Source organism: Pontibacter aydingkolensis, from assembly GCF_019443125.1.
In the GTDB taxonomy this organism is placed as follows: Bacteria; Bacteroidota; Bacteroidia; order Cytophagales; family Hymenobacteraceae; genus Pontibacter; species Pontibacter aydingkolensis.
In genome coordinates this window covers 401,412-459,082 of record NZ_JAHYXK010000002.1, presented here as the reverse complement: position 1 = coordinate 459,082, position 57,671 = coordinate 401,412, and the positions used below count along the sequence as shown (strand labels likewise).

Annotated in this window: 52 protein-coding genes (2 of these 52 cut by a window edge); 35 read left to right on the top strand and 17 right to left on the bottom strand. The window is 45.3% G+C overall.

Features of this window, described 5'->3' with window-relative positions:
• The 3 genes from ileS to K0O23_RS04360 all read left to right on the top strand — a co-directional run.
• Positions 1–1,357, top strand: the 3' portion of a protein-coding gene (gene ileS / locus K0O23_RS04370; RefSeq protein ID WP_219876170.1) for an isoleucine--tRNA ligase. It extends 1,997 nt beyond the left edge of the window; the window shows 1,357 of its 3,354 coding nt (coding positions 1,998–3,354); its start codon lies beyond the left edge, outside the window; it ends in the stop codon at positions 1,355–1,357.
• 127 nt (positions 1,358–1,484) lie between these two features.
• The gene (locus K0O23_RS04365; protein ID WP_219876169.1) at positions 1,485–2,111 is read left to right on the top strand and encodes a lipoprotein signal peptidase; all 627 of its coding nucleotides are present in this window, start codon (positions 1,485–1,487) and stop codon (positions 2,109–2,111) included.
• A gap of 397 nt (positions 2,112–2,508) precedes the next feature.
• A complete protein-coding gene (locus tag K0O23_RS04360) occupies positions 2,509–4,353 on the top strand; it encodes an ABC transporter ATP-binding protein (RefSeq protein ID WP_219876168.1) in 1,845 nt (614 codons plus the stop codon).
• A 58-nt stretch (positions 4,354–4,411) separates the two neighbouring features.
• Here the strand turns inward: K0O23_RS04360 and K0O23_RS04355 are convergent, their stop codons facing one another.
• Positions 4,412–5,794, bottom strand: coding sequence for a tetratricopeptide repeat protein (locus K0O23_RS04355; protein ID WP_219876167.1), 1,383 nt, complete (start codon positions 5,792–5,794; stop codon positions 4,412–4,414).
• A 551-nt stretch (positions 5,795–6,345) separates the two neighbouring features.
• On the opposite strand from K0O23_RS04355, the gene rnr reads away from it, so the two are divergent.
• The 7 genes from rnr (at position 6,346) to K0O23_RS04320 (ending at position 14,187) form a co-directional block, all read left to right on the top strand.
• Positions 6,346–8,607, top strand: a complete 2,262-nt coding sequence (gene rnr, locus K0O23_RS04350) for a ribonuclease R (RefSeq protein WP_219876166.1) — start codon at positions 6,346–6,348, stop codon at positions 8,605–8,607.
• Positions 8,608–8,614: 7 nt separating this feature from the next.
• Positions 8,615–9,589 carry a polyprenyl synthetase family protein gene (locus K0O23_RS04345; RefSeq protein WP_219876165.1) on the top strand — a complete coding sequence of 325 codons (975 nt, stop codon included), beginning with the start codon at positions 8,615–8,617 and terminating at the stop codon, positions 9,587–9,589.
• Between the two features lie 112 nt (positions 9,590–9,701).
• The gene (locus K0O23_RS04340) at positions 9,702–10,325 is read left to right on the top strand and encodes a rhomboid family intramembrane serine protease (RefSeq protein ID WP_219876164.1); all 624 of its coding nucleotides are present in this window, start codon (positions 9,702–9,704) and stop codon (positions 10,323–10,325) included.
• 83 nt (positions 10,326–10,408) lie between these two features.
• Positions 10,409–10,891, top strand: coding sequence for a fasciclin domain-containing protein (locus K0O23_RS04335; protein WP_219876163.1), 483 nt, complete (start codon positions 10,409–10,411; stop codon positions 10,889–10,891).
• A gap of 81 nt (positions 10,892–10,972) precedes the next feature.
• Positions 10,973–11,416 (top strand): hypothetical protein, encoded by a 444-nt coding sequence (locus K0O23_RS04330; protein WP_219876162.1) that lies wholly within the window; start codon positions 10,973–10,975, stop codon positions 11,414–11,416.
• Between the two features lie 165 nt (positions 11,417–11,581).
• Positions 11,582–13,360, top strand: coding sequence for an SLC13 family permease (locus K0O23_RS04325; RefSeq protein ID WP_219876161.1), 1,779 nt, complete (start codon positions 11,582–11,584; stop codon positions 13,358–13,360).
• 122 nt (positions 13,361–13,482) lie between these two features.
• Entirely contained in the window at positions 13,483–14,187 is a 705-nt protein-coding gene (locus tag K0O23_RS04320; RefSeq protein WP_219876160.1) for a DUF2490 domain-containing protein, read from the top strand.
• Positions 14,188–14,199: 12 nt separating this feature from the next.
• Here the strand turns inward: K0O23_RS04320 and K0O23_RS04315 are convergent, their stop codons facing one another.
• Positions 14,200–16,053 carry an ABC transporter ATP-binding protein gene (locus K0O23_RS04315; protein ID WP_219876159.1) on the bottom strand — a complete coding sequence of 618 codons (1,854 nt, stop codon included), beginning with the start codon at positions 16,051–16,053 and terminating at the stop codon, positions 14,200–14,202.
• Positions 16,054–16,197: 144 nt separating this feature from the next.
• On the opposite strand from K0O23_RS04315, the gene K0O23_RS04310 reads away from it, so the two are divergent.
• The 4 genes from K0O23_RS04310 to K0O23_RS04295 all read left to right on the top strand — a co-directional run bounded on the left by K0O23_RS04310 (position 16,198) and on the right by K0O23_RS04295 (position 18,916).
• A complete protein-coding gene (locus K0O23_RS04310; RefSeq protein WP_219876158.1) occupies positions 16,198–17,022 on the top strand; it encodes an energy transducer TonB in 825 nt (274 codons plus the stop codon).
• A 108-nt stretch (positions 17,023–17,130) separates the two neighbouring features.
• Entirely contained in the window at positions 17,131–17,901 is a 771-nt protein-coding gene (locus tag K0O23_RS04305) for an energy transducer TonB (protein ID WP_219876157.1), read from the top strand.
• 19 nt (positions 17,902–17,920) lie between these two features.
• Positions 17,921–18,433, top strand: a complete 513-nt coding sequence (locus K0O23_RS04300) for a hypothetical protein (RefSeq protein WP_219876156.1) — start codon at positions 17,921–17,923, stop codon at positions 18,431–18,433.
• Positions 18,434–18,454: 21 nt separating this feature from the next.
• Positions 18,455–18,916 carry a hypothetical protein gene (locus tag K0O23_RS04295; RefSeq protein WP_219876155.1) on the top strand — a complete coding sequence of 154 codons (462 nt, stop codon included), beginning with the start codon at positions 18,455–18,457 and terminating at the stop codon, positions 18,914–18,916.
• A gap of 659 nt (positions 18,917–19,575) precedes the next feature.
• On the opposite strand, the gene K0O23_RS04290 is transcribed toward K0O23_RS04295, so the two are convergent.
• From K0O23_RS04290 to K0O23_RS04280, 3 genes are all read right to left on the bottom strand, one after another.
• The gene (locus K0O23_RS04290) at positions 19,576–20,625 is read right to left on the bottom strand and encodes a glutathione synthetase (RefSeq protein WP_219876154.1); all 1,050 of its coding nucleotides are present in this window, start codon (positions 20,623–20,625) and stop codon (positions 19,576–19,578) included.
• A 40-nt stretch (positions 20,626–20,665) separates the two neighbouring features.
• Entirely contained in the window at positions 20,666–22,507 is a 1,842-nt protein-coding gene (locus K0O23_RS04285; RefSeq protein WP_219876153.1) for a flavohemoglobin expression-modulating QEGLA motif protein, read from the bottom strand.
• Positions 22,508–22,750: 243 nt separating this feature from the next.
• The gene (locus K0O23_RS04280; protein ID WP_219876152.1) at positions 22,751–23,560 is read right to left on the bottom strand and encodes an N-formylglutamate amidohydrolase; all 810 of its coding nucleotides are present in this window, start codon (positions 23,558–23,560) and stop codon (positions 22,751–22,753) included.
• 273 nt (positions 23,561–23,833) lie between these two features.
• Between K0O23_RS04280 and K0O23_RS04275 the strand changes: the two genes are divergently transcribed.
• From K0O23_RS04275 to K0O23_RS04265, 3 genes are all read left to right on the top strand, one after another.
• Positions 23,834–24,031 carry a zinc-ribbon domain-containing protein gene (locus K0O23_RS04275; protein ID WP_219876151.1) on the top strand — a complete coding sequence of 66 codons (198 nt, stop codon included), beginning with the start codon at positions 23,834–23,836 and terminating at the stop codon, positions 24,029–24,031.
• Between the two features lie 34 nt (positions 24,032–24,065).
• Positions 24,066–24,443 (top strand): magnesium citrate secondary transporter, encoded by a 378-nt coding sequence (locus tag K0O23_RS04270; protein ID WP_219876150.1) that lies wholly within the window; start codon positions 24,066–24,068, stop codon positions 24,441–24,443.
• 183 nt (positions 24,444–24,626) lie between these two features.
• Positions 24,627–25,340, top strand: a complete 714-nt coding sequence (locus tag K0O23_RS04265; RefSeq protein WP_219876149.1) for a head GIN domain-containing protein — start codon at positions 24,627–24,629, stop codon at positions 25,338–25,340.
• A gap of 57 nt (positions 25,341–25,397) precedes the next feature.
• On the opposite strand, the gene K0O23_RS04260 is transcribed toward K0O23_RS04265, so the two are convergent.
• The 6 genes from K0O23_RS04260 to recF all read right to left on the bottom strand — a co-directional run bounded on the left by K0O23_RS04260 (position 25,398) and on the right by recF (position 31,148).
• Entirely contained in the window at positions 25,398–25,844 is a 447-nt protein-coding gene (locus tag K0O23_RS04260; RefSeq protein ID WP_219876148.1) for an MBL fold metallo-hydrolase, read from the bottom strand.
• Between the two features lie 110 nt (positions 25,845–25,954).
• Positions 25,955–27,337 (bottom strand): M28 family peptidase, encoded by a 1,383-nt coding sequence (locus K0O23_RS04255; RefSeq protein ID WP_219876147.1) that lies wholly within the window; start codon positions 27,335–27,337, stop codon positions 25,955–25,957.
• A gap of 575 nt (positions 27,338–27,912) precedes the next feature.
• A complete protein-coding gene (locus tag K0O23_RS04250; protein ID WP_219876146.1) occupies positions 27,913–28,467 on the bottom strand; it encodes an acyl-CoA thioesterase in 555 nt (184 codons plus the stop codon).
• Between the two features lie 311 nt (positions 28,468–28,778).
• Complete coding sequence (locus tag K0O23_RS04245; RefSeq protein ID WP_219876145.1) at positions 28,779–29,102, bottom strand: DUF721 domain-containing protein; 324 nt, start codon at positions 29,100–29,102, stop codon at positions 28,779–28,781.
• 504 nt (positions 29,103–29,606) lie between these two features.
• Positions 29,607–29,954 carry a hypothetical protein gene (locus tag K0O23_RS04240; protein WP_219876144.1) on the bottom strand — a complete coding sequence of 116 codons (348 nt, stop codon included), beginning with the start codon at positions 29,952–29,954 and terminating at the stop codon, positions 29,607–29,609.
• An 87-nt stretch (positions 29,955–30,041) separates the two neighbouring features.
• Entirely contained in the window at positions 30,042–31,148 is a 1,107-nt protein-coding gene (gene recF / locus K0O23_RS04235) for a DNA replication/repair protein RecF (protein WP_219876143.1), read from the bottom strand.
• Positions 31,149–31,277: 129 nt separating this feature from the next.
• Between recF and pdhA the strand changes: the two genes are divergently transcribed.
• The 3 genes from pdhA to ribH all read left to right on the top strand — a co-directional run bounded on the left by pdhA (position 31,278) and on the right by ribH (position 33,804).
• Positions 31,278–32,324, top strand: coding sequence for a pyruvate dehydrogenase (acetyl-transferring) E1 component subunit alpha (gene pdhA, locus K0O23_RS04230; RefSeq protein WP_219876142.1), 1,047 nt, complete (start codon positions 31,278–31,280; stop codon positions 32,322–32,324).
• A gap of 123 nt (positions 32,325–32,447) precedes the next feature.
• On the top strand, positions 32,448–33,158 hold the full coding sequence (locus tag K0O23_RS04225; protein ID WP_219876141.1) for a tetratricopeptide repeat protein: 711 nt from the start codon (positions 32,448–32,450) through the stop codon (positions 33,156–33,158).
• A gap of 169 nt (positions 33,159–33,327) precedes the next feature.
• On the top strand, positions 33,328–33,804 hold the full coding sequence (gene ribH, locus K0O23_RS04220; RefSeq protein ID WP_219876140.1) for a 6,7-dimethyl-8-ribityllumazine synthase: 477 nt from the start codon (positions 33,328–33,330) through the stop codon (positions 33,802–33,804).
• Between the two features lie 87 nt (positions 33,805–33,891).
• Here ribH and K0O23_RS04215 read toward each other — a convergent pair whose 3' ends face one another.
• Positions 33,892–34,446 (bottom strand): DUF3575 domain-containing protein, encoded by a 555-nt coding sequence (locus K0O23_RS04215; RefSeq protein WP_219876139.1) that lies wholly within the window; start codon positions 34,444–34,446, stop codon positions 33,892–33,894.
• Positions 34,447–34,865: 419 nt separating this feature from the next.
• On the opposite strand from K0O23_RS04215, the gene K0O23_RS04210 reads away from it, so the two are divergent.
• From K0O23_RS04210 to recJ, 11 genes are all read left to right on the top strand, one after another.
• Positions 34,866–35,255, top strand: coding sequence for a TraR/DksA family transcriptional regulator (locus tag K0O23_RS04210; RefSeq protein WP_219876138.1), 390 nt, complete (start codon positions 34,866–34,868; stop codon positions 35,253–35,255).
• Positions 35,256–35,267: 12 nt separating this feature from the next.
• Complete coding sequence (gene scpB, locus K0O23_RS04205) at positions 35,268–35,831, top strand: SMC-Scp complex subunit ScpB (RefSeq protein ID WP_219876137.1); 564 nt, start codon at positions 35,268–35,270, stop codon at positions 35,829–35,831.
• Positions 35,832–35,925: 94 nt separating this feature from the next.
• Complete coding sequence (locus tag K0O23_RS04200; RefSeq protein ID WP_219876136.1) at positions 35,926–37,698, top strand: pseudouridine synthase; 1,773 nt, start codon at positions 35,926–35,928, stop codon at positions 37,696–37,698.
• 3 nt (positions 37,699–37,701) lie between these two features.
• Entirely contained in the window at positions 37,702–38,418 is a 717-nt protein-coding gene (locus tag K0O23_RS04195) for a type III pantothenate kinase (protein ID WP_219876135.1), read from the top strand.
• Entirely contained in the window at positions 38,411–39,703 is a 1,293-nt protein-coding gene (locus K0O23_RS04190) for a hypothetical protein (RefSeq protein ID WP_219876134.1), read from the top strand. Before K0O23_RS04195 ends, K0O23_RS04190 begins: the two co-directional genes overlap by 8 nt.
• A gap of 135 nt (positions 39,704–39,838) precedes the next feature.
• Entirely contained in the window at positions 39,839–40,378 is a 540-nt protein-coding gene (lptC, locus tag K0O23_RS04185; protein WP_219876133.1) for an LPS export ABC transporter periplasmic protein LptC, read from the top strand.
• A complete protein-coding gene (locus K0O23_RS04180) occupies positions 40,378–40,560 on the top strand; it encodes a hypothetical protein (RefSeq protein ID WP_219876132.1) in 183 nt (60 codons plus the stop codon). The genes lptC and K0O23_RS04180 overlap by 1 nt, the downstream gene beginning before the upstream one ends.
• A gap of 8 nt (positions 40,561–40,568) precedes the next feature.
• Complete coding sequence (locus tag K0O23_RS04175; RefSeq protein ID WP_219876131.1) at positions 40,569–41,867, top strand: hemolysin family protein; 1,299 nt, start codon at positions 40,569–40,571, stop codon at positions 41,865–41,867.
• A gap of 80 nt (positions 41,868–41,947) precedes the next feature.
• Positions 41,948–44,059: a peptidylprolyl isomerase gene (locus K0O23_RS04170; RefSeq protein WP_219876130.1), complete on the top strand. Its 2,112-nt coding sequence runs from the start codon at positions 41,948–41,950 to the stop codon at positions 44,057–44,059.
• Between the two features lie 132 nt (positions 44,060–44,191).
• On the top strand, positions 44,192–46,009 hold the full coding sequence (locus tag K0O23_RS04165; protein ID WP_219876129.1) for a tetratricopeptide repeat protein: 1,818 nt from the start codon (positions 44,192–44,194) through the stop codon (positions 46,007–46,009).
• Between the two features lie 257 nt (positions 46,010–46,266).
• Entirely contained in the window at positions 46,267–47,973 is a 1,707-nt protein-coding gene (gene recJ, locus K0O23_RS04160) for a single-stranded-DNA-specific exonuclease RecJ (RefSeq protein ID WP_219876128.1), read from the top strand.
• 58 nt (positions 47,974–48,031) lie between these two features.
• On the opposite strand, the gene K0O23_RS04155 is transcribed toward recJ, so the two are convergent.
• Positions 48,032–48,838, bottom strand: coding sequence for a glycoside hydrolase family 25 protein (locus K0O23_RS04155; protein ID WP_219876127.1), 807 nt, complete (start codon positions 48,836–48,838; stop codon positions 48,032–48,034).
• Between the two features lie 196 nt (positions 48,839–49,034).
• On the opposite strand from K0O23_RS04155, the gene lptB reads away from it, so the two are divergent.
• Together lptB and K0O23_RS04145 are read left to right on the top strand one after the other, a co-directional pair.
• The gene (gene lptB / locus K0O23_RS04150) at positions 49,035–49,766 is read left to right on the top strand and encodes an LPS export ABC transporter ATP-binding protein (RefSeq protein ID WP_219876126.1); all 732 of its coding nucleotides are present in this window, start codon (positions 49,035–49,037) and stop codon (positions 49,764–49,766) included.
• 113 nt (positions 49,767–49,879) lie between these two features.
• Complete coding sequence (locus K0O23_RS04145; RefSeq protein WP_219876212.1) at positions 49,880–51,370, top strand: GH3 auxin-responsive promoter family protein; 1,491 nt, start codon at positions 49,880–49,882, stop codon at positions 51,368–51,370.
• Between the two features lie 742 nt (positions 51,371–52,112).
• Here K0O23_RS04145 and K0O23_RS04140 read toward each other — a convergent pair.
• From K0O23_RS04140 to gltX, 3 genes are all read right to left on the bottom strand, one after another.
• Entirely contained in the window at positions 52,113–52,880 is a 768-nt protein-coding gene (locus K0O23_RS04140) for a TIGR00266 family protein (RefSeq protein WP_219876125.1), read from the bottom strand.
• A gap of 133 nt (positions 52,881–53,013) precedes the next feature.
• Positions 53,014–53,373, bottom strand: coding sequence for a hypothetical protein (locus tag K0O23_RS04135; RefSeq protein WP_219876124.1), 360 nt, complete (start codon positions 53,371–53,373; stop codon positions 53,014–53,016).
• Positions 53,374–53,505: 132 nt separating this feature from the next.
• A complete protein-coding gene (gene gltX, locus K0O23_RS04130) occupies positions 53,506–55,047 on the bottom strand; it encodes a glutamate--tRNA ligase (RefSeq protein WP_219876123.1) in 1,542 nt (513 codons plus the stop codon).
• Between the two features lie 185 nt (positions 55,048–55,232).
• Here gltX and K0O23_RS04125 point away from each other — a divergent pair, with 185 nt between their 5' ends.
• Positions 55,233–56,258 (top strand): YihY/virulence factor BrkB family protein, encoded by a 1,026-nt coding sequence (locus K0O23_RS04125; RefSeq protein WP_219876122.1) that lies wholly within the window; start codon positions 55,233–55,235, stop codon positions 56,256–56,258.
• Positions 56,259–56,845: 587 nt separating this feature from the next.
• Here K0O23_RS04125 and K0O23_RS04120 read toward each other — a convergent pair.
• On the bottom strand, positions 56,846–57,226 hold the full coding sequence (locus K0O23_RS04120; protein ID WP_219876121.1) for a RidA family protein: 381 nt from the start codon (positions 57,224–57,226) through the stop codon (positions 56,846–56,848).
• Positions 57,227–57,274: 48 nt separating this feature from the next.
• Here K0O23_RS04120 and K0O23_RS04115 point away from each other — a divergent pair, with 48 nt between their 5' ends.
• On the top strand, positions 57,275–57,671 hold the 5' portion of the coding sequence (locus K0O23_RS04115) for a 3-hydroxyacyl-CoA dehydrogenase family protein (RefSeq protein WP_219876120.1). It continues 284 nt past the right edge of the window; 397 of the gene's 681 nt are visible here — the first part of the coding sequence; it begins with the start codon at positions 57,275–57,277; its stop codon lies beyond the right edge, outside the window.

Genomic DNA, 57,671 nt, shown 5'->3' with positions numbered 1-57,671 from the left:
TATCGATCCGTTCGAGATGATCGGTGCCTATGGTCCGGATGCCGTGCGCTGGTACATGATTGCCAATGCGCCACCTTGGGACAACCTGAAGTTTAACCCGGAAGGTGTAGTAGAGACGCAGCGCCGCTTCTTCGGCACGTTACAGAACACGTACTCGTTCTTCGCGCTGTATGCTAACTTGGATAAGTTCACATACGCTGAGGCTGATGTACCGATGGCACAGCGCACCGAGTCGGATCGCTGGATCATCTCTAAGCTGAACACGCTGGTAAGCATTGTTGATGCAAATTACGAAGACTACGACCCAACCCGTGCAGCACGTGCTATACAGGATTTTGTGGTAGATGACCTGAGTAACTGGTATGTGCGTCTGAACCGAAAGCGTTTCTGGAAAGGCGAGTACAACACCGATAAGATCGCAGCTTACCAGACACTTTATACTTGCCTTGAGACTATCGCCAAAATCGCAGCCCCGATTGCACCATTCTACATGGAGCAGTTGTACCGCGACCTGAACGGCGTAAGCAACAAGCATAAAGAGGATTCTGTACATCTGGCGTACTATCCTGAGGTAGAGAATACCTATATCGACAAGGATTTGGAAGAGCGTATGGAACTGGCGCAAACGGTATCGTCGCTGGTACACTCGCTGCGCAAAAAGCACATGATCAAAGTGCGTCAGCCGTTGCAGCGTATCCTTATACCAGTGCTGAACGACAGGATGAAGCACCAGATAGAAGCCGTTGCCGACCTGATCATGAGCGAGGTGAACGTGAAGACGATCGAGTACATTGACGACACTTCGGGCATCCTGGTGAAGAAGATCAAGCCTAACTTTAAGAAACTGGGCCAGGTTTTCGGACCTAAGATGAAACTGGTAGCCGCCGCCGTGCAGCAAATGGATCAGAATGATATCGCGCACCTGGAACGTGAAGGCGGTTTTGAGATTATGCTTGCCGACGACGAAACAGCTGTACTTACGCCGGATGATGTAGAGATATCTTCTGAGGACATACCGGGTTGGTTGGTAGCCAGCGAAGGTAAACTTACAGTTGCCCTGGACATTACTATCACCGAAGAACTGAAGCAGGAAGGTATTGCCCGTGACCTGGTTAACAGAATTCAAAACCTGCGTAAAGACAGCAACCTGGAGGTGCAGGATAAGATCCATATCTACATGCAACGTGCTGCTGAGGAGGTGAATCAGGCGGTAATGAACTACAGCGCCTACATCTGTGCCGAAACACAGGCCCTGACGCTGGATATTGTAGAAGAGCTAACCAGCCCTACTACGTTGGATATTGATGATTACACCGTTCTGATAAACATCCAGACAAACGGTAAAGCGGCCATTTAAGTAAAAGCATCGGGTAAGTTTATTAGCTAACCCGATGCTTTTATACTTTTAAGTATATTGCAGCAGCTTAAAGCGAAGTATAAAGTCGTGCTACTTGATTTGATCAGAAGCTGGCAAAAGAACAAATATGAAATACTGGAAATATTACATGGCGGCGCTTGCCGTGATCATCATTGATCAGGTTGTGAAGCTAATCGTGCATTATAACATGGAAATGGGCCTGCCAGGCGAAATACACCTGATCGGCGATTGGCTGAAACTACACTACACCCTAAACCCTGGTATGGCTTTCGGTGTGGAGTTGGGCTCTGAGTATGGTAAGCTTATACTTACACTGTTCCGTATGGTTGCCATGCTTGGTATAGGGTACTACCTATACTACTTGGTAAAGCATATAGCTCCGAAAGGCCTTATCTGGTGTATCTCACTTATACTTGGCGGCGCCATCGGTAACCTTATCGACAGTACGTTTTACGGCGTGTGGTTTGATAATGCTCCTTATGGCTCTTCAACGCCATGGTTCCATGGACAGGTAATCGATATGTTCTACATTGATATCTGGGAGGGTATAGTGCCGAACTGGATTCCGTTCTTCGGAGGTAAACCCATGTCGCTGTGGCCCATCTTCAACGTAGCCGACTCTGCTATTTTTATCGGTGTGCTACTGATTCTGTTTAACCAGAAGCGCTTCTTCGGAGAACACGAAGAGCCTGAGCATAAAACCACTACTATTGAACAAGAGCAAGGACTGTAATCAAAAGTATAAAGTATAAAAACGGGGCTGTTCCATGTGGAGCAGCCCCGTTTTGTTTTGTAGTTTTAGATGAAAAGTCCCCCTTTGAAGGAGTAAAGCTGTTTTATTATATAATTATTATGGCGTGAGCGTCTTCGCTCGTGACTGGCTATAGCTTGGGCCTCTGGCCCAGTCGAGTTACAAACTCGACACTATAGTAAGCCACAAGTTGAAAACTTGCGGCAGAAATAAATAGAATGGAATGACTCTGACACTTCAAAGGAAGACTTAACTGTTACTTACAATTTTTGAAATGTACACGATCAAAAGCTTTTTATCAGGTATATTTTTCCCAACTTCATTCACTACATCCCAATAAAACTCTTACTTTTACCAATAGCCAAAACCCAATTCTCCCTTGCTTATACCAACTCCCATACTTAAAGTCATAGGGTTAGAAACCACTTTCTCCACGAACCGCAGCACTACCAAAGCTGTAGATAAGATATCGTTTGAAGTATACCCCGGCGAAACGGTGGCTATAGTAGGAGAGTCTGGTTCAGGTAAGTCGGTAACGGCTTTATCAGTGATGAGGCTTATTAACACACCGCCGGGCAGAATAGTAGGAGGGAAGGCTATTTTCCAATCGGAGAAGTTCGGAGAGGTAGACCTGCTCTCTTTGCAGGAAAAGCAGATGCAGCAAATACGCGGCAACAAGATAAGTATGATTTTTCAGGAGCCGATGTCGTCACTGAACCCGGTTTATACTTGTGGAAAACAAGTAGCAGAAGCTCTATTGTTGCATACTGATATTTCGAAAAAAGAGGCCAAAGAACGCACCATTCAGCTTTTTGAGAAGGCAAAACTCCCGCGCCCTGAGAAAATTTTCGATGCTTATCCACATGAAATATCGGGAGGGCAGAAGCAGCGCGTAATGATTGCCATGGCCATGGCCTGCGAACCAAGTATACTTATCGCCGACGAGCCAACCACCGCCCTTGATGTGACGGTGCAGGCACGAATGTTGCAGCTGATTGATGAACTGCGTGTAAAGGAGAATACCGCTGTACTGTTCATTACTCACGATTTAAGCGTAGTAGCTGAAATTGCCGACAGAATACTGGTCATGTATAAGGGCCAGTTGGTAGAGCAGGGCAAGGTGATGGATATCTTCACAAATCCGCAGCATCCCTATACCAAAGGCCTGTTGGCTTGTCGTCCAAAGCTTTCTGCCAAGCCACGATCCATACTTCCAACGGTAACAGACTTCATGCTGGAAGATGCGGATGGCAATATTATCGAAAGGAAAAAAGAAGTATACACTCCCTCTCTGGCAGATGTGATAAACGAGTATTTAGACACCAGTACCGATATCAAACATCAACAGGAAAATAAACAAAAGCCACCTTTGCTGCAGGTGGAGAACCTGAAAGTATATTTCCCGATCAAAAAGGGATTCTTTGGTCACACTACCGATTATGTAAAAGCTGTAGATGGCGTTAGTTTTACAGTTATGCCCGGCGAAACTATCGGCCTGGTAGGAGAGTCCGGCTGTGGAAAAACAACGTTGGGCCGCGCGCTGCTCAGGCTGGTAGAACCAACAGAAGGAAGTATAAGCTTCAACGGCCTCGATATTGCCGATCTCACTTCTGAAGAACTCCGCAAAAGCCGTCGCGATTTTCAGATGATCTTCCAGGACCCTTATGCCTCGCTTAACCCGATGCATACAATAGGCGATGCCATTATGGAGCCAATGCGTGTGCACAAACTCTACAATAATGATAAGGAACGCAAAGCTAAATCCATGGAACTGCTTGAAAAAGTAGGACTTCTGCCGGAGCACTTTCAGCGTTATCCACATGAGTTCTCTGGTGGGCAGCAGCAACGCATTTGCATTGCCCGTACCTTAGCCTTGCAGCCAAAGTGCATCATCTGCGACGAATCGGTGTCGGCGCTGGATGTGTCGGTGCAGGCGCAGGTGCTTAATTTGCTCAACAAGCTCAAACACGAATTCCAGATCACCTACATCTTTATCACCCACGATCTTTCGGTAGCCAAGTATTTGTCGGACAGGATTATGGTAATGAACAATGGCCAGATAGTAGAAAGCGGCACTCCTGAGCAAATATACCGCAACCCAAAACAGGAGTACACCCGCGCGCTGATCAGTGCTATCCCGAAAGGAGAGCTGGAGGATATTATAAAGGCGCAGGAGAAGCGGGAAGGCATGCGTGCTGGGATATTGGGCCAGAATTTACATTAAATATAGAGACGCAATATTTTACGTCTCCGTTACTGCAATCAATTGACCAATTGCGCAATCAGTTCCTGTTTTTTTTTTCGCTTTGTCTGGCCTCTTTCAGGACCTCCTTCATTTCTTCGCCAATGGCTAATTCCAGGGCAAATAACGGAACCATATCAAAGCGTACATTTTCCGGTATATCTAGCTGCATAAGTACGTCGCGGTAAATAGTGGCAGTATATAGGTCGTTCTTCTCCAGAAAGTACTCGCACATCATGGTGTTAAAGTTTACCAATTCCGATATGTGAAAGGTGTCCCGGCTTGGATAGATAGAGGCAAGGTCATAACTGTTGTTAAATATTGATGGTATATCATCAAGCTGGCCCCGGTCCATCAGCAACTCAGCATACTTTATTTTGGCAAACAGATAATCCGGAAATTTACGGTATTGACTTTCTATTACTTCGTCAGCCTTATCTAAGTCACCCTGCGCCTCATATATCGAAACCAGATGGTTGTAAAAGACAGGATTCTCCGGCCAACGCTCTATGCTTTTTTTTAACCTGCCTTCCTGCTCCTTAAACTGTTTCTCACCCAGCTTTTTGCCCTGAAATTTGATTACGAATGAAGTGGTTTCCTCTATTTCTTCGGGTGTTTTATTGTAAGACAGGTTTTTAAGAGGTTCGTAGGTGATGTTCATACTATGGTGCTGCTTATCTTTTGTAAGCATTTTAACAGCCTCAGTAGGTTTCGCAGCTACTTTATTATACATAAAATCCGCTACTTCCAGATATTTGCTCAGTTTCTCAGGCTCTGTCTTGTCAATAAACTCTTCCCAGTCCTCTTTTTCCCAATCCTCAGGGTGAAGGAGATCTTCCTCTTTATCATCGAGCTCACGCAGGCCTTGTACCACATCGTAATTTCCGGGGCCGGCATACTTTTCTAACTGCCTGATATAATAGGAGCCTCTGGGATCATCAGGCCTCATCATTAAAAAAGGTTTTCCGTTTCTGCCGAACTCCAGTTCTATCAGTGGAATTTCCTCGGTGTCTTCTTCAAGTAAATGCTGTGTAATCCTGAATTCCGGATGTGGTTCGATACCATGCTCCTGGGCATAGGCAATAGCGCCGTATATAATGTTGTGGGCTAGTTCATAGGTACATTCTTCCAGCTCAATGGGTGCGCCGGCCATACGTAGCTCAAAATCATACTCTGGGATGTTAAAAATATAAAAAGTGTCTTTTAGTCCGGCACAGAAAAGGTCAACCAGGTATATACCTATGGTTACATGCCCATTTGCGTGTTGCCTGATTATATAAACATCTGCTATTCCGTCTTCTTCCCAGCCTACATTAATCAGGCATTTATAAACGGGAAGTTTTCTGGCACGATCACTTATCAAATAGTTTTTGTCGCTTATTGGAGCCTTGATAACAGCAGCTTTTTTCTTTTTCTTAGACATACAGGAATCAGGTGGCATTAGATGGAATGTATATCAGATAATTACGGCTTTATTTGGCGCTTTGATAAGCAATGTATTAAAATTATTTAAGATGCTCAGTATAAGCAAGAAAGCTAATTTTTTAGACTCTTTTAAGTATAAGATTTTCTGGCGGTTGGTTTGCCAAAGTATAAGTTTTGTAGCCTCAGGCATTCCTCGGAAAGGTCGCGACATGTCCCTACAAGTTACCTCACCCTCTTAAAAAAGGCATTTGCTTTCACCTTGATGCCACCATAGCAAGAGATGAAACTACAGGTAAGTAATGCTAACGAAAAACAGTAGTTGGAGAGGAACCCAAAAAGTATAAAGTAGCGGCACCGAAAGTACATCTATCCCTATAATCCCATCAACAACCCTTCATATATAGAAAATTCTATATAAATTGACATCAAATAACTATATCCTTTATCCAAAGCGCCCTTTGTGGCGTATAGTAGTTTTAAACTATTAAGGTTAAAGATTGTAAATGGAAGCGGTGGCTGTATTGGCTGCCCCCATATCGACGAAGATACATGAGAAGTAAAGACAGTAGCAAAAGAGGCGGCAGAGACAAAGATAGCCGCAGCGACAGAGGCAACTCCCGCAGAGGAGATTCATCAGGCAGCAGAGGCTCATCAGCAAGAGGAGAATCATCCAGAAAAGAAAAAAACCGCGAAAGAGAGCGCAAATCAGCTAAGGGCATTGTGCTGGAGTCTTTTTCCAACAGCCCTGACACGGTGTTTACCATGCGCCAGATTTTCCGCAGACTAGGCGTAGTTGATAAAAAAGGACGAGAAACAGTTACCGATATTTTAAAGACCTTAACACGCGAAAACAGGCTGTTGCTGATTGACGGCGACAAATACCAACTGAACCTGCGCGTTAATATTATTACAGGCCGTGTAGACCTGGCTAACAGCAAGTATGCCTACATTGTGTCGGAAGAGACCGATGAAGATGTGCGTGTATTCAGAGAGCACCTGAAGTATGCAATGGACGGTGACCTGGTGAAGGTAGAAGTGCTGCCAACCATGCAGGGAGGCCGGGCCGAAGGTATTGTAGTAGAAGTACTGGAGCGAAGCCGAACTGAGGTGGTGGGTATTATGCAGCTTTCTAAGAATTTCGGTTTTGTAGTACCCGATTTTAAGAAGCTATACTTTGATATTTTTGTTGGAGAGCGTGGCCTGAATGAGGCAGAGCATGGCGACAAAGTATTGGTTAAAATAGTAGAGTGGCCAAAAGACCCGGGTAAAAACCCAACCGGTGAGGTTATTCGTGTATTTGGCCCGGCCGGCGAGAACGAAGCCGAGATCCATTCAATTATGGCTGAGTTTGGCTTGCCATTCGAGTTTCCGGAAACAGTGGAAGAAGAGGCTGAGTCTATTTCAGATAAAATTACAGCCAGTGAGATTGCCAAACGCCGCGACTTCAGAGATATTACCACCTTTACCATAGACCCTGCAGACGCCAAAGACTTTGACGATGCCCTGTCAATACAAAAGCTGGAGAATGGCAACTGGGAAATAGGCGTGCATATTGCAGACGTTACGCATTATGTGCACCCACGAAGTATACTGGAGAAAGAAGCTTTCCACAGAGCTACTTCGGTTTACCTTGTGGATAGAACCATCCCGATGTTGCCGGAGCGCCTGTCTAATGGCCTTTGCTCGCTCAGGCCAAACGAAGAAAAGCTGACTTTCTCGGCGGTGTTTGAGCTAGATGATAACGGCAAACTTTACAATGAGTGGTTTGGCCGCACCGTAATTTATTCTGACAGACGCTTTGCTTACGAAGAAGCTCAGGAACGCATCGAAACCGGCGAAGGCGACTTTGCAGAAGAGATCAACATCCTTAACGGCATCGCTAAAAAGCTTCAGGAAAAGCGCTTTAAGAATGGTGCCATCAGTTTCGAGACTACTGAAGTTAAGTTTAAACTAGACGAGAACGGAAAGCCGCTGTCTGTTTATGTAAAAGAGCGCAAGGATGCCCACAAGCTGATTGAAGAATTCATGCTGCTGGCTAACAAAAAGGTGGCCGAGTTTGTATACAACATGGGCAAGGGTAAAAAGCGCCCGACCATGGTATACCGTACCCACGGCTCCCCTGACCCGGATAAGCTAAGCACTTTCTCGTTGTTTGCCCGCAAGTTTGGTTATGCTGTAGATCCGGATGGCGATATTTCGAAAGAGCTTAACAACCTGACCGAAGAGATTGAAGGCAAGCCGGAGCAGAGTGTACTGCAGAACCTGGCTATCCGTACCATGGCCAAGGCAAAGTATAGCACCGAGCCGGAAGGTCACTTTGGACTAGCATTTGCGCATTACTCGCACTTTACCTCACCAATTCGTCGCTACCCCGATATGATGGCACACCGCCTGATGCAGCATTACCTCGACGGCGAGAAATCACCTGAAAAAGAAGAGTATGAAGCCCGTTGCCAACATTCTTCTGAGATGGAAAAACGCGCCGCTGATGCCGAGCGTGCCTCTATTAAGTATAAGCAGGTAGAGTTTATGAAGGACACTATAGGCAACGAATACAAAGGTATTGTGTCTGGTGTCACAGAATGGGGTATATTTGTGGAGATCGAAGAGAACAAGTGCGAGGGCATGGTGCGTCTATCTGACCTGAACGACGATTACTATGAGCTGGACGCAAACAACTACCGCATCATCGGCCGCCAGAACAAGCGCATTATATCGTTTGGCGATGAGGTGCTGGTAGAAGTAAAAAGCGCTAACCTGGCTGACCGTACTATCGATCTGGAACTGGTAAAAACACTAAAAACACACTAAGCACCCTGTGGATATCAACATCCTTTCAGAAAAGATCCATCATACTTTATCAACATTGCGCTACGGCGAAAACCCGCCAGAGCTATATGAACCTATCCGGTACATTATGGCACTGGGGGGTAAGCGCATTCGTCCGCTGCTGGTGCTACTGTCGGCCAAAATGTATGATAATGATATTGAGAAGGCACTTTTGCCTGCAGCGGCAGTAGAGGTTTTCCACAACTTTACACTGATGCACGACGACATTATGGACAAGGCCCCATTGCGGCGCGGACAGGAAACCGTGCACGAAAAATGGAATGCCAACACGGCTATACTTAGCGGCGATGTGATGTTGGTGCGTGCTTACGAACTGTTACTAAACGTTGAGCAGGACAAGCTGGCGCGGGTACTCAAAATGTTTAGCTGCACCGCCGCCGAAGTATGCGAAGGCCAGCAACTGGACATGAATTTTGAGAACCGCACGCAGGTAAGTATACAGGAGTATATCCACATGATCACGCTGAAAACGGCCGTACTACTAGGCTTTAGCCTGGAGTTGGGTGCCATACTTCAGGGAGCACCAGATGAAGATGCAGAAAACCTGAGACTATTTGGTAACAACGTAGGCATAGCTTTCCAGCTGCGCGACGATTTGCTGGATGTATACGGTGATAAAGACAAGTTTGGAAAACAGGTTGGAGGAGATATACTTTCAGACAAAAAAACGTTCCTGATGCTGACGGCGCTAGAGGAGGCAAACGAACAGCAGCGCCAAACCATTATTGGCTGGCGCGATAAAACCGACGAAAGTATAGCAGCCGAAAAAGTACAGGCAATTACCGGAGTATACGATCAACTGAATATCCGGCACCAAACGGAGCAGCACATTGACCTATACTTCCAGAAGGCCCTGCACCACTTAGACACCATTGCCCTGCCTGAAGAAAATAAAGCAACCCTGCGTGGCCTTGCCCTGCAGCTAATGGAACGGGACCGGTGATTAAAGGGATTAGGATTGATTTTTAGGATTTCTTAATCTTGTTTAATCCATCTAATCCCTTTAATCTGTGGTCCTCATTCATAAATATTAATTTGTAATTCATAATTCTCCCATGAGCGTTACCCTTATACTTATCGTTATTACAGTTGCTATCTCGCTTTACGCCTGGCAAAACGATAGCCTGATGCATAAATGGATCTTTCAGCCCTACGCTGTACAGCGCGATAACTCGTGGTATCGTTTTATAACCTCCGGGTTTCTGCACGCTGATTATACCCACCTGTTTTTTAACATGTTCACGTTCTACTTTTTTGGTGGTGCAGTAGAGCAGACATTCCAGGTGATATTTGGGCCAACTACAGGTATACTTTTATACTTGCTGGTGTATCTTGGTGGCATTATTGTTTCGGATATTCCTACATTTATCAAGCATCGCAACGATCCGCCTTACCGTGCACTGGGTGCTTCTGGTGGAGTAGCCTCGGTGGTCTTTGCAAGTATACTTTTCTACCCAACACAGGATATCTGCCTCTACGCTATACTTTGTATACCTGGCTTTATACTTGGGGTGCTATATCTTGTCTATTCATACTTCTCAGGTAAAAAGATGGGAGATAACATTAATCACGATGCCCACTTTTACGGTGCAGTTTACGGGTTTGTACTTAGCCTTATCCTGGTGCCGCAGGCATTGCCTAATTTCTTTTCAGAGATTGCTGGCTGGCGCATGTTTTAGGGCTATATAGTAAATACATGCCTTGTTATGTGGCTATTGGTAAGCTAGCTGCGTATACAGTGCTATAACAAGCACTTGTACCCGTGGAAGCCATTTATAGATATACCCTTCTTAAATTTACCTTAGTAGCCTTACTCTACCTTGCTGTGCTTCAGGTTGAGGCACGGCAGCTTGCATTTGTGCCCCAGGAGCGCACCTCTATGTTGCAATACCTGATAGAAACTGAACCTGTATTAGGCGAGCTTATAGCCAAGTCAGGATTGGCGCCTACTTTATCCGGCGATGCTGTTTATACTTTTCTGGTACCCTCAGACGCTGATTTGAACAACCTTAAAAATGAGCCGCCGCAGCGTGTACGTGCCATACTTTCTGGGCATATACTAAAAGGTAGATATCTGGAGAATGATTTGAAGGACGGTGCCACTATAGAAACTCTGGCTGGTACCAAAGTGACGATATGCCGCAAAAAAGACCATACGTTAGTAAGCGGATCGCGTATTGTGGCTGCCAACACCGAAGTAAAGAATGGCATTATTCACAAGCTATCCAGTTCAATTAAATTTTAAAAGTATCCTACTTCCATACTTTCTTTACTAATCACTGATAGTTCAATTTATACTTTGCATAGTGTAAGGCATAACTGGCTTATGCACGTATTAGTACAAAGCCACATGTCGCAGACTAATCAACATACAACCCTTAAGCCTATAACAGTTGTTGCTAAAACAGACTGTTACGAACTGCTGTTTAATGCAGAAACCAACAGAATTTACTTTACTATTTTAGGATTCTGGAAGAACGGAGATGTAGTTCCGGATTTACTTTCAGATCTGAATAAAGCTCTGGCAATAACGCAAAAAGGGTTTACATTACTGGCAGACCTGTCTGCTATGGTTACACATCCTCAACAACTTAATTCACTGCATATCCAGTTGCAAAAAAATATTTCTGATGCTGGCCTGTCTTGCGGGGCCTATGTTGAACCTACCGATAAAATTGCAAATTTTCAGATAGAGCAGACGATAAAGACCAGTCAGATCAACTTAAAACGCTTTGGCTCTTTACATGAAGCTGAAGAGTGGTTGAACTAGGTTTCGGGAAAATAAGATTTGTGTAATTGAATAAAAAAGTATAGCTTTTCTGGTAAACAAACGTATGCCTGCATATAAATAACAGTATATAATCTGCTGTTTATCATATTAATACAAGCGCTGTAAGGTTTTTTGCACCCCTTACAATTGCCTGATACTGCACCTATGACATATGAAATTGCCATAGTATTGGGTATTATCATGATCGCAGTTATACTTTTTGTAACTGAGCGATTATCTATTGATACTGTTGCTATTCTAACAATGGTGCTGTTTATGGTAACCGGCACGCTAACACCTGCTGAAGGTATAGCAGGTTTCAGTAACCCTGCTACTTTAACGGTTGCCGCGATGTTCGTCATCAGTTCAGCCATCTTTAAATCCGGGGCGTTAAGCAGTGTGGGTGTAGGGCTAACGCGTATAGGCCGTAAAAACTATCTGCTCTGCCTGCTCTCGGTAATGCTAATTGCAGGCAGTCTTTCGGCTTTTATTAACGATACAGCTGTAGTGGCACTACTTATGCCTGTTGTGATACAGGTAAGCCACGACATTAAGGTAAGTCCTGCCAAACTTCTGATTCCCTTATCATTTGGAGCCTTAATGGGTGGCGTTTGCACCCTTATCGGTACCTCTACTAATATATTAGTTAGCGGTATAGCCGAAACACAGGGAGAGGAACCACTGCAGATGTTTGAGTTTACAAAGGCAGGGGTGTGGTTCTTGCTGATAGGTATAGTTTATATGTTTTTTATTGGCAGGCACCTGTTGCCAAGCAGGGTAGTAAACAAAGACCTGACCGAAACCTTTCATTTAGGCGACTATGTAACCGAAATCGTGCTTTTACCTGAGTCGGCAGCAGTTGGGGTGCCGCTGGCACAGGCAACCATGGTAAAAGACCTGGATATAGAAGTAATGCAGGTAACACGCCAGAAAGAAAAGATACAGGTATTTCCATCTCTTATTCTGCATGCCAACGATATACTTAAAGTGCGCTGCAATGTAGATAAACTGAAACTGCTGAAAGAGGAAAAAGGAATACTACTAAAGTCGGAGCGCAAATTTAAAGACCAGGATCTGCGCTTGAACGACAGCAAGTTTTATGAGGCTATTGTGCCTCCCAACTCATATCTGGAAGGCAAGTCGCTCAAGCAACTTGATTTCAGGACATACAACCACGGAGCGTCTGTGCTGGCTATACGTCACCGCAACGAAATCCTGCACGAAAAATTAACCCATGTAAAACTATCTGCGGGCGATGTGCTTCTAATAGCTGCCAATGAGTTTCAGTCCTCCAAACTCAGGCAAAACGAAGACTTACTGCTTATTTCCCAGACGGAGCATAGCCATTATAACTACAGCAAGATTATACCTGTTATGATAATAAGTGTATTAGTAGTTGCTACGGCGGCAATGGGGGTAACCTCTATTGTTGTTAGTGCACTTACTGGTGTTGTACTGCTTATACTTTTTAAATGTATCCGGGTAGATGAAGTATATAAGGCCATTGATTGGAAAGTGATCTTTATGTTGGCTGGGGTACTCTCGATGGGTGCAGCGCTGGAGAAAACAGGCGCGGCTAAATTATTAGCCGATTACCTGATCTATGGAGTAGGAGAGTATGGACCACATGCACTTCTTTCTGTGATCTTCTTTATCACGTTCATGTCTACAAACTTTATGTCGAACAACGCAACAGCTGCTTTACTGGCACCTATTGCCATTGTAACGGCACAGGAACTAGGAGTGAGCACTAAACCATTTATTATGGCTGTAGCCTATGCTGCCTCCCTTAGCTTTATGACGCCTATGGGCTATCAGACTAACACTATGATCTACGGCCCGGGCAACTACCGCTTTTCCGATTACCTTAAAGTTGGTACCCCGTTAAACATTCTCTTCTGGATTTTGGCCTCGCTTATCATTCCATTTTTCTTCCCATTTTAGAAGTGTTCCACGTGGAGGAAGGAATCATCAATTTATGATAAATGAGTAGGGGTATTTTAGAAGATGGTATGATAACTCGTGTGATATGCTTGCTAGTTAGCTTACTCATAGCTGCACCTTCTTTGCTTGCTCAAAATAAGCAGGTAACACATCAGCAGCTAATCTGGCTTGGATACCACAACACAGTAGAATGGCATAGCGGATGGTCTGTTAATTCTGAAATTGAGGAGAGAAGGTACTTTAACCCTGATAAACAACACCAGTTTTTAGTTAGAAGCCAGTTAAAATATACTTTAGGAGCGAGTTGGAGTGTAGCAGCAGGCTTGGCGTATTTTCTGCAGAGCCCGCAAAACCCAAAGGCCACAGAAACATTGGTTGTGCCAGAACTGAGGCCTCATCTTCAACTCGACTATAGGCAGCAAATTCACAAACTCACCATTACCCACCGCTACAGGGCAGAAAAACGGTTTTTCAGGAATGTAGTAAACGAGGAACTTACCAAAGGTTATAATTCAAACTACCGCTTCAGGTACCGCATTGGGTTAGAGCTCCCGGTGGCCAACATCAAGCAACAACCTTTAAAACTGAAGATAAACGATGAGATAATGTTTAATGCTGGCAAAAGAATAGCTAACAACAGCTTTGACCAAAACAGAATCTACGGTGGACTAAATTATACTTTAAACCAACAGGTAACAGTTGAAGCAGGATACTTAAAATGGTTTCAACAGAGAGCCTCAGGATTTGAGTACTACGACAGAGACATTGTGCGGCTGGTAGTAACTCATAACATAAGTGTTAAGAGTAAAAAGAACGAAGATAATTAGCAAAGTTATATCCTACAAATATCCTCTGGCTTGCAACTTAAACAATTCTGCATACTTTCCGTTCTGTGCCAGCAGCTCTTCATGCGAACCCAGTTCTTTTAGCTGCCCCTGCTCCAGGAACAGGATTCTATCAGCCATACGAACAGTAGAGAAGCGGTGAGAGATAAGCACAGCGGTTTTGCCCTCTATAAGCTCAGAGAAACGAACAAATACCTCATGCTCGGCGCGTGCATCCAGGGCAGAGGTTGGCTCGTCGAGTATAAGCAGTTGGGCATCTCGCATGTAGGCGCGGGCCAGGGCAACTTTCTGCCACTCGCCCCCTGATAGTTCCACACCTTTGTTAAAGCGTTTGCCTAACACCTGCTCATACTTGTCGGGGAGGCGTTGTATTACAGGGTCGGCAAGGCTTTTATAAGCTGAGCTCTGGATACGATCATGGTCTTGTATATTGCTGATCTGGCCAATGGCAATATTGTCCGAAGCCGTCATCTGGAAACGCACGTAGTCCTGGAAAATAATGCCTACCTGGTGGCGCAAATCATTTAAATCATACTCACGTAAATCTTTTCCATCTAAAAGTATACGGCCTTCGGTGGGTTCGTAAAGCCTTGCCAGCAGTTTAACCAGTGTGGTTTTGCCTGCACCATTCTCACCTACCAAAGCCAGTTTTTCGCCAGCTCTTAAATGAAAAGATAAATGCCGTACGGCCCATCTTTCGCTGTTATGGTACTTAAAACCGACATCCTCAAAGGTAAAACCCTGTTGTATAGGCCGTGGAATTGTTAGGGGATTGGTTGGGGGTGTTATCTGTGGCCGCAGTTCCAGAAAATCAAACAGGTCCTGCAAGTATAAAGCACTCTCCGCAATCTGTGAGAAACGCGTCATAATGCCTTGCAAAAGACCGCGCATGCTGTTAAAAGAACCGGCCAAAAAAGTAAGCGTACCAACCGTTATTACACCGGCCACCGTCTGGAAAAGTATAAATACATAAGCGCCGTAGTATGCCAGTGCGCCAAGCGAAGAAAGTATACTTCCCCACACAGCCCTCTTGAGTGTAATGCTTTTGTTCAGATTATAATAACGGTCAGATAGCAGCTTAAACCGGCTAGACAGGAAACCCGACAGGTTAAAGGTTTTGATCTCTTTGGCTGTTTCGTCGGAGGCGCCTATGTAACGCAGGTAATCCAGTTCGCGGCGCTCCGGGGTCCAGGACCGGGATAGGGAGTAGGACCGTTCGTTAAAATGCGTCTCGCCCAGGAAAGACGGGATTACAGCCACTAAAAGTATAAGTATAAGCCAGGGGTTAAAAGCGATCAATCCAACTGCCAGAAAGCCTATCGTCACCATATCCTGCAGTTGCGACAGCACCTGCGACATCAGCACCACCCTCGACACCGTTTGCCGCCGTGCCCGCTCCAGCTTATCGTAAAAAGTAGCATCCTCGAACTGCGCCAGGTCCAGGGTGGCGGCATGTTCTATTAAAGCTACAGAGGTGCGGTTAGAGAAAAGGTCTCCTAGCAGGCTATCGAGTAGCGTAATGCCGCGGTTAATGATATCTGAAAGTATAGCAAGGCCCAGTTCGACTGCCACCAGTATCCAAAGGTAGTTAAGGTCACGCTCACCGGTAATAGCTATCAGCCTGATTACTTCATCTATGATCAGTTTGCCTATATACAGCATAGCCAGCGGCAACGACGACTTTACTAAACGCAGCAGCAGATTGCCAATGGTCATGCTCTTGCTTGTGTCCCAGATCAGCCGGAAAAACTTGGGCAGATTTTTAAGGGCTCCCATCTGTTCTCTAAAGCTTTTCTTGTCGCCGCTTGCCGGGGTTGCTGCTCTTGTTCCTTTACTTTGTTCACGCATACTTATACTTTAAACGCCGCTGCAGTTGATTTGGCTATACCTATACCGGCTTGTATGGATTATGCTTTGCTTGTTTTTAATAAGTAAAGCCGGAAAATAAAGTACAGATATAGATTGTTTCAGCCACTTATGTAATTTTAGAGGATGAAAACACTTTACGCATACCTGTTTACAGCTCTTATATTGTTTGTTTACAACATGGCAACGGCCCAGGGTAAGATTAATTTTGTTGATAAGTATAGCCGCTCTGTACCTGCACCTGAGGCTTTGTATTTTGAAGAAGTTATAGAGAATCCGGATGGCAGCGGCAGCCGAACCCGCTACCTTATGGCGGATAGCTCAAAAGTAAGTCAACACACTTATAGCAACCTTAAAGGCGGCGAGCACAAAACCGGAATTTTAGATGGCCCACACACGGAGTGGCACCGAAGTGGGACTCTAAAAACGCAACAAAACTATAGCAACGGAGACCTATCGGGTATTTCACAAGTTTGGTATGAGAGCGGTAAATTATGCCTGAGCGAGAAGTATGTAAAAGGAGAATTGCAAGACACATTGATTGCATACTTCGAAACAGGCACTGTGCGGCGAAGAGAAATCTACAATAAAGGCGAAATGGTTTCCGGGAAAGTATACAATGAATCTGGCCAGGAGAAGGCCTATTTCCCGAGATATCAGTTCCCGGTTTTTCCAGGCGGGGAAGATGCCATGTTAAGGCACCTGTCCAGTAACATTAAATATCCCAAAGCTACCCGCAAAGCAAAAGTCCAAGGGCTTGTAGTAATTGTTTTTGATGTTGATACCAATGGCAACCTAGGTGAGCACACCGTTTTAAAGAATCTACATCCGGACGCAGATGCAGAGGCATTACGAGTTATAAAAACCATGCCTGTCTGGAAGCCAGGATTGCTGGAAGGAGAACCAGTGCCTGTGCGCTATACTTTACCTATCAGGTTTACAATAAATTAATAAGAAAACCCAGGGTGCTGAAATAGCATCATCCTTAACAAGCCTAACATTATGATCAAACTTAAATTACCCTTATTTGCCTTTTGCTTTCTGTTATACTTGCCAACTATGGCACAGGTAAAACACGTGCTGTACTACGACGAAGACATGGTGCAGGTAGATAGCAAAGAAGCGGCAAAGTTTGTAGAACTGATAGAGCGTGAAAATAATGAGGCCTTAAATGGGACTATCAGTCTTTACAAAGCCTCCGCAGACTCTGCAATGTTACTCAGGAGAGCCTATTATACCTCTGTATTCCATCCCCGAAAGATACATGGGCAGTTGCTCTCATACTACCCAAACGGTAAAAGAAAGGGTGTGCAGACGTACCAGGACGGGATGCTGCATGGCCTGGACATGGAGTGGCATGACAACGACAGTTTAAGGCACAGCATTGGTTACAAACAAGGCAAGTTAGACGGAGAGTTTAAGGCATATTATAAAACCGGGAAGCTAAAACGGAAGGAACGGTATAAAGAGGGAGAGCAGCAGTATGGCAAATGTTACGCAGAGGATGGTTCTGAAGTAGCCTTTGTACCTTATCGTGAGATGCCTGAGTTTCGGGGCGGTGAACGGGCCATGTTACAGTACCTGGCGCAAAATGTTCGCTATCCTGTCTCCAGCCAGCGCAACGGAGAAAGCGGTGTGGTGGTGATAAATTTTGTTGTAAACAAACACGGTGGTATAAGCAAACTGCGGGTAGTCAATAGCATAAGCAGAGACCTGGATAACGAAGCCCTGCGTGTAGTAAGTAAAATGTCTGGCTGGAAACCAGGTACTTTTGAAGGAGAAAAGATAGATGTGCTATACACGCTGCCAGTTAGGTTTACAATAAGATAGAACTAATAACAATCTAACTATGAAAAAATTGCTGTTTACATTAATTTTAGGCTGCACGTTGGCCTATACTTCGCTTGCCCAAACCACTGTGCCGCAGGCCGATGTAGCTACCGTAGAGGCCATTGTTAACGCAGGACTAAAAATTATATCAGGGCCCAAAGACCAGCCACGTGATATGGAAAAGTTTAAAGCCCTGTTTTTGCCTGGTGCCCAGATGGGCGGCGTATTTTTTAAAGGCGACAGCAGTTTTGTGCGCATTACTACTGTAGAGAATTTTGCGGACAAGAATGGGCCAGCCTATGCTAAAATGGGATTTTATGAAAACCAAATCAGCCTGAAAGTTGAGCAGTTCGGTAACATCGCCACCGCTTTCCAGGCGTATGAAACGCGTTACGGCAAAGATGGCAAAGTAGAGGATCGGGGCATAAATACGTATCAGTTGGTGTTCGACAAAGGCCGCTGGTGGATTGCCAGCCTGCTGTTTACACCTGAAAATGTAAAGCATCCGCTCCCTAAAAAGTATCTGAAATAGTCGGATTGCAGTACTAAAAGTATGACCCGTTATTTACTGTACTTCCTGACAGGCTTTGCGCATGCCCTCGTGATATTGATTTACAGAGGCTATATGGGGATAAATCCTACCATTTACTCTACTGTAGCTCTTGTTAGCGGCATCGTACTTTTTAGTATAGTTTCGTGGCTAAAGTTTTACCTGGAGCGGATTGGTGCCATAATGGCTCTGCTGTGTGTGCTCGCCATTGTACCCTGGGCCATAGATGCAGGCCGAAAAGTGCTGGCTTATGATGCTTTTCTGAGTGGTGTGCTGATAATTACGCAGGGTGTGCTGCTGTTCTTTTTACTGGCCACCTTTATTACAAGTATGCGCTATGTACTCAGCCGGGGCCCCTGGCTAACAGGCACAACAACTCCGGGCCCGGTTGCTAAAGTAATTTTCTCGGCTATACCCATCGCTATTATTGTTTTCTGGTTGCTGATCATGGGTAAGATTCAGTAGAAACTAAAGTATAAAGTATACAAAGCAGCAGCGCCCGGCCAAAGGTCGGGCGCTGCTGCTATATGTCTAACTTAAAATTTTTGAGAGGTATACCCCTCTATATTAACGAGAAAAGCCCTGCCGAAGACGACGGGGCTTTTTCTCACCTTAAAACAAACTAAACTAATCTAAACTTTAACTAACCTTATCTTTAGTAATATTAACTTCTAACCTGTAACTGCAGCCTCTAAAGTATACTTTAAGCAAGCCTTTTCGCAGTGTAAATAATCTGGACGCAGAAAAAAGTTTATCTAATACTTGCAAGTCTGAAAACTTGTCTATATATTAGCTTTCCGTAATACCGTCCCTCTCAATTCGGGTGCAAAATTAGGAGTTTGTTTTCTTCTTGCAAACAAAGCCGTGAAATTTTTTTAAAAAATTTCTGGGAATCCTATTTTTAAAATACAACCAGCTGTAAATCAGTAAGATAAAAAATAAATTTTTTTTAATTTTTTTTGACTGAATCCGGTTAAAAAGTATAAATCTGGAACATAACACAGGCTTGATATAAAAACGTCATGTGTTATCAGGGTAATTTAGTATGAAACAGAAAAGGCTGAAGCTTACAGGTGGTTCCTGCAGACTTCAGCCTTTTCTATTTATGTAAAAAAATCGAGATCTTAGATCATGGCTACAGTCTTATTATCGATCTGGGTGCCGTAGGTTTTTTTGTAATGCATCTTGCGTTCCAGTGCCGCAATAACAGGCTCCGAAAAATCAACGCCTTCCAGTTCGCTGGCTGTTGGCAAAGCACCGGGGCTAAAAACGTTTATTTCCATCAGCTTATTGCCCACAATATCCAACCCAACTAAGAACATACCGTCCTGTATCAGTTTCGGCTTCACAAGTTCTACCAGGTCCAGCATGCGCTGGTCTACTTTGGCGGCAACCGCCGAGCCGCCGGCATGTATATTGCTGCGGATGTCGTCGGCGCTGTTTACGCGGCGTATGGCGCAGTATTTCCCTTTATGCTGCAATGCCTCGCCGTTCATCACAAACAAGCGTACATCACCTTCTGTAGCCTCTGGCAGGTATTCCTGTGCTATTACGTACCCATCGCGGCTAATGGCCTCCACAATCTGGTTCAGGTTGGTAGAGTCTTTCTTCTTTACCATAAACACACCTGAGCCGCCTGAGCCCTGTAGTGGCTTAAGTATAATATTATTTTTCTGCTCGTTAAAGAACTGCTTAATCTCTTCTTTGTCGCGGGTAATGAGGGTACGCGGCCTTACTGCCTCCGGAAAGTGCTGGAAGTACATCTTGTTCACCGCATCTGATAGCGAGGTAGGGTCGTTGAGCACAATAACACCATGGCGCATCGCCAGCTGTCCGAAAATAATACCGGCATTCTGTGCCCAGGATCGTCCTTCCGGCTCCGACGACGGGTCATTTCGTAGCATCAGCACATCAAGTTCACGCGCTGTTACTTTAACTCTTTGGGCCTTGTCGCTGTGTATGTAATCGATATATGTGGATGGAGATTTATACTTGTGATTTTGGTCTGCGCATAAGGCATTGGCGCCCATATAACCATCGGGGTAATAAGCCAAATCGCCTACGCCCATCAGGTAAACGGTGTGGCCGGCATTGTGCAGGCGCTGAGCTAAGAATATGGTGGTATAAACTGCCTTTTCAGTTTCTATGTTGTTTACTACAAATCCTACTGTCATGTGGGTGCTTTATATGTTGTTGGATGATGTGGCTGGAAGATTATAGTAAGTTAAATACTGAAATACCGGTTTTTAGTTGTTCCAGCTTTGGTTTGATGCTGTCGTCCTGCAAATAGCGGGGCTTTAAGGGCACTGGGCGCAGCACTTTACGGTAAATCAGTTCCTGAACAATGGGTATGTAGTCCTGCCTTATCTTGCCGATAAGCAGCGGCTCCAATTCATGCCCTTGCTTCAGGTAATCGAGCAGGTGCACCAGGCCGCGCAGGTACACAGCATCTTTTGTTAGGCCGCCGCCGCGGTGCACGCGCATGGTCACGTCCCAGGCAGTTTCATGAGTAAAGTTATACTTGTCCTTCAGTCGCCAGAAATTCTCTGAAAAGGTACTGCCCTTGGTAAGGTGGTGCACTGCAATTACCCGCGCTGCCAGTATGCGCATCCGGTCCTGGTCCAGGCCGCCCACCAGCCACTCGCTAAGAACAGCCATACCTTCCTGTAGCTCTTCGTAGCCGGGGCTGCCAATGTATAGCTGTTGCAGGGGTTGCGCCTTTCCGTTAAAGTACGTGAGTATGTGCGTGCCTACCTCATGTTGTATTAATGCCTGTGCCCTGCTGCGCGGTATTTTAGCATCTGTACCCACATTCAGCCTTCCTTCCGACACGATCAGGCCAATAATATCATCGCGTACATCAACGCCTGAGTTTACTCCGGGATGCTGTTGCTTGAGGTAAGCTATTTCCTGCTCGGCCAGGGCAGCAAATTCTGGCACAGGTATAAGCTCGGCATCCGGGTCGCGGGTAGGTTCGGGTATGGCGGCTAGTATACCTTCTGCCACTTTCAAAAGCTGGCTATCCACGCCACCGTACAATTGCATGCTGCTGTACAGAAAATCAGGCTTGCCACGGTCCGACAACATGGTGATCATTTTATCGAGTTCATGGCGTTTGTCCCGGAACAGGTAGGCCAGCGTAGGGTCGTCTACTTTCTCGATGGAGATATTGTAAAGTTCGCGCTTTAGCTTGTCGGTATCTACGGGCATTAAGCGGTAATGAAAGGTAGGCGCTTTTTCGTACTTACTTTTTTTAAATTCCTCCCACGCCTCGTTATTGTTTACCGGCGTTACCAATAGCAGAAACCGGAACTGATCGCTTATACTTGTCAGCTGTTTATCGATGCGCCAAACCACACGGTTTACGGCTCGCCTGCCCAGCGCCTGGAAATGCACCGGTTTCTGGGTGCCCTGCACCTGCATAAAATCAAAAGCCGTCTTTTTAATTGCGTCTGCTATCTTCTGGCGTAGCGTGCGTTGCAAGAGTGGGTAAATAGCGCCGGTTAAAGCGTTTTTGTAAACCGGTTTCAGTTCAATGCCAAGTATAAGCACAGCATGCTTTTTCAGTTCATCCTCAGGCATAAGGCAGAGAGGCTCCTGCAACAACTTTTCGTTAGATACAGTTTTTACAGAACTATGAATCCCACTTACTTTAATACTCTCCAGTTCATCCTTTAGCACTTTTACAGTAGCCGGCAGCTGCTTTTCGGGGCCGAGTATGTTAAACATGGGAGCCTCTTTTTCGTGTGAGGCCATTAGCTCAATTATTAAAAAGGCGCCGAACTCATCGGCCATAGCTTTGGCTATACTTTGCACCAGCGGCCTTACCTGATGGTTGCACTCGTGGCTGGATATGATATATGAGGCAGTGGCTTTTACAAAATCAGCTGTGGCGTAGTCGGGTTCTCCTTCCGGATGCCGGAAAAGTATAAGAAAGGGCAGGGGCCGGTCTATGTACACCAGTCCGCCGTCGGGCAGGCGCCGGTGCACCTGTTTGCCGCGCTGCAGGCTTTTGGTAACTCTCCGGATAAAACTGTCGGTTATACTTTCGATCATGGCTATTTATGGTTCAGGTGCAGATTTATACTTTGATGAAGTATGGACCCACACCGCTGGCGCAAGCTTGCTGCTCATGCCTTTTTAACTGTCACGCAACTAAGGAAACTAAACTGCTATTTCATGACAATGGCTGTTGTCCGTGTAATGGGAGTATGCTGTTTCATAGCCAGACGCAAAGTATTGCGTCTCTACATTTTCAATAACCATTAAACAATTAACAATCAGCAATTAACAATCAAACTACAGCACACCGCATACTTCGTGCATGGCAGTTAATACAGGTTTAGTAGTTTGTTCCAGAGCTTTTTTTATTTCTTGTACTTGGGTATGGTCAGGTTGTCCGGTCCATTCGTCCATAAAGAATTTTTTAAACTCGATGCTCATCACGCAGGCGCTGTCGCCGAAGTTGTCGTGTATCCAGCGCATAAAGTGCCCGCCCTCAAACTTTACGTTCTCACGCACATCCAGGTGGCGGCCATGATAATCATAACTCTGCAGCGACTTGGTAAAGGCATCTACCACAGGAGCCCATTTTTGCCGGTTCATGTTGCCGGTGCCAATGTTTACCTCCGGGTTCTGTTGCGGGTCTGCCTCTGGGCCGTTGGCGCCTTCGCGCTTATGGTTATAACTGTGCATATCATACACAACAAAACAACCGTGTCGCTTCTGAATCTCTGTTAAAAACTGCTTTACATCGGCATAAAACCTGTCGTAATGGGCCAGCGACTCTTCTGCGAACTCATGGGCCAGTTCTCCTTTCCATACATTCAGGCCCCAGGCATCTTCTGGTTTTCGATAAATGGCTTTGTTACGGGGCCGATTCAGGTCCAGTTCAAAGCGGGAGTTGTGGCCTATTAGCTGGTTATCGGTTATCTCTACCCATTGGTCTGTATAAGGATCTTCTTCGCGCAGGCGCTCCTCAGCGGCCAGTGCAAACAGGTTACTGATGTTGTGGCGTACCTCGTGTCCACTATGAATGGCTGTGGCAATTAATGGGCTATCGCCACGCTTAATGGTATAGTATGCTGTATCTACTTTGGTGTGTATCATAGCTGTAATATTTGCTTAGGATGTACCTTTTTCAGGCCTTGAAGGTTATCGTAAGGCATGTTTGCTGAATTTATTTTGCACATGTATAAGACTTGGATATTTTTGTTTACGTCAGTTGGTCGGTATGTAGAATAAAAGGAACTAGCACACCAAAACAGCAGAAGGCTAAACACGCAAGTAACCAGCATTATTAAGTGCGGGAGAGATGTACAGCGTATTTAATTGATACCCAAAAGCAATTGGTCCGTAGTATAAATTAAAATACCAGCGATTTTGCCTAGAACAGAACAGACTAAAATATGCCCGGCCTGTGGTGCAACAGTACCAGAAGCAGCAACGCAATGCCCTGCTTGTGGCGAACCATTGGCTCCCGTAGAAAAGCGTGCCTGGTATAAAACCCTGACTCCCACGGAAATCTTTCTGCTTATACTGGGCAGTATTATGCTGATGATTGGTTTGGTGGCGGTGTAGGTAATGCGCTGATAAACATACCCGTGTATTAAGTATGAAGACACTCAGGCACCCAATATTTCTGGCCAGTTTGCTACTGTTTTGCCTGAATCAGGTGTTAGAGTTACTGCATATTTACATATGGCCGCTGCACACGCACCTCGACGACCTGCTTTGCATGCCAGTTATACTAACGCTTATACTTGCGGCAGAACGTTTATACTTCCGGAATCCATACTTTGTATTGCCCAGGCATTATATCGTGGTCTCGGTACTGCTGTTCAGTATTGTGTTCGAAGGGATATTACCATTACTTGCAGCCAAGTATACTGCTGATGCCTGGGATATTGTAGCTTATGTGGTAGGGGCACTTATCTTCCATAAAAATATAAACCGGAGCATGCCGGCCCAAAGTATAGAGGCGGTAAAGTAATTTTCTCCTGGTATTGCTTCTTTTAAAACAGACTTGCCAATTACAGCCTGTAAGTTAATTACAATTTTCGCTTCAGAAATTTTAAGAGGTTAAAGCAACCTTTGGTAAAACCGCGCATCTTTAGTTCGAAAGCAGTCTGAAAAGAGCTTATCAAACTAACCATGCAAATAAAATACTTTTACTATGAACATCCTGAAATTTTACGCAACATCCCTAACCCTAATGCTTATGCTGGTTAGCCAGCCGTTACTAGCCCAGCAACTAAGAGGCAATGGCAACATGCAAACCCAGGACAGAAAAGCAGCTGGCTTTACCGGCATTGATGTAAGTGGAGGTTTTTCGGTAGAGATAACGCAGGGCAGCAACGAGGGCGTGCGACTGGAAGCAGAGGAGAACCTGCTCGACAATATTAAAACTGAAGTTAGAAACGGCGTGCTCCGCATTTATAATGATAAAAGCCTTAGTACTTCAAAAGGTATGAAGGCCTATATAACCGTTAAGGAGTTGAATAAAATAGACATTAGCGGTGGTGTGAAAGTAGTAGGCAAATCAACCTTTAAAACCAATGCCATGACGCTGGATATGAGCGGAGGCTCTAAAGTTATGTTAGCTGTAGAGGCAAAGCAGATTAAGGCTGATATGAGCGGGGCCAGCAAAGTAGAACTTAAAGGAAAAACTGATAACCTGACAATGGAAATGTCCGGCGCATCGCAGGTAGATGCCTCAGAGTTGGCAGCAAATGATGTAAAAATAGGAGCCAGCGGCGCGAGCAAGGTTAAAGTGCACGCTGATAAAACGCTGCATATAGATGCCTCCGGCGCTTCGGCGGTATATTACAAAGGCACGCCAAGTATAACTTCAGAAACTTCTGCAGCGGCTAGGATTTCGAGATTGTAAAGAGAATACAACCACATACCCTGAAAAAGCAGCCCTATTTTAGAGCTGCTTTTTTGTTTACTGTTGCTGTTGTAATAAGTCTAAAGTATGGCTCAGAGCTGTTTTATCGCCCCATGGGCCGTGGCTGGATACAACCACGTTTGCTTTCGGAAAACGTTGCTGCACATTCCGGGTGGCCGTTGGCCAGTTACCCAGATCGGCATCGCCGGTATAACCCAAGGTGTTTGTTTGCAGGTCCTTTACCAGGCAGCCGCCTAACAGGATCTTTTGCTGTGGCAAGTATACCACCACGTTATCCAAAGTATGGCCACCGCCTGGATAATATACCTCAAACCGCTGCCCGCCGACTGTAAACGTTGTATCTGTTGCGAAAGTAATATCGGGTGTGCCCTTGCCATTTTCAACGGCAAGTATGGCTGTAAGTTTAGAAGTAACCACCGGCACTCCCTGCTGCTGCATGGCTGCCATGCCTCCTATTTTGTCTTCGTGCCAGTGGGTGGGCACGCATACTTAGTTACCTTTATCTCCTGATTTTGTGCCCGCAAAGTATAGGCAGGCAACACGAACAACAGGCAAATTATAACGGATTGCAATCGCTTAATCATCATGTTTACTTAGCGCATTGGAACGGGCAATACCGGCAAACTGGCGTGGCCTTCAGCATCTACAGACTGCACGGCAAAAAAGTAATTGTCTTTAGAGTATGGCAGCGTGGCCTTAGTGTCGGTAACATAGAACTTCTTTTCCCAGTTTGAGGCATGCGTTGGGCGCATTAATACATAATAACCAGCTGGCTTTTGTCCTTTTGCTGGCGCTTCCCACTTCAGGTCTGTATTATTAGTAAGGCCAGAGGTAATAACACCTACTTTCTGAGGTGCAGCCGGTGCCCAGGCCAAGCTGGCCATACTTGCCAGGTTAACGCCGGCATTTTTGCGCAGGTACTCAAAGTCCATAAACTCGGGCAGGTCGCCGTACTGTTTGCCGTTCTCTTTGCGCACGTCCTGGTGCTGGTGGTCAAAGTCCTCGTTCATCTCGCTCATGCGCACCGCCGAAAAGCCCTGGCGGTTAAATGGCGTGTGGTCGCCGCCACGCAAAAAGCGGTCAGCGCGGTGTACTAGTATAACATCGATCTGGTCTACATACTTTTCGCCAACGGTTTCCATGTAGCGGGCCAGGTTACGGCTAGGGCTGTCGTTCTCTGCACCAAGTGTTCTGCGCAGGCGTGCCTCCTGTTCTGTTTCGCTGGCCGGAGTGCCTTCGCTAAAAATGCGTACTCTGGAGTTATCGTGAATGCCGGTCTCGGCAGAGTAAGAGTTGCCCACAATGTCGTTGTTCTGCATGGCCACCAGATTCCAGCCTTCTTTCTTGGCGCGCTCTGCCAGGTGCGTAGAGCCGTACAGCCCTTGTTCTTCACCCTGAAAAGCCACGAACATCAGCGTAGCCGGGAATTTTTTAGAGGCCATAATGCGGGCCATCTCCATTACAATGGCAACACCTGATGCATCGTCGTTAGCGCCAGGGGACTTGCTCTTGGCGTCCATCACATCGGTTGCTCTGGAGTCAAGGTGGCCGCCTACTATAATCACACGGTCATCGGTAGGGTCGGTGCCCTTAAGTATGGCAATAACGTTCGCCATTTCGGTATCCTGCGGCACACGGCGTCCGTCGGCTTTTACTACAAACTTATCCATCTCCACGGTCATGCGGCCACCGGAAGCCTGGGCATACTTCTCAAATTCTGACTTTACCCATTCGCGGGCCGCGCCAATGCCTTCTTTTTTACTGGTAGTTGTGCTTAACGTATGGCGTGTGCCGAAGCTTACCATTTTGCGCACCAGTTCTTCCAGGTTTTTAGCAGAGATCTGGTTTACCATCTGCTTTATCTCATCGTCCTGGCGCACTACTTCCTGAGCTATACTTTGCGAAGGGGTGATAAAGTATGATCCTGCCAGCACAGCCACCGCCAGCAGTTTGGTTAGGTTAAATTTTAAGGTCATGTTAGTTTAGGTATGTGTATGAACTCTAAAGTTAAACAAGAATCTGCAAAAATCATTGTTTTGACGTTGATAGGATTGTTTTGTGCTGCAGTTATTAGGTATTATACTTGCTGATCTTCTCTTCGCTGTGGTTTTTACTACTGCTGGCGTTTTTCTGCCTTTATATCGAGCAGCTGCTGTTCCTCAGTCTTGTTTGCCTATACTTTCATCTTTGGCTTTGGTGTGCTCAAGGCCGCAAGGCCTCGTTCTCGGGCATCGCGCTGCTGGGGGTAGGGGCCCTCTTCTCGCTTCCTGCACTCGTGCCTCGTGCTGCCTCGCTTGCGCTTGTCACCGGAACCTCTCGAGGCGCTCTTTATCGAGGGCCCCTTCCCCCACCCAAGGACTGGAAAGGACACTTCTTCGCCGGCGGCTGTTGCAATTGGTAGCTAAGTATAAATTCTGATTTGTAGGGAGAGGTCGCGACCTGTCCGAGGAATGGCTGAGGCTATGAAACTTATAATGCTACAAAAGCAGTGGCCAATTCCCCTCTTGAGAGGGGTAGGAGTGTGTTAATCGTCTATGCTGGGAGGTCCGAGTCAGAAGGCCAGCTTACAACGCTCATCCCGCAGTAAGTATAACTCCTCATCCACGCTAAGTATACTTTTGGTATTGAAGAACTCCATCTGGTAGCGTTGCGAAAACTCTTTGCGTTTGATAGCTTCCAGGAAACGGCGGGCATCGTCACGGGATTCAAGTATAAGGCCGGGTACTTTGGTTAAGCTTCCTTCATCATCTTTAGCAACCATCGTAAAGTAAGAGGTGTTAGTGTGCTTAACAATACCGGTTTTCACATTTTCTGCTGTAACCCTGATGCCTACCATCAAAGACGTGTTACCTACATAGTTAACGGATGCCTTCAGCGATACCAATTCGCCAACCTCTACAGGCTGCAGAAAATTAACGCCATCCACAGATACGGTTACGCAGTAGTTGCCGGCATGCTTGGCCGAACAGGCATAGGCAACTTTGTCCATTAACGAAAGCAGAATGCCACCATGTATTTTACCTCCGAAGTTGGCGTAGCTCGGGATCATGAGCTCAGTGAGGGTGGTTTGGGAGTAGGATACAGGTCTGAATGCAGGTGTGGTCATGGTTAACTGATTTATACTTTGACCCAAGTATACGGAGAGAACTTTAATTTTGTCTAAACCACAGATTAATGAGGATTTGTAGGATTGGCGGGATTCACCAGTAAGCGTAATTCACTTCTGGGGATAGGTGTCCTCTTAAAAGGGAGGGGCTTAGGTTTATTTATACTTTTGCTTTATCGTAATACACTCACAGGTCTCCTGGACGCTGTGAGGTCCGAATCCTGATTCTGACAGAATAAAAAAGATGCGCGATATTGCATCTCAATGTAATCAATCAAATCCCACAAATCGGTATTAATCTGCGGTTAAGACTATAAAAACACCACATCTTTTACCACGTTGCTGCCAGCCTCTATGTTCAGCATCTCAATTACCTTGCTTTTAGACATGTTAAGTTCGTGCTTAAGTGGGGCAGAGGTAAGGCGCACAAACAGCTTTCCGTCCTTAAAGTATAGCTGCTGCGTTTTCATGGCAATGGGCTTGCCCATAATTTTCTCCCAGTTCTGCACCAGCTGTACTTCGCCCAGTTTACCGTCCAGCCTGTAAGCTTTCATCAGCGCTTTCAGGCTGTCTCCAATCGGCTGGATGTCCGCTTTTCGTCTGTCAATCTCTTCTTTCTTCTTGTAGTAGCGCACGGGTGGGGAGTTATAGATTAGTAATGGTGAATAATGAATTAGTAATTTGCCTGTCTATTTATATTGCTTCGGCTGCTCTCTTGGATTTGGAATCAGAAAGAGTTTGAGCAAAGTTAGGAGATAAAGAACGCTTAAAGTTCAAATCTTTAAATTTCTGAGGTAATAATCAGGTGAGATTATTTGACATCAGGAGGAAAGCCTCTGGTGTTCTACTTAACTACTTTTACAATATACTCCTCTTTGCTGTCTATTTTCTCTGTATTTAAGCCCCCTCTTGAGATGGAAGGTATGGCTAAGAAGACATCTTTATTTGTATCGTTCAAGCCGAAGGTGTAGGAGATTTGTGAATGCCTGGCATATTGCTGCGGCTTTAAGCAATTGTAGAAGTTACTCTTCTCAGCAATTTTCAATGAGTATACTCCTGTAGAAAGTAGCACGATGCCCACTTTAAAACGGTAATCAGATTGGTTACACCCATATGAGGCTATGATATGAGTCGCTCTCTCATAATTCTGTGTTTTCTTCAACAGGGCTTGATGTTACTACTTTGCAAAAGCCTTCAGGTCGGGTATAAACTTGGTACAAAGCTGAATAGGACAGCTCAATTGGAAGAGAAACAGAATCAACTAAAACTTCCCGACCTGACTTAGAATCGAACAGGTGCTTATCATTTATGTTTGTCTCAATCCAGATAGTATCACCTATACTATAGGTTTTTTTGAAAGGGTTTAAGCTTAGCGTTTCTTTGAAAATTTGTGCTGGTTCAGGTTCTGGCAAGTAATCATCGCCACATTGAAAACCCATTGTTAAGCATATCACAACTGCGAATAACAAGTAACTGTATTTCTTCATGACGCTTCGCCCTAAAAGTTGCAAGTTAGAATTTATACTTTAACGTATTATTAATAAATCAGGCCACAACAGTTTAGTAATCAGCAATTAAGCAATTTGTCTAACTACTCCCTCTCTTACCTCAAATCTACGGATACTTTCCGAAAGCCCTTCAAGTATTTTATCTGTCCTGTCCAGATGGGTATCAGTTAAAAAGATTTGCCCGAAAGTATGGGCGGCCACCATCTGCATGAGTTTGGTAATGCGTTTCTCGTCGAGGCGGTCAAAGATATCGTCGAGCAGGAGCAGGGGCTTGTGGTGCTGGCGCTGGTCCATTACCTCAAAGTGAGCCAGCTTTAGGGCTATAACATAGCTTTTCTGCTGGCCCTGCGATCCGAAGCTTTTCACCGGGTTGCCATCCATCAGAAACACGAAATCATCTTTGTGCGGACCTACGGTAGTGCGTTGCAAAGCCAGGTCTTTGCGTTCGGCCTGGTGCAGCAACTGGGCAAAATCAGAGCCTGATAATTGGCTTTTATAGGTAAGCGTAACAGTTTCGGAGCTGTCGGAGATGTGGCGGTAATGCTTCTGGAAAACAGGCACAAACTCCCCTAAGAACTTTTCGCGCTCCTGCGTTAGCTGCTCGGCAAAAGGTATAAGCTGCTCGTTCAATATCTGCAGGTAGTCACGGTCGTAGTAATTTCGATCAGCAAACTGCTTAAGCAGCGAGTTGCGCTGTTTAAGTATGTAATTATACTGTATCAGCTGCTCCAGGTAAGAATGGTTTAGCTGCGAAATAAGGCTGTCGAAGTACTTACGGCGCTCTTCGCTGCCCTCGCGTATCAGATCGGTGTCGTAAGGCGAGATAAGCACCACCGGAAACTGGCCAATGTGGTCACTTATCTTTTCGTAAAGTACTTTATTATGTGTAACAGCCTTTTTCTGGCCCTGTTTCATGCTAACTTGCACGGTGTGCTTGGCACCTTCAACTTCAAAACGGCCCTTCACCATAAAAAAATCCTCGCCCTGTTTAATACTTTGTACCTCGGTGCCCGGAAAAGCGCTTTTGGTCATAGAGAGGTAATGGATGGCATCGAGCAGGTTTGTTTTTCCGCTGCCGTTGTCGCCGATAAAGCAATTAATATGCTCCGTAAAGGCCAGTGAGGCCTCTTCGTAGTTTTTAAAGAACAGTAAACTAAGATTTTCGAGGAGCATTTTTTCTACTTTGAATTCTTTTTCCTTAATTTCGCAAGCTAAACCCGTTATGGGCCTGATTGCCCGCTTGTTTCAGGTGCTTTTCAGCCTGAACATGCAACGGATAAAACCCAGATTAGATTTTTACCCATGGCTGCTACGAAAGATAAGGCAAAAGCGAAGTCGGCGAAAGCAAAGGTACAGGCTGAGCCAAAGTTTTCAAAAGAAACATACATGTGGTGGTTTGAGAACATGAAACTCATCCGCCGCTTCGAAGAAAAAACAGGCCAGTTGTATGGCCAGCAAAAAATAAAAGGTTTTTGCCACCTCTACATTGGCCAGGAGGCTTGTGTGGCTGGTGCTGTAACTGCGCTTACCAAGGATGATAAGTGGATTACCGCTTACCGCGACCATGCACACCCGCTTGCCTTAGGCACAGACCCAGGTGCTGTAATGGCCGAGATGTTTGCTAAAGCTACTGGTTGCTCTAAGGGCAAAGGCGGTTCTATGCACATGTTCGATAAGAACGTGAACTTTGTAGGTGGCCACGGTATTGTTGGTGGTCAGGTGCCACTTGGTGCAGGTCTTGCCTTTGCTGAGAAGTATAACAACACAGGTAACCTTTGCATTTGCTACATGGGTGACGGTGCTGTGCGTCAGGGTGCTTTCCACGAGGCCCTGAATATGGCCATGACCTGGAAACTGCCTGTGATCTTCGTGATCGAGAACAACGGTTACGCTATGGGTACATCTGTAACGCGTACATCAAACGTGCAGGACCTGTACAAACTAGGTTCTGCGTACGATATGCCTTCTTTCCCGGTAGATGCCATGAGCGTGGAAAACGTACACAATGCTGTAGCAGAGGCTGCTGAGCGTGCACGTGCCGGCGAAGGACCAACATTGCTTGAGTTCAGAACATACCGCTACAAAGGCCACTCCATGTCTGACCCTGCCAAGTATAGAACCAAAGAAGAGCTGGAAGACTATAAAGGCCGCGACTCTATAGAGTCTGTAGCAGCTACTATCCTTAAGAATAACTGGGCTACGGAAGAAGAATTAGAGCAGATTGATGAGAAGATAAAGCAGCGTGTGGCAGAAGCCGTTAAGTTTGCTGAGGAATCCCCTTATCCGGATCCGTCTGAGCTTTACACGGATATCTACGTGGAGCCGGATTATCCATACATCATGGACTAATTAGAAGTGTAAAAAACTACAAATCAGGAATTAAAAGTTAGGAATTGGTTGTTGCCCTGTTAATAAGATTGGTGCAAATCATTTTTAATTTTTACATTTGAATTTATAATTCAATTTAAATCAATGGCTAAAGAAACAGTTAAGAACCACAGCGAGTTTGAGGAGCTGGTAGAAAATCCGGATGCGTTGGCAGAGCGCTTGTCGCAATCAGAGGATTTCGTGAAGAAAAACAAAACGAAGTTACTCGTTGCGTTTACAACAATCGCTGCTATTGTTGTGGCAGGTTTCTTATGGTATAACTACAAGTCTACACGTAGCACAGAGGGGCATAATGCAATGTTCCAGGCCGTTTATTACTTCGAGCAGGACTCTCTGAACAAAGCCCTTAACGGAGACGGTCAGTACCTTGGTTTGTTAGCTATTGCTGATCAATACGATGGAACTGACGCCGGTAACCTGGCCAATTTCTATGCGGGCGTGGCTTTGCTAAAGCAGGGTAAATTTGCAGAGGCCCAGGAGTATCTGGAGGATTTTAGCGCTGATGATTACCTATTGCAGGCACGTGCTTACAGCCTTACTGGCGATGCGCTGCTGGAGCAGGGAAAAAGCAAAGAGGCTGCTGATATGTACATGAAAGCTGCAAATTATAACGCTAACGAGCATTTCTCGCCACAGTACCTGATGAAAGCCGGCATTGCTTACGAGGCTGATAATAACTTCTCTGCAGCTGCAGAGGCTTATGATAAGATCATCACAGATTTTGTTGCTTCTAAAGAAGTATCTGAAGCTAAAAAGTATAAAGCCCGCGCCGAAGCACTGGCCGGCAATAACTAAAGTATAAAAAGGCTATGCTAAAAAAGCGCTTTTGTCTTATCGGCAAAAGCGCTTTTTTATTAGCACTTGCCAGCCAGGAAGTATAAAACAAGCAAAGTATCAAAGTGAGTGTTATACTAACCGTAAAACACGAATAACTAACAACCATTAACGATCAACCAGTTAAAGTATGGCTACATCTCTAAAGAACCTGAGCGATTATAAAAAAGAGAACTTTAAAGACATCTCTGATAAAACCATTGGAATTGCAGTAGCTGAGTGGCACGACGATATAACAAGTGTATTATGCCAGGGTGCTGTAGACACGCTGCTAAAGCATGGTGCTAAAAAGGAAAACATTTACATAAATACCGTTCCGGGTAGCTTCGAACTTACCTTAGGAGCTCAGTTTTTGGCGATGCAGGAGGAAATAGATGCTGTAATTTGTATTGGTGTTGTAATCAAAGGCGATACTAAACACGATGATTATATTAACCATGCAGTGGCAAATGGCTTAACCAACGTATCCTTAAAGTTTAACAAGCCGGTAGCTTTCGGTTTAGTTACTACCAACAACCTGGAGCAGGCTTTAGACAGAGCAGGCGGTAAGCACGGTAATAAAGGTGTAGAGGCGGCCGCTGCAGTAATTGGTATGCTTAGCTTTTAAGATTTGCAAAAGTATAAATCAAGTATAAATAAAAACGAGGCGGCTTACTAAAGCCGCCTCGTTTCGTAAGTATGATCGGTTCTGTTTTTAGAACTTGATACCAAAAGCTATACCTGTGCGGATACCAAAACCACCGAATGCACCAGTATCAAAAGCATCTTCTTCGCCGCTTTCTACTTTTATGCTTCCAGCGTTGTAGTTAGGACCAAAGAAAGTATCCAGGACAAAGCGATCTGCAAACACCCACTGGTTACCAACTAGCAAACCACCACCAAAAGTCTTAAATGTTGCTTTATCTGCATGGTCACTAAAGCCTTCGTGCTCAGCAGTCATGTTAAACGACTGGTAACGCATAAACGGAGCAATATAAAATCCTTGTGGAGCTTCTTTCGACTTAGAAAGATATTTCCTGAATTCCGGCGTAATGCCATAACCACTGAATTTAGTGTCTTCTATACTAAAGCCAGTATAAAATACACCCAGCTGAATACTTTTGTCTTCAGCAATAGTACGCTCATAAAATACAGAACCAGTACGAACAATTGGGCTAAGTACGTTGATCTTCACAACATTACTTTGTGCCTGTACAGCACCCATTGAGATGGCAAATGCTGCCACAACTAAAAATAAGATTCGCTTCATAGCAGAAATAAATAATAAAAAGTTGGATAAACATTAATTATAAACTGAACAAATATATACGTTTGTATATATATAACATGAAGCGTATATAAATTTATTTTTATAAGTTATAACATTAAAGCACGGTTCTTGATAAACCAGTTAAAAACGTCCAATTCTCGCAAAATATAGAATAAAATTAATGGGGTGCCATTAATTTTTGGTTATCCATAGTATATTAAATTGTTTAATCTTATTTTTGCACGAATTTTAGCAAAGATGCTAATAAACAGATGCTTGTGAGGAGCACAGGCTAATAAAGCGTATAGAAGGCTTGGGTTTGTACTAGTGTAAGATTGATATTGAAATACATCACTGCTAAAAAGGGGAATTAATAAGCTAAATATTGAGTTAAAGATATACAGTTCTAAAAAGACAAAATGAACACAAACGAAGAAAAGCAGCGCTATTCGCGCGAGGAGTTAGCAGAGTTTGAAAGCATTATTGAAGAGAAGCTGACTAATGCCCGCAAAGAAGTAACCTTTATAAAGGAGACTCTTAGCCGCCGTAACGATTCAGGAACAGATAACACAGCATCTCCTACAAAAGTGTTGGAAGATGGTGCTGATACTGCCGAGAAGGAAAGCTTAAACCAGCTTGCTTCACGCCAGATGAAGTTTATCCAGCAGTTAGAGAACGCACTGATACGTATTAAAAACGGCACTTATGGTGTTTGCATTGTAACTGGCAAACTTATCCCGAAAGAGAGATTGCGCGCAGTACCGCATACACAGCACTCCATTGAGGCTAAACTACAGCGTAACGACTAGTACTTTTACAATTTGAATATCCTGCAAAACCATATTCAGGCCCTGGTATTTTGTGCCCAGTCACCGATAAGCATCGAAGAAATTCAGCGTTGCTTACAGGAGTCTATGGGCTTGGAAGAGGTATTGGTAAGTGATGTGCTCGAGGCTGTTGAGGCCATAAATGAGCAGCTTAACGAGACCGGCTTTGCTTTCCAAATCTATGCGATCGGGGGCGGTTACCAGTTTCTTACAAAGCCGCAATATCAGGATACGGTAAGTACTTATCTAAAGCAGAAATCAAAGAAAAAGTTGTCAGCGTCTTCTCTGGAGACGCTGGCAATAGTTGCCTATAAACAGCCGATAACAAGATCACAGGTAGAGCAAATCCGTGGCGTAGGCTGCGACTATGCAATACACAAGCTTCTCGAGAAAGAGCTGATCGAGATCAAAGGCAAAGCCGACACCATTGGGCGCCCTGTACTTTATGGCACCTCCCAGAAATTCATGGATTACTTCGGCATCAACCACATCAAAGACCTCCCGCAACTAAAAGACTTCGCCACAGAAGAAAACATGATTGGCGAAACAGCCGACTAGGCTACACCCTTATTGAACTATAAATAGAGATTTTCTATTAATACTGCACATAATGAAGGTACAGTAGCGATACTGCATCGATAAAAACAATACAATGGCAAGAGAAAACGAAAGACCTGCCCGCGATAACGCCGGCAGAAGAGATGGCTCTGACAGAAACCGTTCTGACAGACCAAATAACGACCGTGAAGGCAAAAAAATCTTTAACAGAAGAGATAAGAACGATAGGCCTGAAGGTGGAGAACGTGGCGAACGCCGCAGCTTTAACCCCGACAGGCGAGATAACGATAGAAGGGATAACCGCGGAGCCGAAGGCCGTTCATACAATAACGACCGCCGCGAAGGTGGTGAGCGCCGTTCTTTTGGAGATAAGAGAGAGAGTGGTGAAAGAGGTGAGCGTCGCTCGTTTGGGTCTGATAGGAGAGAAGGCGGCGAAAGACGCTCTTTCAACTCTGACAGACCAAGACGCGAGGACGGAGAACGCCGCAACTATGGCAACGACAGAAGAGAAGGCGGCGAACGCAGATCTTTTGGCGGAGACAGACGCGAAGGCGGAGAGAATCGCGAAAGACGTCCATCTGAAGGGAACCGTGTAAAACGCTACGATCGTGCAAACGAGGGTGGCGAACGCAAGTCATTTAACTCAGATAGGCCAGCCAGAAGAGATGACCGCGGCGGCGAAAGAAGAGAGGGTGGAGACCGCCGTTCTTTCAGCAGCGATCGTCCGCGCCGTGAAGATGGTGAGAAAAGATCATTTAGTAACGACAGAAGAGAAAGTGGCGAAAGAGGCGAACGCAAATCTTTTGGCAATGACAGGAGAGAAGGCAGCGACCGTCGCAGCTTTAACTCAGACAGGCCAAGAAGAGAAGACGGAGAACGCCGTTCTTTTAACAACGATAGACCAAAACGTGAGGATGGCGAGCGTCGTTCATTTAGCAACGACAGCCCACGCCGCGAAGGTGGAGAACGCCGTAGCTTTGATGGCAACAAAAAACCATACAGAGAGAACAGAGAAGAAAGATTAGGCAAACAGGCACCAAGCCGCGACCGTTTTAACGACCGTAAAGAAGGCGAAGACCAGGAAGCTCCTAACTATAATCTGAGCCGATATAAAGACAACCCACGCATCAAAAAAACGAACCGAAAAGAGGATGAGGATGGCACTATTCGTCTGAACCGCTTTATCGCCAATGCAGGTGTTTGTTCGCGCCGCGAAGCTGATAGCTTAATTGAGGCTGGTGAGATTAAAGTAAACGGCGAGGTGATCACGGAGATGGGATACAAGGTACAGCTAACAGACAATGTGCAGTATGGCAAGAAGATCCTTAACCGTGAAAAACTGGTGTACGTGTTGCTAAACAAGCCAAAGGACTTTATCACGACCACTGAAGACCCTGAAGGCCGCAAGACGGTGATGGACCTGGTAGCGAATGCTTCTAAAGAGCGCATTTTCCCGGTTGGCCGCCTGGACCGCAACACAACTGGCCTACTGCTATTCACCAATGATGGTGAGCTGGCCCAAAAGCTGACGCATCCATCAAACGATATCAAGAAAATTTACCAGGTAGAGCTGGATAAGCCAATCACCAAAGCAGATTTTCAGAAGATAGCGGAAGGAGTGGAGCTGGAAGACGGCAAAGCAGTTGTGGATGATGTGGCCATATTAGGAGAATCAAATCACTTTCTGGGTATAGAGATACATATTGGCCGTAACCGCATTGTGCGCAGAATTTTTGAACACCTGGGCTATGATGTAGTTACCCTGGACCGTGTGCAGTATGCCGGCCTTACCAAAAAAGACCTGCCGCGCGGCAACTGGCGTTTCTTATCTGAAAAAGAGGTAGTAAGGCTAAAATACTTTATGTAACATATGCGCAACGTCGCTATAGACATAGGAAACACGGGCACCAAATATGGTATCTTTGAAAAGGATGCCTTGGTAAAGCAGGGTTATTTTACCGGGCATGAATTGCCGCAGGAGCTGCAGAACCAAAAATTTGACCATGCCATTGTTGCCTCTGTTGCGGCGGGCACGCAAAGTATAGCAGCAGGGCTGTCTGTATCAGGAAGCATTATAGAGCTTTCTGAGCAGACAGCCCTGCCTGTTTTTAACAAGTATAAAACCCCGCAAACCCTGGGCGCAGATAGAATTGCCGCCGCAGTTGGGGTTAATTACCTGTTTCCGAGGCACAACTGTTTAATATTTGATGCCGGCACCTGCATTACCCACGACTTTGTCGACAAAAACGGGAACTACCTTGGAGGAGGAATTTCGCTGGGCTTGAACATGAAATTTAAGGCATTGCATACTTTTACAAAGCGCCTGCCGTTAGTAGAGCGAACTGAAAATGAGTACCCGCTTACCGGGCAGTCAACGCAGGAGTCTATACTTAGTGGGGTGCTTGCTGGAACCGTGGCCGAACTCAATGGCTTTATTCAGGCTTATTCAGAAAAAGCGAAAGATCTGGTGGTTATACTTTGCGGAGGAGACGCAGGATTTTTTGAAAGTAAATTAAAAGGACGCATCTTTGTAATTCCTGAGTTAGTTTTAATCGGGCTTCACAGAATATTAGCACATAATGTATAAATCACTCCGAGTACTGATAGGCTTTGCCATACTATGCCTGGCACATGCCGCACAGGCGCAAAATATTGGCAACACCCCGTACTCTCGCTATGGCTTAGGGGAATATAACTACAACCTTGGCAACGTACGCAACGCAGGCATGGCCGGCGTAGGTATAAGTGCAGGTAATAGCTTTCAGGCCAATACTGCTAACCCAGCACTGTTGTACTATAATAGTATAACAGTATTTGATATGGGTGTGGCAGGTCAGTTAAAAACCATCAAAAATTCTGCTGAAAAGCAAACTGACGGTAATGCTAACCTTTACAACTTAACGCTGGCAGTACCGGTATCGAAGCGCTGGAGCTCTGCAATTGGTTTAAGGCCATATAGCGTTGTTAACTACGAGGCCAGAACAACATCAAGCCTGCCAAGTAATCCACGTGCTACCATACAGCAGCAGTATTTGGGCGAAGGCGGCATTTCAGAGGCATACTTTTCGCACGGCGTTAAAATTGCTGACGGCCTTACAATAGGTGGTAGTGCATCTTATTTGTTTGGGGCTATCACAAAAGAGTCCGCTTCGGTAGTGCAGGATGATTCGTTGGCTGCTATTGGCAGCGAGAAAGTGGTGTACAACGAACGCATACGCTACGAGAATTTTATATTTAGAGCCGGTGCGAATTACCGCAAGCAAATTAAAGATAAATCTTACCTAAGTGCGGGCGCAGTTTATAGCTTTGGCACTGATTTGGATGCAACGCGCAGGTCATCTTATGAGCGTAGAACACTATCAGACAACATATTGGACGATAACATATTGCCTGACAGCTCAGAAAGCAGCGTAAATCTGCCGCCAAGCCTTCATGCCGGATTAACATTCGACAACGGAAAAAACCTGACTATCGGGGCTGATTTCTACAGCCAGAAGTGGTCAGAGTTCAGAAACTTTTCCGGGGAAAGTGAATTGGGAGACAGCTATCGTGTGGCACTTGGAGGTGAATACACCCCTAATGCAAACTCAATAGATAACTTTTTTGCCCGCGTTACCTACCGGGCCGGTGTCTATTACGGAGACACGCCATACAGTGCCAGAGGCGAGTCTATTAAAGACAAGGGTATAACAACAGGCTTTACAATGCCATTGGGCCGCTCCACAATCTACGATCTATACCAACTGAATGCTGCCTTTGGATACGGAAGCCGCGGCACCACAGACAATAACCTTATCAAGGAAAACTATTTCCAGTTTAGCGTTGGCTTTACCGTAAACAGCAGGTGGTTTATTAAGCGCCGCATAGATTAGCCATCGTTACAAAGTATAAATGAAAAGGCCGTTCTTGAAGCGGCCTTTTTTGTAATATGCCTGTTAAAGAGGCTGTTTGTGAACTGAGAATTATAAATTTTGTTATTTTCACGAAAACCGACGATAAAGTATAACATGCGCAATGCATACATATTAGGGTTACTGGCACTTATTGTAAGTACGGCTTTTAGCTGTACCGATGAGTTACAGGACCCTGACAAAGAACTGAAATACACCGGTCCCCTGATCGAGAACAAGGACGTGGTAACACTTTATTCCGACTCAGCCAAATTGCTGGTTAAGCTGCAAGCGCCGCTGCAGCAGGAGTTTGAAAACGGTGATGGCGTGTTCCCGGAAGGGCTATATGTAGAGTTCTTCGAAAAGCCAGGGCAAATGACATCAACATTAAAGGCAAATTACGCCAAACAGGACCGTAATAAGGATATTTACCTGGCCAGAGGCAATGTAGTGGTAAATAACTTGCAAAAACAGGAAAAGCTGGAGACAGAAGAACTGTACTGGAATAAAAATAAGCAGGAAATTTATACAGACAAGTTTGTAAAGATTACCACAGCTGAAGAAATAATTACAGGGAAAGGACTGCGTGCCAATCAGGATTTCTCGAGATACTCCATTACAAAAGTGACAGGCACATTTAGCTTAAAAGAAGAGTAATGAACCCTAAATTGTTAAATACTATTTTACTGTCGCTCGCTTTTGTGGCTATGGTTATAGGTGTGCACCGCAGTATAGAGGAGGGTGACGCCGCCGGCAATTACTGGATTTTTATGATTGTGCTGGTGTTGTACATGTTGTACCGCTACCGGCGCAATAAAAGCGAAGACGCCGAAAAATAACTTAAATCATGATAGACCCCAGTCAGATCGTTTTGCTGTTTGCCGCCTTGGTTTTCTCTGCCTTTTTTTCGGGTATAGAAATGGCCTTTGTGGCAGCCAACAAGATTCAGATCGAGCTCAGCGAAAAGAATGGTGTACTGTCTGGGCGCATACTTTGGTATTTGTTGCAGCGCCCATCACGGTTTTTAGGCACGGCATTAATCGGCAATACCCTTGCGCTGGTGCTGTACGGCTTTGCAATAGCCGGAATACTAAACACGCTGCTTTTGGTATACTTACCCCAGCCATTTCAGTTTAATTTACTTATACTGCTTATCCAGATTATTATTGCGTCAGTAGTGGTTTTGCTTACTGCCGAGTTTTTGCCACGGAGTTTAGCAGCCATAAATCCTAACCGTTTGCTGCAGGTTTTGGCGGTTCCGATACTTGTACTCTATTACATGTTATACCCTGTGGTTTACCTGATTGTAAGCCTGAGTAAACTGGTGGCCGAAAAACTTTTCAGGATTGAGTTCTCAGAAGAAAAGCCTGTGTTTGGCTTTACAGACCTGAATGCATACATCAAAAACCACCTCTACCACCCGGAGCAGGAAAACGCACCCGAGGTAGATCCCCAGATATTCCATAACGCACTTGAGTTTAAAACGGTGAAAGTGCGCGAGTGCATGGTACCACGTACCGAGATAGAGGCTGTAGAGATAGGGGATACTCTTGAAACGCTACGCCAGACATTTGTGCAAACGGGACATTCCAAAATTCTGGTCTATAAGGATACTATTGATAATATAGTAGGGTACTGCCACCAACTGGATATGTTTAAGCGCCCGCAAAGCGTGGCTGAAATAATTTCGCAGGTAAGTATGGTGCCCGAAAGTATGCTGGCCAGCGAGCTTTTTGTAAAATTTGTTTCAGAACATCGCAGTGTAGCCGTGGTGATAGATGAGTTTGGAGGCACTTCAGGCATTGTGACAGTAGAAGACGTGATAGAAGAGATATTCGGGGAAATAGAAGACGAGTTTGATATTAATGATGAGCTGCTGGAACAGGTAATTGCAGAAGAGGGATTATACTTATTGAGTGCGCGGCACGAAATAGATTACCTGAACGAGAAGTATGACCTGAACCTGCCTGAAGGCGATTATGAAACACTTGGAGGTCTTATTTTCTCTGTTTTCGGCGAAATACCAACACCTGGTGATGAAATAGAAGTAGCGCCTTTTCTTATCACAGTACTCTCCATGGACGATAACCGCATCAACGCTGTGAAGCTGATTAAAAAATCAGATTATCAGGTAGATGCAGAATAATAAGCCTGAACACATAAAATTTTTGAATTTTAACACGATTAACCTTATTTTGCACAATCCTTTTATAAGTTAAATAAAGAATGGCATTAATTAATAAGATTAGAGAGAAGTCTGGTTGGGCTGTAGGAGCCATTGCCATAGGGCTTGGTATATTTGTAGTAGGCGGTGACCTGTTAGGGCCAAACTCAAGGCTAATGGGTAACGATGCAACAGTTATCGGTGAAATCGGAGGGGAAGAAGTAGGATACGATGAGTTTGATGCGGCTTTCCAGCAACTTAAAGTAAACTATGAAAACCAGGTAGGCCGTGCAGCCACTGAAAACGAAATGGCTATGCTGCGTGAGCAGGCATGGAACCAGCTGATCTTTAAGATTGCCTTAGAGAAAGAGTACGATCGTTTAGGAATAGAAGTAACTGACGAAGAACTGGCAGACATGGTGCAGGGTAACAACATTCACCCGGCTGTGCAACAGGCTTTCGTTAATCCGCAAACAGGTCTGTTCGACCAGAGCCAGGTAGTACAGTACCTGCAAAACCTCGATCAGATGGGCCCTGAGGCGCGTCCTATGTGGACTAACTTCGAGCAGGGCATCATTGCAGACCGCATTGCGACAAAGTATAATAATCTGCTTGCTAAGTCAGTATACATAACGGATGCAGAAGCTAAGCACTTTTATAAAGCCCAGAATGCATCAGCAAGTTTAAAAGTGCTGTTTGTGCCTTACGCTACAATGGCAGACTCTGCTGTTACTGTATCTGATGCAAAACTTAAAGAGTATTACGAGCGCAACAAAGAGCTTTATAAAGTAGAAGATGGCCGTTCAGTAGAGTATGTTGTAATAGATGTAAACGCATCCAGAGAAGACAGCACATACTATCAGCAGGAGATCAGCACACTTGCACAGCAATTTGCAAACGCAACAAACGATTCTGCTTTTGTTTACACAAACTCAGACCAACCTTTTGACGGCACCTACCAAACGCCTGGCAACCTGCCAGAGGAACTGCGCAAGCAACTGCCATTACAGGAAGGTAAAGTATATGGCCCATATACTCAAAATGGCACAATGGCGCTTTTCAAAGTAATGGATGCCAAAGAAAGTGCTACAAGCGCTGTAAGAGCAAGCCATATCTTGATCAGACCTGAAGGTGATACACCAGAGGCAAAAGCAGCTGCCAAAACAAAAGCGCAGGATGTTCTAAACCAGATCAAAGGCGGGGCAGACTTTGCACAGATGGCTTCTCAGTACGGTAGCGATGGAACTGCCTCTGTAGGCGGTGATTTGGGTTGGTTTGAAGAAGGCCGTATGGTTGGTCCTTTTGACAAAGCCGTGTTTGGTCATGCAGGAGCTGGTTTACTGCCAAACCTGGTAGAAACCGAGTATGGCTACCACATTGTAAAAGTAACAGAGCCTAAAACAAAGCAGCAGTATAAAATTGCCGCTGTACAGCGCTCAGTAGAGGCCAGCGAAACAACCCGCGACGTAGCCTACGCTATTGCAGATGAGTTATCTGGCACAAGCGGCAGCGCAGAAGAGTTCAGAGAAAATGTTGCTAAAAATAAGTCTTTGGTTAAAGAAGAAGCCAAGGAGATCGGTAAAAACCAGATAATGGTAAATAACCTGAACAATTCGCGCGAACTGGTACGTTGGGCTTACGCTAATGACACTGAAATAGGCGATGTGTCTAAGGTGTTCGAGATAGAAGACAAGTTTGTTGTGGCAACACTTACTGGCAAGCGTGAAAAAGGCTATGCTAAAATAGAAGACATTAAAGAAGAGCTAACGGCAGCCGTACGCAACCAAGTTAAAGCTGAGCAGATCATTGAGAAGCTAAAAGGCCAGAAAGGCTCGTTAGACCAGATTGCTGCTAGCTACGGACCAAATGCCATGGTTAAAACTGCCGATAACGTAACACTTGCTTCTACTGCCATACCGGGGTTCGGTGTTGAGCCGGTTGCTATCGGCAAGGCGTTTGGTATGAAGCAGGGTTCCCGCTCAGCCCCTATCGAAGGACAGAACGGTGTATTGATCGTTGAACTGGTTAACCTGGATCAGGCTCCTGAAATCAATGACTTTAGTAACGTAAAAGAGCAACTGCGTACATCGCGTGCAGGCAACGTGCAAAGCAAAGCCTTCGAAGCCATCAAAGACAAAGCTGATATTAAGGATAACCGCGTTAAATTCTTCTAGAATCTAGCAAAGTATAAATTCAAAAAAAGCCACTCCCACAAAGGGTGGCTTTTTTTGTTGTATACCCGTACCTTCAATTTATCCGCAGCGCTTTAATATCAAAGCCCGCTTAACTTACGTTTTAAGTATATTATGCCAGCTAAACCATTTCGTATTTTATTTAGCGCTATACTGCTGCTTCTTGTAACGCTTACAGCCTCAGCCCAAAACCAGGAGCTGCAGCTGGCACGCGAGTACTACAGCAAAGGCGATTATGCAAAGGCAGAAGAACTATACAGTAAACTGGTAGAACAGCCCAGATTGTTCCAGGCGGTTTACCCCGACTACCTGAAAGTGTTGCTGGCACAGCGAAACTACAAGGAAGCCGAAAAACTGGTGAAGAAGACCATAAAGCGATACCCGGATATCCCCAACTACCAGGTAGATCTGGGTAAGGTATACCAGGCTTCAGGCGATAAGGCTACCGCTGAAAAATATTATGATAAAATGCTGGAGCAGCTAAAGCCTGAGCAGGTAATAAGCCTGGCAAGCGCCTTTATGCAAAGCGACCTGTTTGATTATGCCGAGAAAACATACTTGCGTGGCCGTGTGCTCAGTGAAAACCCACTGGAGTTTAACAGGCCGCTTATTGCGCTTTACGCTTATCGCCAGAAAAATACCAGCCTGATACCTGAGATACTGAACCTGCTGCAAGCCGACGATAATGAACTGGGGTATGTGCAGAACATGCTGCAGAACAGTATGCGCGAAGAAAAAAACCTGGATGAACTGGAGAAAGAGCTGATACTGCGGGTGCAGCAAAACCCCGATAAGCTGGCATACAACGAACTTTTGATCTGGCTTTACATTCAGCGAAAAGATTTTTATGCGGCTTTGATGCAGGCCAGGGCTGTAGATAAGCGCACGCGCAGTGGTGGTACTCGTGTTATGGAGCTTGGTGCCATCAGCTTGAAGAACGATGATTACGAGGGCGCCATTGAGGCCTACGATTACATTGTAAAAGAATACCCGGAAGGGCCATACTACCTGATAGCACGACAGCGACTGATAAATGCGCGGGAAGAGCAGATACAGAATACATTTCCTGTGGATAAGGATAAGATAAGGGCACTTATAACCGACTACGAGGCTTTACTAAATGAGGTAGGCAGATCTGCCCAAACAGTAGAAGTATTGCAGCACATGGCCGGCTTGTATGCATTTTATTTAGACGACAGGGAAAAAGCCATTGCCCTGTTGCAGGAAGCGATAGACATGCCGCGCGCCAATCCGGATTTTGTAGCCAATAGCAAACTAACCTTAGGAGACATTTATCTGCTAAAAGGCGAGCCTTGGGAAAGTACATTGCTGTACTCGCAGGTAGAAAAAACGCACAAAGAAACCCCCATAGGGCATGAGGCCAAACTGAGAAACGCCAGGCTAAACTACTACAAAGGCGATTTTGAACTGGCCCAGGCGCACTTGGATATACTGAAACTGGCTACCAGTCGCGAAATTGCCAACGATGCCATGGACCTGAGCCTGCTTATAACAGACAACACCGGTCTCGATACCTCTACGGTAGCTATGGAAGAGTATGCGGCCATTGATCTGCTGGTGTTTCAGAACAAATTGGCAGAGGCTATTACAGCACTTGATACTATGCTGAAAAAATACCCGGGCCATAGCCTTACAGATGAGATATACTTTCAGAAGGCAAATATTTACGAACGTATGGGGCAGTTTGAGCAGGCCGTAGAAAGCCTGAGCAAAATCGTTAGCAACCCGCAATATGATATTCTGAGTGATGATGCCTTATACAGGATGGCCTATATTTATGAAGAGAATCTGAAAGACAAGGAGAGGGCACAGGAACTCTACAACGATCTGTTAAAAAAGCACCAGGGGAGCATCTACATAGCAGAGGCCCGTAAACGCTTTCGAAAACTGCGAGGCGATAGTATAAATTAGTAAGGCTAGTCTCCGAAGAAAATAACAAGTATAAGTATAAAGATGATGAAGAAGCCATACATCACCAGGTCCAGCGAATAATTTTTATACTTTTCGAAAATCTCTCTGAATCGTTTCACGGATTATCCTGTTGTACTTCTGTGGCAAAGATACGACTTTTTACAGGGAAGCCGAACCGCAGCAGGTAAGCATGGCCTTAAAATACCCCTTAAATTAGCTACCTTTGCAACAGATTAAATGTAGTGTAGCAGAAGCATATGGAGAAAAGGTGGGTATATAACCAGGAGGCGCCAGCCGATGTAGTGGATAGTCTTGCGGAAAGCCTCAAGATAAGCCCAAAACTTGCCTCTATACTTTGCCAGCGCAGCATCTGCACTTACGACGAAGCCAAGCATTTTTTCCGACCATCGCTGTCCGACCTTCATGACCCGTTCCTGATGAAGGACATGGATTTGGCTGTTGACAGAATGAATGAGGCCCTGCACCGCAATGAAAAGATACTGGTGTATGGAGATTACGATGTAGACGGCACTACCTCGGTAGCCTTGATGTATGGCTTCCTGCGCAACTATACTTCCAACGTTGATTTTTACATTCCGGACAGGTACAAAGAAGGCTACGGCGTTTCTTCGCAGGGTATAGATTACGCCGCTGAAAATGGCTTTGGCCTGATCATAAGCCTCGACTGCGGTATAAAGTCGGCTGACAAGGTTGCTTATGCTTCTGAGAAAGGCATCGACTTTATTATCTGTGACCACCACTTACCCGACGAAGACATACCAAAGGCTGTTGCCGTACTCGACCCAAAACAGATTGATTGCCCTTATCCATACAAAGAACTGTCGGGTTGTGGTGTTGGTTTTAAATTGCTGCAGGCATTCTGTTTTCAGAACGATATAGACCAGGAGGAAGTATACAAGCTGCTTGATTTGCTGGTAGTAAGTATAGCCTCTGATATTGTGCCTATAACCGGGGAGAACCGCATACTTGCCTATTATGGTTTACGCCACCTGAACGGCCCGCAACCTTTGCGACCAGGATTGGATGCCCTGAAGGAGCTGGCAGGTATAACCAGTGAGATGGACATTACGAGCATTGTGTTTGGCTTTGCACCTCGTATCAACGCAGCTGGCCGCATGGGCGATGCAAAGAACTCAGTACGCATGCTGCTGGCCCAGACAAAGGAAGAAGCCTTTAAAATGGCCGACATCATAAACGAGTCTAATAAAGCACGCCGGGACAAAGACAGCAACATTACCAAAGAGGCGCTGCAGATGATAGAGGAAGACGATTTTCTGCGCAGCGCCAGTTCCACCGTTTTGTTTAAAGACTCCTGGCACAAAGGCGTGATTGGAATTGTAGCCTCGCGCTGTATTGAGAAGTATTACCGTCCAACTATTATACTTACCCAGTCTAATGGTAAGGCGTCTGGTTCTGCTCGTTCTGTGCATGGCTTTAATGTGCATAGTGCCATCGAAAGTTGCTCCGACTTACTGGAGCAATTTGGCGGGCATATGTATGCAGCAGGCTTAACCCTGCCTGTAGAGAATATCCCGGCCTTTAGAGAGCGTTTCGAGAAAGTAGTGACTGATACCATTACTGAGGAGCAGAAGATACCGCAGATAGAGATAGACGGCAAAATAGAATTAAAGCAGATTACCCGTAACTTCTACAACATTGTGCGGCAGATGGAGCCCTTTGGGCCCGGTAACATGAGACCTACTTTTGTTTCAGAGTGTGTGTATGATACCGGTAGTGTACGTATTGTAGGCGATTCGCACTTGAAACTACGCCTTACACAAGATGGTTTTTATAGTATAGATGCGATCGGTTTTGGTCTTAGCGATTACTATCACAAAATATCAAAAGGCATTCCGTTTGACGTGTGTTACACAGTTGAGGAAAATATTTACCGGGGCGTAATTACCCTGCAACTCCGCATAAAAGACATACGCTTAAAATAAAAAAAGGCTCCCGTTAAAGGAGCCTTCTTCGTTTTAACCTAATATATGTTGTTCCAATCTATGGCTTTGGATACATGTGTTTTAGCTGCTGCAGCGGGCTTTCCTGTGCCACTACATTATCCTGAAGGCAGAGCTGGGCAAGCGTTTCAAAATCACCGGCAAAGAAATTGATGTCTACGGCTGCATTTATTCCAGAAACACTTCCTTTATCAGTATACTGCCAGAACATCCAGCTGTCGGTGTGGTGAATTTCAGGCTTGTTGTCGCTGTAGCGTGCTATCCAGAACAGGTACTCAGAGAAATGGCCTTTCAGGTGGCGGCGGTAAAAGCTCTGGCCAGTATAAATAATTGGTTTTACGCCATAATGTGCTGTAACCGCCTCCAGCCACACTTTTATACTTTTCCGCATTTCCTCGCTGCTGATCTTTGCGTCTGTAACCTCAATATCAAGTACAGGGGGCAGATCGCCAGGCTCCAGTGTTACAGTGCTTAAAAAAAGATCTATCTGGCCTTGAATAGGAGCTTCCGGCTTAAAGAAATGATATGCACCGCGCTTAATACCGTGGCGTTTGGTCTCTTCCCAGTTGCGGGCAAAGTATGGGTCTAATCTAAAATCGCCTTGGGTAGCCTTCACAAAAGCAAACGAAACATCCGATTCCTTAACTAATGACCAATCAACCTCTTTTTGCCAACGAGAAACATCTATGCCTTTTAAAGATGATGTGGTAGTGGTTGTAGTAGTAGCTTTAGGCTCGTTGTTGTCGGGCAAAGATGGGTTTGCAGGTGTTAATGTAAAGCTGGAAGCCAGTAGCAAGCCGGAAACTAATAGCTTGTGACTAGTTGAAACAAGTAAAGAAAAAATCATAAAGGCAGTTGTAAAGTAAAGCGAGATATTAAATTATGTATTAATCAGATACCTGTCAACACCTTATTATAAGGTTTATATACTTTATTAATTAAATTTAAATAGCAAAAGTTCAATATTTTGCATTTTGTGTAACATGAAAACAGTATAAGCGTGCACGTTGCAGGATGCAGCCTTTATGCGTAATTTAGCACCGATGATACTGAGAGCAGAACACCTGATAAAAAAGTATAAGTCTCGCCTTGTAGTAAACGATGTGAGCGTAGAGGTAAACCAGGGAGAGATCGTGGGTTTACTGGGGCCAAACGGTGCCGGGAAAACTACTTCTTTTTACATGATAGTGGGGCTTGTAAAGCCAAACAAAGGTAAAATATATCTGAATGATGAGGATATAACCGACCTGCCTATGTACCAGCGGGCCAAGCGCGGAGTGGGCTACCTGGCACAGGAGGCTTCAGTGTTCAGACAGCTCACAGTAGAAGAAAACATCCTGTCGGTGCTTGAAATGACCAACCTGCCAAAGCAGGCACAGCGAGAAAAAGTAGAGGAGCTGCTGGAGGAGTTCTCGCTGACGCATGTGCGTAAAAATAAAGGCATTGTACTATCAGGAGGTGAGCGTCGCCGCACTGAAATTGCCCGCGCCCTGGCCGTGGATCCTAAATTCGTGCTATTAGATGAGCCTTTTGCCGGTGTGGACCCAATCGCTGTGGAAGAGATTCAAAGTATAGTTGCCAAGCTAAAGAACAAAAATATCGGTATCCTGATTACCGACCACAACGTAAACGAAACCCTGTCTATTACAGACCGTGCATACTTGCTGTTCGAAGGTAAAATTCTGAAAGCAGGAACCGCAGAAGAACTAGCCGCTGACGAGCAGGTACGCCGCGTATACCTGGGTAAACATTTCGAGCTAAAAAGAAAGATTTAGTCTTTAATAGGTATATTACAAGGCTAAAGTATGCACGCTCAGAAGTAGACAAAGCAGTTTAATCACTTAGCCAAACCACATTGGAAATCATCAACTCGATAGTAACCTGGGTAATGAAGAAGCGGATTCATGACATTGATCTGTTTCGGAAATATCCGCATGAAGTACAGCAGGAGTTATTTCAGGACCTGATCAGTACAGCGAAAGGCACTGAATGGGGCAAGAAGTATGGTTATAGTGACGGCCTTTCTGTGCGGGAGTTTCAGGAGCGGGTGCCGGTATGTACTTACGAAGAGCTATACCCGTACATTGAGCGCGTGATGAAAGGCGAGCAGAACCTGCTGTGGCCGAGTAAGATTGAGTGGTTTGCCAAATCATCGGGTACTACAAATGCCCGTAGCAAGTTTATACCCGTAAGTCCGGAGAGTTTGGAAGATTGCCATTATAAAGGTGGTAAAGACATGCTCTCTATCTACGTTAATCTGTTCCCGGAAACGAAGTTATTTACTGGCAAAGGCCTTTCTATTGGCGGAAGCCACCGGCCAAGTGAGCTAAATGCTAAAGTATCCTGTGGTGATGTATCGGCGGTAATTATGCAGAACCTGCCTATCTGGGCTGAGGCCATGCGTACTCCGCCGCTTAAAGTGGCCCTGATGGATAAGTGGGAGGATAAGATAGAGAAAATGGTGGAGCTAACCGTGCAGGAGAATGTAACCAGCCTGAGCGGAGTACCCACATGGACCTATGTGCTACTGAAACGCATACTTGAAGTTACCGGCAAGAATAACATACTGGAAGTATGGCCAAACCTGGAGCTGTTTACACATGGAGCTGTAGCATTCGGGCCTTATCGCCAACTGTTCAGGGAAATTATCCCTTCTGATAAAATGAATTACCTGGAAGTATACAATGCTTCGGAAGGGTTTTTTGGGATACAGGATCAGGCAGGCACAGAAGACGAAATGCTGCTGATGCTGGACTACGGTGTATACTACGAGTTTATTCCCATGGACCAGTTTGAGGAAGAAAATCCTAAAACGCTGACACTGGACCAGGTGGAACTGGGTAAAAACTACGCCCTAGTTATTTCTACGAATGCCGGATTGTGGCGTTATAAAATTGGCGATACCATCCGATTTACTAACCTAAGTCCGTACCGCATTAAAATATCAGGCCGCACCAAGCATTTCATAAATGCCTTTGGCGAAGAGGTGATTGTAGAAAATGCGGAAACAGCCATAACCAAAGCCTGCAAGGTAACAGATGCAATTATTTCTAATTTCACGGCTGCCCCTATTTACATGGAAAGCGGCAAACGCGGCGGCCACGAATGGCTGATTGAGTTTGAAAAAGAGCCAAATAATGTATCGCAGTTCACCAAAGTGTTGGACGAAACGTTGCGGGAAGTAAACTCCGACTACGACGCTAAACGCCAGAACGAAATCGCCCTGCAGGAGCCTATTGTACATGTTGCTCCGGAAGGTACTTTTATGAACTGGCTGCGCGATAAAAATAAGCTGGGAGGGCAGAATAAAATACCTCGCCTCAGTAACGACCGCGAGTACCTGGAGGAGATGATGCAGTATGTGGTGGTTGACCGATGATTTAAGGGATTAAGCGCAGATTAAAGAGATTTTACTCATAATGCCTCTGCCGCAAGCTTAGCGGAAGCGTAAATGTGGCTATACATAAAGCCTGTCTGTAAATGGCTTTCTGCGAGAGCATAAAAATATACTCTGTGAGATTTATACTTTGTGAATTCCCCTCTGGGGGTAGGGGCCCTCGAAAAAGAGAGAGGCAGGGGTGTGTTAATCATCATGCGGTAATCGTCAATTGCCAAAGTATAAAGTATAGCTCAGGCCATCGCAGCCCTTGCTTTTTCAAAGCAAATCGATTGAAAACTGCTGCCATACTTAGCCACATCTACGCTTCCACTAAACCTGCGGCAGAATTAATGACATTAAATTAAAGGATAAATGTAAATCCCCGGCAATTTATACTTGCCGGGGATTTACATTTTAAAGTATAACTTAAAAGCCTTTAACTTACAGATATCGGAGGTTATTAATCGCGGCATACAAACCTAATCCAAGGAATAACAGCAAGAGAACGTTTGCAACAACCGGTATTTTCTTGTCCTTAATCTCTTTGTAGCGGACAATATTGAGTGTCACGAGCCCTAAAAGTATAAGGTTGACAATAGTTAACACCTTGTTAACGGTGCGCCATATATCCCTGATTTCTGCGGTCATCACTTTATTTTGTTTGTCTGTAGGTTATAGTATTACACTAATATACAGCCAATTTATAATTCTCTAACTTATAATTAAAAGCGCAGCAGCCTCACTATTCCATAAAGCTACTGAACATGCCGCCTTCTTTTTTAGCGTTTTCCCCGCGTGGCATCAGCGCCTCAATCAGCTTCTTAACAGGCATCGACTGTAGCCATACTTTGCCTGTACCGCGTAAAGTTGCCAGAAATAAACCTTCTCCACCAAATATCATCGACTTTAAACCGCCTGCGCGCTGCACACTGAAATCTATACCTTCCTCAAAAGCAACTACACAACCGGTATCTACACGCAGGGTTTCGTTATTTAGCTGCTTTTCTACCACAGTACCGCCGGCATGTATAAATGCCCTGCCATCGCCCTGTAAACGCTGAAGTATAAAACCCTCACCTCCAAAAAATCCGGAGCCCAGGCGCTGGTTAAAATGGATGCTGAGCTTAGTGCCCAAGGCTGCCGCCAGAAACGCATCTTTCTGGGCTATCAGGGAGTTGTTTCGGGTAGTGCTCAGGTCTATCGGAAGTATGGTGCCTGGGTAGGGAGCTGAGAAAGCTACATGGCTTTTACCGTGGCCGCGGTGGGTAAAGTGGGTCATAAAAAGTGACTCGCCAGTAATCAGGCGGCTGCCTGCCGATACCAGTTTTCCCAAAAAGCCCTGGCTGGGGTTAGAGCCATCTCCCATCTTGGTTTCGAAATCGATGCCTTCTTCCATGTACACCATAGCGCCGGCTTCGGCAATTACGGTTTCGTTTGTGTCCAGCTCAATCTCCAGCACCTGAATATCGTTGCCAAAAATCTTGTAATCTATCTCGTGCGAGTTTCTCATAGTTGTTTGGGTTAGGTTGATGATAGTAGAAAGTTAGCTTATTATTCTAAAAAGGTAAAGGGTGAAAGGCAAAACTATAGTTTACTGCTTTGCCTTTCACCCTTTACAACCAATCAAAATTAATACTTATACTTTAATCGACTTCCTCATCGTCATCATCACCTTTTTTACGACGAACTTTTGGCAAGTCTTTATCATCATCATCAGAAACCGAACTAGTGCCGCGCACAAAGTCCTCGTCGGTTTCTTCTACCTCTTCGCCTTCCTCTACATGGTATTCTTCTTCTTCAGCGCGCTTTGCTTTTTCGGCTGCATCGCGTTTCAGTAGCTTTTTGTCGTCTACGTTCTTGTTTAAGAACTCATTTATGCGGTCTATGCTATAGTTTGACTTAATTTCGCCGTGCTCGTTTACTTTTATCTCAAACCCTTCGAGGTCTTTGTGCACCCGCGACTTTTTCTTGCTGCTTTTGCCTTCTTTCTTATTTTTAGCCATGATCTTCTGGTTTATACTTACTGATGTATAAGCGAAGAAGGAATAATTTGTTACAATACAGCTTAAAGTGGCGGAAATAAAAAAGGCCAGCCCCATAAGGCCGGCCTTTCTATATGTTATAATTTGCTATACTTAAGCCGTAGCGTACTGGCTTAGTTTTGCAATGGCAGTTTCAATGCGGGTAGCTGTTTCTTCGCGGCCAATCACTTCAATAATCTGCATCAGGTCAGGGCCAGCTTCTGCACCGGTTACAGCTAGGCGCAGCGCCTGCATAACCTGTCCAATCTTCATGCCGTGGCGTTCAAGTATGGCAATCAGTAAGTCCTTAACAGTATCAGCATTGAAGTTATCCAGCGAAGAAAGCTCGTTCTTGAAATCCTCGAAAACGGCTACAGACTGGCTATTCCACTTCTTAGAGGCTACTTTTTCGCTATACTCTGTTGGAGCCACAAAGAAATACTCTGCTTCTTTCCAGAAATCCTGCGGGAAGCTTACACGCTCTTTCATCAGGCCTGCAATTTTTTCTGCTTTTTCCGGAGTTGTGGTGATACCGTGATCTTCCAGAGCCTTTATCAGGTAACCGGCCAGTTCGCTGTCTGGCTTGGCACGCAGGTATTGCTCGTTAAACCAACGTGCTTTCTGGATATCGAAACGAGTCCCTGACTTACCGATACGCTCCACAGTAAACTCCTGGATCAATTCATCCATAGAGAAAATCTCCTGCTGCGTGCCCGGGTTCCAACCTAAAAAGGCAAGGAAGTTAGTAAAGGCCTCAGGCAGATAGCCGCTCTCACGGTAGCCAGAAGACACTTCGTTTGTAAATGGATCCTGCCAACGTAGTGGGAATACCGGGAAGCCCAGTTTATCACCGTCGCGCTTGCTTAATTTACCGTTTCCGTCTGGCTTCAGCAGCAGTGGCAGGTGTGCAAACTCAGGCATAGTATCTTCCCAGCCCAGGTAGCGGTACAGCAACACGTGCAGCGGCGCAGACGGCAACCACTCCTCACCACGTATCACGTGCGTGATCTTCATCAGGTGGTCGTCTACTATGTTGGCCAGGTGGTACGTTGGCATACCATCCGACTTCATCAATACTTTATCATCAATGGCAGAAGAGTGTACCATTACCCAGCCACGGATCAGGTCTTTTAAACGTACTTCTTCTTTGCGCGGTACTTTTAAGCGGATCACGTAAGGGTCACCGGACTCCAGGCGCCTTTTCACTTCATCCTCTGGCAGGGTAAGTGAGTTTTTCATGGTGGCGCGTGTAATGGCGTTGTACTGTGGCGTAGCTACCTTGGCAGCCTTTAAACGCTCACGCATTTCATCCAGCTCCTCAGCAGTATCAAAGGCATAGTAAGCATGGCCGCTCTCTACCAGTTGCAGCGCATACTGCATGTACATTGGCTTGCGCTCCGACTGGCGGTAAGGCGCGTAAGGGCCGCCGTTCCATGGGCTTTCATCCAGCTCAATGCCGCACCACTCCAGCGACTCACGTATGTAATCTTCGGCACCAGGCACAAAACGGTTCTGGTCTGTGTCTTCGATGCGCAGAATCATTTTACCGCCTGTTTTACGGGCAAGCAAAAAGTTGTAAAGGGCAGTGCGCACACCACCGATATGGAGAGGCCCTGTCGGGCTTGGGGCAAAGCGTACTCTAACTTCTCTTTCCATGTATGGTTGTTGTATTCAAATCAATTGAGGTGCAAAGGTACAAAATAAACTACGGTTTCGGTAACGTGAAGCACAGTGTGTGTAGCAAAGTATAAATAACAGTTACAGCTGACTGTTGTTCCCATAGGATAAACATAATCAGCTAATTGCGTATTGGCTTAATAGAAGTATACAATTTGCCTGTTATGCCGCGGAAAAGATTACTGATGTCGTGGGGATTACTAAAAGAAACCTGGCTGGAATTTCTGGATAATAACTCTTTTCAGAAAGGTGCGGCATTGGCTTACTATACTATCTTTGCGCTTCCCCCTATGCTTATCATCATCATCAGCGCAGCAGGTTATTTTTTTGGAGAGCAGGCTGTGTCCGGGGAGATATACTTCCACATTAAGGAGTTGATTGGTTCGGAGGGTGCTTACTCAGTGCAGAAAATGGTGGAGAACGTTAACGAGTTTGGTGCTTTTAACCTGGCTGCCATTATCGGTGGTGTGGCTTTGTTTATCGCAGCTACAGGTGTGTTTATTTCGCTACAGGATTCCCTTAATGAGATATGGCATGTAAAGCCTGTGCCCAAGCGCGGTTATCTGAAGCTAATCCTGGATAGGTTTCTTTCTTTCGGGATGATACTGTTTATTGCCATCATCCTGCTGTTGTCGCTGTTGGCAAATACTATTCTGGTGGCTATCGGTGATTTTCTGACGGCCCGCTTTTCAGGTTGGATCGTGTATGTGCTGCATGGGGCAAATTTTTTATCGGCTTTTCTGCTGATGTCTTTCCTTTTTGCCTGTATCTATAAGTTTTTGCCTGACGCAAAGATTAAGTGGCGCGATGTGGGAGTAGGTGCCTTTGTTACTTCCCTGTTGTTTGTTTTATTCAGAGGACTGATCGGATTCTATTTAGGCAAAAATAACATAGGTTCGGTATATGGGGCAGCGGGTTCTGTAGTGATTATACTTACGTGGGTCTTCTTTACATCTCAGATTATCTTCTTCGGGGCCGTTTTCACGTTTGTGTACTCCCGAAAGTATGGCTTTAATATTTACCCCGCCGACTATGCCGTGCGCGTAATAAGGCAGGAGGTAGAGGTGGGCAACTCCGCGGTAAATGCCGAACCTGGCAAGCATGATAAAGAAGTATACGGAGAACTGGAAGAGGAGGAAGCGCCTTCGGTTACTGACGAGGGAGAAAAGGCAGAGGGAGCGAATATTTAGAATTTGGGAGTTAGAGAGTTTGGAAAGTATAACATTATACTTTTAGATATTTTATTACAACTTGACACAAGTTATTCTTTTCTTGTTTCTGATGTTCCTCAGTTTTGCTTGCCTATTGTTTCATCTCAGGCATTGATGTGCTCAAGGCCGCAAGGCCTCGTCCTCGGGCATCGCGCTGTCTATTGAAGCTGCTACTCGCTCCGCTGCGGGCTGGCCTAGTGGGCACAGCAACAATAGAAGGCGCTCAACCTAAGGACTGGGATGGACACTTCTTCGCCAGCGACTGTTGCAATTTGGAATAAAGTATAAAGTTTGATTTGTAGGGACAGGTCGCGACCTGTCCGAGGAATGGCATCAGCAATGGAGCTTGAGCCTTAGCTAAAACAACGGCAGAAAGTCCCCCTTTGAAAGGGGATGTATATACTCTGACTAAAGCAACAACAGGCACCCCCTATAGATAAGGATGGGGGAGGGCCAAGGCCAAGGAGACAGGCTTTACTTAAGTGATAAAGTATAAAAACACAAAAGACAAAGAAGCCATACTTAACTCCTTTGTCTTTTGTAAAAAAACTCCTTCGTCTAAAAACCTATTTCGTAGCGATGCAAGAGATCTCCACATTCACATCTTTAGGCAGGCGGCTAACCTCAACTGTTTCGCGGGCGGGAGGGTTGCTGGTGAAGTAGCTTCCGTATGTCTCGTTTATCTTGCCAAAGTTGTTCAGGTCTTTTACAAAGATCGAGCACTTAAGCACGTTGCTGAAATCCATGCCGGCCTCTGAAAGTATAGCCTTTAGGTTCTGCATAACTTTGTGAGTTTCGTTCTCGATGCTGTCGTTGGTCAGGTTGCCGCTTTCTGCATCCAAGGCTATCTGGCCAGATACATAAAGTATACCGTTTGCTAACGTTGCCTGACTGTATGGGCCAATCGGAGCTGGTGCTTTTGTAGAGTTGATGATGGTATGTGCCATAATAAGATTCGTTTAAATGTGTATCTTTACCATCAAAAGTACAGAAATATGCACATAGTTGTTTTGTCTGGCCCGGAAATGGCCACCGAATTCAAGCAAAAGTTTCCGGAAGAGAAAGAAGGTATAAGCTACACCTTTATGCATACCCATACTTTGGTGGATGAGCAATTAAAGCCTACCGATGTAGTGTTTGATTTTCTGTTACATGAGCAACCTGAACGACTGGCAATGTATGCTCCGGATCAGGTTGTGTTCTGTAATGCAGTTACTATTCAGTTAGCGGCTTTAGTGCATCAGGCAGAGTTGGAGATGCCATGTACATTGATAGGTTTCAACGGCCTGCCAACACTCTTTAATCGTTCGGTGCTGGAGGTAAGTCTGCTGCGGAAGCAGGACGAGCCAAAGCTGAAGGAAGCATGCGAAACACTCGGTACAGAATACCTTC

What these genes read in the sequence shown, in the direction of transcription:
- K0O23_RS04365 (WP_219876169.1), top strand. Translation starts at nt 1,485, where the DNA reads ATGAAATACTGGAAATATTACATGGCGGCGCTTGCCGTGATCATCATT.
- K0O23_RS04355 (WP_219876167.1), bottom strand. Translation starts at nt 5,794, where the DNA reads ATGTCTAAGAAAAAGAAAAAAGCTGCTGTTATCAAGGCTCCAATAAGC.
- rnr (WP_219876166.1), top strand. Translation starts at nt 6,346, where the DNA reads ATGAGAAGTAAAGACAGTAGCAAAAGAGGCGGCAGAGACAAAGATAGC.
- K0O23_RS04340 (WP_219876164.1), top strand. Translation starts at nt 9,702, where the DNA reads ATGAGCGTTACCCTTATACTTATCGTTATTACAGTTGCTATCTCGCTT.
- K0O23_RS04330 (WP_219876162.1), top strand. Translation starts at nt 10,973, where the DNA reads ATGCACGTATTAGTACAAAGCCACATGTCGCAGACTAATCAACATACA.
- K0O23_RS04325 (WP_219876161.1), top strand. Translation starts at nt 11,582, where the DNA reads ATGACATATGAAATTGCCATAGTATTGGGTATTATCATGATCGCAGTT.
- K0O23_RS04315 (WP_219876159.1), bottom strand. Translation starts at nt 16,053, where the DNA reads ATGCGTGAACAAAGTAAAGGAACAAGAGCAGCAACCCCGGCAAGCGGC.
- K0O23_RS04310 (WP_219876158.1), top strand. Translation starts at nt 16,198, where the DNA reads ATGAAAACACTTTACGCATACCTGTTTACAGCTCTTATATTGTTTGTT.
- K0O23_RS04305 (WP_219876157.1), top strand. Translation starts at nt 17,131, where the DNA reads ATGGCACAGGTAAAACACGTGCTGTACTACGACGAAGACATGGTGCAG.
- K0O23_RS04300 (WP_219876156.1), top strand. Translation starts at nt 17,921, where the DNA reads ATGAAAAAATTGCTGTTTACATTAATTTTAGGCTGCACGTTGGCCTAT.
- K0O23_RS04295 (WP_219876155.1), top strand. Translation starts at nt 18,455, where the DNA reads ATGACCCGTTATTTACTGTACTTCCTGACAGGCTTTGCGCATGCCCTC.
- K0O23_RS04290 (WP_219876154.1), bottom strand. Translation starts at nt 20,625, where the DNA reads ATGACAGTAGGATTTGTAGTAAACAACATAGAAACTGAAAAGGCAGTT.
- K0O23_RS04285 (WP_219876153.1), bottom strand. Translation starts at nt 22,507, where the DNA reads ATGATCGAAAGTATAACCGACAGTTTTATCCGGAGAGTTACCAAAAGC.
- K0O23_RS04280 (WP_219876152.1), bottom strand. Translation starts at nt 23,560, where the DNA reads ATGATACACACCAAAGTAGATACAGCATACTATACCATTAAGCGTGGC.
- K0O23_RS04270 (WP_219876150.1), top strand. Translation starts at nt 24,066, where the DNA reads ATGAAGACACTCAGGCACCCAATATTTCTGGCCAGTTTGCTACTGTTT.
- K0O23_RS04265 (WP_219876149.1), top strand. Translation starts at nt 24,627, where the DNA reads ATGAACATCCTGAAATTTTACGCAACATCCCTAACCCTAATGCTTATG.
- K0O23_RS04255 (WP_219876147.1), bottom strand. Translation starts at nt 27,337, where the DNA reads ATGACCTTAAAATTTAACCTAACCAAACTGCTGGCGGTGGCTGTGCTG.
- K0O23_RS04250 (WP_219876146.1), bottom strand. Translation starts at nt 28,467, where the DNA reads ATGACCACACCTGCATTCAGACCTGTATCCTACTCCCAAACCACCCTC.
- K0O23_RS04240 (WP_219876144.1), bottom strand. Translation starts at nt 29,954, where the DNA reads ATGAAGAAATACAGTTACTTGTTATTCGCAGTTGTGATATGCTTAACA.
- recF (WP_219876143.1), bottom strand. Translation starts at nt 31,148, where the DNA reads ATGCTCCTCGAAAATCTTAGTTTACTGTTCTTTAAAAACTACGAAGAG.
- pdhA (WP_219876142.1), top strand. Translation starts at nt 31,278, where the DNA reads ATGGCTGCTACGAAAGATAAGGCAAAAGCGAAGTCGGCGAAAGCAAAG.
- K0O23_RS04225 (WP_219876141.1), top strand. Translation starts at nt 32,448, where the DNA reads ATGGCTAAAGAAACAGTTAAGAACCACAGCGAGTTTGAGGAGCTGGTA.
- ribH (WP_219876140.1), top strand. Translation starts at nt 33,328, where the DNA reads ATGGCTACATCTCTAAAGAACCTGAGCGATTATAAAAAAGAGAACTTT.
- K0O23_RS04215 (WP_219876139.1), bottom strand. Translation starts at nt 34,446, where the DNA reads ATGAAGCGAATCTTATTTTTAGTTGTGGCAGCATTTGCCATCTCAATG.
- K0O23_RS04210 (WP_219876138.1), top strand. Translation starts at nt 34,866, where the DNA reads ATGAACACAAACGAAGAAAAGCAGCGCTATTCGCGCGAGGAGTTAGCA.
- K0O23_RS04200 (WP_219876136.1), top strand. Translation starts at nt 35,926, where the DNA reads ATGGCAAGAGAAAACGAAAGACCTGCCCGCGATAACGCCGGCAGAAGA.
- K0O23_RS04195 (WP_219876135.1), top strand. Translation starts at nt 37,702, where the DNA reads ATGCGCAACGTCGCTATAGACATAGGAAACACGGGCACCAAATATGGT.
- K0O23_RS04190 (WP_219876134.1), top strand. Translation starts at nt 38,411, where the DNA reads ATGTATAAATCACTCCGAGTACTGATAGGCTTTGCCATACTATGCCTG.
- lptC (WP_219876133.1), top strand. Translation starts at nt 39,839, where the DNA reads ATGCGCAATGCATACATATTAGGGTTACTGGCACTTATTGTAAGTACG.
- K0O23_RS04180 (WP_219876132.1), top strand. Translation starts at nt 40,378, where the DNA reads ATGAACCCTAAATTGTTAAATACTATTTTACTGTCGCTCGCTTTTGTG.
- K0O23_RS04175 (WP_219876131.1), top strand. Translation starts at nt 40,569, where the DNA reads ATGATAGACCCCAGTCAGATCGTTTTGCTGTTTGCCGCCTTGGTTTTC.
- K0O23_RS04170 (WP_219876130.1), top strand. Translation starts at nt 41,948, where the DNA reads ATGGCATTAATTAATAAGATTAGAGAGAAGTCTGGTTGGGCTGTAGGA.
- K0O23_RS04165 (WP_219876129.1), top strand. Translation starts at nt 44,192, where the DNA reads ATGCCAGCTAAACCATTTCGTATTTTATTTAGCGCTATACTGCTGCTT.
- recJ (WP_219876128.1), top strand. Translation starts at nt 46,267, where the DNA reads ATGGAGAAAAGGTGGGTATATAACCAGGAGGCGCCAGCCGATGTAGTG.
- K0O23_RS04155 (WP_219876127.1), bottom strand. Translation starts at nt 48,838, where the DNA reads ATGATTTTTTCTTTACTTGTTTCAACTAGTCACAAGCTATTAGTTTCC.
- lptB (WP_219876126.1), top strand. Translation starts at nt 49,035, where the DNA reads ATGATACTGAGAGCAGAACACCTGATAAAAAAGTATAAGTCTCGCCTT.
- K0O23_RS04145 (WP_219876212.1), top strand. Translation starts at nt 49,880, where the DNA reads ATGAAGAAGCGGATTCATGACATTGATCTGTTTCGGAAATATCCGCAT.
- K0O23_RS04140 (WP_219876125.1), bottom strand. Translation starts at nt 52,880, where the DNA reads ATGAGAAACTCGCACGAGATAGATTACAAGATTTTTGGCAACGATATT.
- K0O23_RS04135 (WP_219876124.1), bottom strand. Translation starts at nt 53,373, where the DNA reads ATGGCTAAAAATAAGAAAGAAGGCAAAAGCAGCAAGAAAAAGTCGCGG.
- gltX (WP_219876123.1), bottom strand. Translation starts at nt 55,047, where the DNA reads ATGGAAAGAGAAGTTAGAGTACGCTTTGCCCCAAGCCCGACAGGGCCT.
- K0O23_RS04125 (WP_219876122.1), top strand. Translation starts at nt 55,233, where the DNA reads ATGCCGCGGAAAAGATTACTGATGTCGTGGGGATTACTAAAAGAAACC.
- K0O23_RS04120 (WP_219876121.1), bottom strand. Translation starts at nt 57,226, where the DNA reads ATGGCACATACCATCATCAACTCTACAAAAGCACCAGCTCCGATTGGC.